This is a genomic window from Parabacteroides timonensis, from assembly GCF_900128505.1.
GTDB classification, from domain to species: Bacteria; Bacteroidota; Bacteroidia; order Bacteroidales; family Tannerellaceae; genus Parabacteroides; species Parabacteroides timonensis.
Window position 1 is genome coordinate 1,481,719 of record NZ_LT669941.1, and the last position, 57,671, is coordinate 1,539,389.

Sequence of the window (57,671 nt, forward strand, 5' to 3'; positions counted from 1 at the left end):
CATAAAAACGTCCGCTAAGTCCTGCTGGATTCATCTTTTCTCCATTAGACAACTGGTATGCCGTCTGATTGTTACTTGAACTTGTTACAATCAGATCCTTACATTCACTTGACTCATATTTCGGAAGAGTTCCTTCTGCTATCAATGGACTGATACCTCCGGATGTTTCACCGATATATATACCACGCCAGATATCAACCGATTCGCCTTTAAATTCATCACCCGGCAAAATTACAGTTGCACGTAAACGTGGCTCTGCATCAGCAAAAAAGTCTGTCAGATTATCATATAATTGATATTTATTACCTTCCATTGTCTTTATCTTGCCGTTCTCATCTTTCGGGAATCCTTCGAACATTTCAACAAACTCGAGAGTCGGGCAAATATAAGAGGAATAACCTCCCACCATAAACTGGCGAGGAATAGCATAACAATCGTATCCATGAACCGAATTAGGATAAGAATACTGACGGATCAAAATATTCTCCGAACTGTTATCCTTGAAAAACATATTTACAAAATTCTCATATTGCGCAGTCTTGTCATCCGCTTTCCAATCATCCTTATATAAGGAAAAATGACCTTCCAGCAATTTAGAGGCATCGTATGCTTCCTTAAAATACTCCGTTGCTTTTTCAGCCGGAATACCGCACAAACGATTTCCGCTGTTATCGATCAGGGAGATTTCATTGTATTTAGCAATAGAACCGGCAAATAACATGGCTCTCGACTTAAGAGCTGCTGCTGCATATTTCGTTGCACGGCTGAGCTGATTCGTTTCCGGTAACAGGTTGTAGGCTTCATCCAAATCTTCTTTTATCTGCTGGTAAACAGCCTCTTCGGAAGAGCGAGGAACTTTCAGTTCTTCTATCGATTGTTCTGGATACTTCAATACTTCATTAACCAGGGGAACGCCTCCATAACGTTTCACCAGTGCAAAATAGACAAAAGCACGATTGAATAACATCTCTCCTTTCCATGTATTCATATCAGTTTCCGAGAAATTACCTTCATATTCCGGCAAGGTTTCAAGGAAATAATTAATATCGCGGAGAGAAGTATATGCATCATTCCAGTATTTTGTATTCTCCGATTGTGCACCACTCTGGTCTCTATTGATAGCTTCGCCATCAACGACGCACATGGGAGTCAATGTCCAGAAATTAAATAAGCCACGCTCAGGGGAATAACGGAAATCTTCCATAGGCATACCGCTATATACCCTAGCCAAATAACTGGTAATACCATTTTCCGAACCAAATACATCTTTATCCTGTACAACATTCATTGGAGGGATATCCAAGTCCATACAAGACGGCATTCCACAAGCCAATATCAAACCTAATATATATTTTGAGATTTTCATAATTATCAAATCAATTAAAATTTAACATTTACACCAACAGAGAATGTTCTATTCAAAGGATATAAGTTTCCGTAACTGTCGTTACCGGAATGTTCCGGGTCGAATGGTACACCTTTTATTGTAAATAAGTTATAGCCATTGACATACAAACGCAAATTCTTGATGCCGCTTTTTCCAATCCATTTCTGAGGGAATGTGTAGCCAAGTTCTGCACTTTTCAAACGTACATAGCTTGAATTGTGAACATTATAAGCTGAATATTCGTCTGCCAACGTTCCTGTATAAGCATATTCGCCACTTACCCATTCTGTAGAAGGATTATAGGGATCGGCTGTCGGATCAACCGGATGCCATCTGTCCATAAAGTAATCCAATGCATTTGAATAGTCATTTCCCCACATCGGTTCACGTAATTGTTCGATATAGCGGTTGTATTGCATGGCTGCTCCCTGGAATAACAAGTTCAGGTCAAAACCTTTCCAATCAGCACCGATATTCAAACTGAAGTTAATCAACGGACGGTTTTCATATCCGATCGGATATTTATCCAAATCAGAAATAATACCATCACCATTCCAGTCCAGATACTTGTAATCACCCGGTAAAGTAGAGTAACCAGCATAGACATTACTATTGGCAATATCTGCATACGAGGTATAACGACCACCGTCTCCATATCCCCATACTATATTCTGATAACGCTGATTCGTATTGTTTCTCCAGTTTTCATAAGAGTTGCCTGAAGCACCGCGTTCTATATAAGTATCTTTGGTACGGACATAAGAAAAGATTCCTTTCAGGTTATATCCGAAATCACCGATCCTGTTATAATGCGATATTTCCAGATCGAAACCTTGTGTAAAATCTCCGTTCAAGTTTTCCTGAGGAAGAGACGCACCCACTACGGTTGGCAAACTTGTTGAACGGGTAGCCAATAGTCCGGTACGTGTACGGCTGAAATAATCGACAGAAAGTCCTAATAATCTGTTCCATGCATCCAGATCGAATCCGACATCGAATGTCTTGGCGATATACCAAGTTATATTCGTATTTGCAATACCTTTATTTGCCGTAGAATTTACGTAAGAACCATTAAATACATATCCTCCGGGACGTTTGTTGTAATCGCCACTGGCCGGATAAGTATATCCGGTAATAAACTGATAGCTGGAAGCCGAATCATCCCCTAATTTACCATAAGAGGCACGGATCTTGGCATTATTGATAAATGACAACTTTGAATCTTTCCAGAAATCTTCTTCCGAAATACGCCAGCCGATAGAACCGGAAGGGAAAAATCCCCATTGCGAACCGGTACCGAACATCGAAGAACCGTCATAACGGAAACTAAATTCAGCCAGATATTTTGATTTATAGTCATAACCGAATTTACCTACCAATCCCATGTTTGCTTCCTGATACAGATCGCTATCTCCGGTACTCATATTACCTTCCTGATTATCTGTATTACCTGCAAACAACTGGTCCAGGTCTAATGCTAATTCGCGTTTAGCGAAAAAGTTATCGCCATCGCGACGTTGTCCTTCCAGCAAAAGTAAACCTGTTACATTGTGATCTTCATTAAACGTATGATTATAATTCAAAGATACCTGATACAACCAGGATTGTTTGGTATAATGTTCCCGACGGAAGGTGCTCGTTCCTTCACGTTCACGTGCAATGTATTCGCTGGTCGCATCATCATATTCATACTCGTTGTAGGTTCTCGCATAAATTTTATTATCAGCGATCTGATAATCATAGCTGAACATACCTTTCATCTGCAGACCTTCAATCCAGGGAACATCGTAAGTTGCCTGTGCCGATGTCTGGAACCATTTATTATTATACTTCTTATAACCAACCTGATCTGCATCCATCATGGCAACAGGGTTATCGCCTTCGATCCATCCGTAAAGTAAATAGTCAGGGTTATTATTTGCATAAATCGGCTGTGTGGCCGGTGAGCGTTGCATGGCACGGATAATCCAGTCGGAATTCTGATACGGCTGATCTTTCTGATCCATGATTCCACTCATATTCAAATCGATAGTCAATCTATCCGTTATTTTACTGGTTACATTCGAACGAACATTAAAACGGTCATAGTTCAAACTGTTGCTACGTAAAAATGACTCCTGATACAAATAACCGGCACTCATATAATAATGAGTTTTTTCGTTACCTCCACGAGCACTTAACGTATGCTGAGTCTGTGGGGCTAGCGGACGCATCACAGCATCGTACCAGTCGGTTCCTTGTTTCGTCCCGTTACGATATGCTTCTATTTCATCCAGGCTATAAAGTAAAGTTCCCCCATTGACATTATGCATGCTCTTTTCGTTCTTCAAAGTCATCCAGTCGGCAGCACTTACACTTTTGACAGCACCGGAAGGATTCTGCCAACCTACATTACCTGAATATTCGAGTTCGACGCGTCCTTCTTTACCTTTCTTAGTCGTTATCAGAACAACACCATTAGCTGCACGCACACCATAAATAGCCGCAGAAGCATCTTTCAGGACAGACATCGATTCAATATCATTCGGATCCAGACGAGTCATATTATCGCGTGGAACTCCATCAATAATAATCAACGGATCACCCATACCACGAATATCGAAGTTATTATTGAATGAACCCGGTTCTGCAGATTTCTGCATGACGCGAACACCCGGGATCTTTCCTGTCAGCATATTCTGGGCATTTTCATTTTTGGTGGTAATGATCTCGTCGCTCTGGATAGCAGAAACAGCACCGGTCAAGGTTACTTTCTTTTGTGTACCATAACCGACAACGACAACTTCGTCCAACTTCTGCGTATCTTCCAGCAGCAGAATATCAAAAGACGATTTATTACCTACCGGAATCTCCTGTGCCAAATAACCGATATATGAAATCTGAATAACAGCATTAGCCGGAACATTCTGGAGTATAAAGTTTCCGTCGATATCTGTTATCACTCCGTTTGTGGTACCTTTTACCACAACATTAGCACCAATAATAGGATCACCAAGCTGATCCTTTACAAGACCTGTAATTCTCTTCCCTTCCTGAGCTACAGAAGGTGTTGCATTACGGGTTAGAACAATGTAGTCATTCTCAAATGCAAATCGGACATCCGAGTCTCCGAAGACATCTTTCAAATATTGCGAGACTGCTTTTTTTCCCGTTTTTACAGAAATGACTTCGTCTACATTAACTTCGTTTTTACTATAAACAAACAGATAATCTGTTTGCTTTTCAACCTGATCGATGAAACTACCGATCGTTAAATTCTTTCCGTTGATATTCACCTTTGCATTTTGCGAACTGGTATTTGCCGCAAAAGAAGAGAATGCGCAACAGAGAAGAAGGAAAGCTGAAATTCTCATAATGCTTAGAAATTTCGGTTCTTTTTTCATAACTTTGCTTCGTTTACTTGTTAATACTTAATTTATTTAGTGTTAGCAACAGCCGTTGGATGCGGTAACATCCAACGGCTGTTTTTATATAAAAACTCAATCCGTCATAGGCTATTACTGATTTAAAAGGTTATACATATATTTATTTTTTCTCCTTGTTGTCTAGTCATGTTTCAACGTATTGTAATCTTATTCAGCTCTTCATCCTTCAGATATGAAAAATAATATATCTTCTGTAAAGTCTTCAAAACGCTTTCTATGCCATCCCTTTGGCGGAACTTACCGCTGAACTTGTAATTATTCAGCTTTCTGTTCTTTGTCTCTATGGTGATATCATAATAAAGCTCCAGTCTTTTGATAATATCACTGAAAGCAACATCATCGAAAGCATAAATACCTTCTTTCCATAATAAAAAGTCGGTATTATCCATCTTGCTTTTCACCAACCGTCCGTCTTTCAACTCCGCATAGTCATTCGGACTCATAAACATGGCAACCGATTCATTCCCCGACTTATAGAGTTTGACCGACCCTTCGATCAATGCGGTATTAAATTCATTTTTCCCTTTATAAGCAAAGACATTGAACTTAGTTCCCAGTACTTTTATATCCAGTTTTTCCGTGGAAACAATAAATGGGGCTTCTTCATTGCGGGAGACTTCAAAAAAAGCTTCTCCATCCAATTCCACCTTTCGTTCCTCATCGGCAAACCGGTTGGGATAACGTAAATGGGAACGGGCATTCAGCCAGACAACTGTTCCATCATGCAATTTTACCCGGGCACGCTGGCCCGGCGGAGTCGAGAATTCTTCGAAGGCTAACTGTTCATCGATTGCACTATCATGCCGATAATCCATTATAAGCCAGGTCGACAGGATAGCCATACAGATAGCTGCCGCATATCCTACCAGATGCCTGGTCAGGCCTACGAACTTCTTTTCCTCTTTTTTATGAGCTTTTTTGAATTGGATAAGTTTACCGACAGCTTTCATCTCATCGTCTTTTACGGGTAGTGAAGCCGACAAAGCACACAGATTCTGCGTAGACACGAACTCCTTGTGCAAATTCTTATCTGTTTGCATCAAAGAGAATAACTCTGCTTTTTCCTCTGCCGTTATATCCTTATTGAAATATTTAGTAATTAAACTATGCATTTTCCGACTTTTATAAGGGAGAGCGTTTAAAAATTTATTTTCCCCCAAAGCCGCCTAAAAAATAAATGTTATTTAACAAATATAAGAAAGAGTAATAAAGGTAGGTAGTCTTTCAGTTCTGTTTTTAGTTTCTTCAAGGCAATGGTCATTTGGTTCTCAACCGTACTGACAGAGATATTCAATTCTTCCGCAATTTCACGGTTTTTCTTTCCTTCAATACGGCTTTTCAAAAAGATTTCCCGGCAACGTTCAGGCAGTTTATTGATTGCCTCCGTCAATATCCGTTCGATATCCTCCTCTGATGTTAAAGTATAATTCAATGATTCGAGAGAAGACAATTTAGCTTTAAATTCCTGCTGAAACTCTTCTATGACCAAACGATGCCTTAAGTAGTCTAAACATTTATTTTTCACCAAACTAAAGAGATAAGACATCAGACTTATATGGATATCCAATACATCCCTTTTTTCCCACAACAGGAGAAAGACATCTTGTACAATATTTTCTGCATCTTCATCAAACAAAACATATTCTTTAGCAAAGCGATACATACGGAAATAATACGTCACATAAATCTTGTCGAAATTACTTCGTATATCTTTGACTAAAATATTTGTATTGTTTAACGGCATCTTTTTATATTGTTACATCTGTTACTTGTATAATGTAGATACAGCAAAGATATAAAAGATACTTGCACAATAAGAAGGTTCTTTAAAAAATTTCATTTATTAAAATTGATATTAATATCTTACAGATCTATATCCTCTCCTTTATGCCGTTCATTACTAACACTATTTTACATTATTATGGGAGATAAAACGCCTTTGAAAAAAAGATATATCTTTTGAAAACAAAAGACAGGACTTTTGAAGATAAAAGTCCTGTCTTTACATTTCAAAACACCGGTCTTTTTTAGACAGATGTCCGAAGGGGTATCCGGTTCTATTCCTGAACTTACCAGGAAAGCTTTATAAACTTATTTTCCCAGGGAGCGAACGTCGTTTCGGGAGTACTTTTCACTGGATCTCCTACTACATCGCAGACGGTAACTGCGGTAAACTTCACCTTATCGGAAGTGACGGCAAACGTTGCAGGCTTACCTGCTATTTCACGAAGCTGAAGCATAACGGCACGCTCGCCTTCCACTGGTTTCATATTTACCAGCAGAATATTATCGGGAACGATATTGAATACAGAGGCCGGAGAAATCGCTTTGTTACCTTTCGCACCTGCCGGTAATACGCGGGTCAAGAACGGGATACGGTTCTCCCAGGCAAAACGGGTGGCATAGCCTACCGAGTTGTCTTTACTTGAATTGATAAAGTAGCTCCATTGTAATTCACCCATCTGGTCGGCGTTAAAATTGGTCACCCAGTAATTGTTCATCGGCCAGGAATACATGTTGGTGGACTGGGGAACAGCGCCTGCTTTATACCGTCCGGTATTGATGGCTCCGAACTGCATCAGAGGTATCTCCGGACTTCCCATAACGACCTGCGACTCGTTGTTACATGCCGTTGCAAAGTTCTGAACGGTATACCAGTCGTTCGATGATCCGGGGATCTGATCGACACCCGCTTCGATGGTACCACCGGGTACGTCGAGCATGATCTTACCCTGGTTCACTTCAAACGGGAAAGAGATGTAGACCGCTTCCGGATCGGTCACCGCTTTCTTACGCAAACGGTAAACTATCTCGATCTTCTTATCTACATTAAACACACGGAACTCCACCATCAGGTTATTCGGTTCGCGTCCGGCAACCGTCTCACCACGGAAACGATAGGTATCCCAGATAGCCCCCTTCTCGTAACGTTCGAAACGAATACGCTCGGGACGACGACGTAGGAACTGAGGTTCACGGTATTGTTCCATCGGATGACGGCTGTCGATGATCTCATAGATAAACTCACCTAACTCCCACTCGGCATTCGGAGTGGTCAGCTCTTTATTCAGCTCTTTGTCGAACAATTTACTGATCGTTCCTTTACGAGGATTGAAGTCGATGGCATACCAGTTGTTTTCCACATGTGCCTTTTCCAATGCGGCAGAAGATACAATCTCCGGACGGGGCTCGTTCTTTACCTTAATATAGTATTGTGCATATCCCAAAGCTGGAACATCTTTTACGAACAAAGACCAATACGTTCCGTCGGAACGGCTTTCTGCCGGCTGGGCAGGGATAATATTACCAGCGGTATCTGTAATTTCGAATGCTTTCTCGCGGGGTAATATCTGATGGTCGATGTATACTTTGGCAATGCCGCTATACGTCCAGTTCAAGGTATTGAAAACAGCAACGGACGGATACTCGGCCTTTGGCACGAAAGACTGCAGCAATCCCATTGTTACTTCTCCCAGCAGGCCGGAATGGCGGTAAGCCTCCCAGGCATACGATTGTTTCAGGGAACGTTGTTCCCAGGTTTCCTTGCAATAGGCATCCCGCACGCTTTCGCTGTAACCAAAGGTGTGTTCGTCATAAAAGAGCAAGGCTTTGTTGATATCGTAAATCTGGTTATCTATCTGAGTAGGAAGTTTCGCTCCCATCATGCCGGCAAACGATAGACCGGCCTGGTTGGCTATGATGTCCGAATGAGTGATACGGGAAATAGCCGCTTCACGTGCTCCGGATCCAAAGCCGTCGGTCCACCAATCGGGCCATGCGCCACGGATGGTTTGTATTTTATCGGCATAGTTCGATTCCACCTCTTTGATAAACTCGCTGGCTACGGCCGTACGAAGTTTAGGCCATTCGTATTTCTCGTTCCATTTCATCAGCATTTCGCAACTCTTTGTCGAAGGGGGCGAGTTGTCAGTGAAATAACCGGAGTGTTGGGCGGCAACGATATCATACGGATAGTTTTTCGCTTCCATCTCTCCCAGATAATTCAGTACACGTTCCTCAAACTGTTCGAAGTTATCGGTATGGATACCGAAGAAGTTACCCTGGTTATAATGTTCGGCACAGTAGGTCAAGACCTTCTTTCCCGAAGGAGACTGCCACCAGAAGACGGTCGGGATATCGAAACAGATCAGGGCACGGTGACCATGTGTTCCCATATTGACATACTTCACACCGGCATCGGCAAAGAACTCGCTGAAACACCAGCCGATACCGTTCACATCGTTCTGCATGGCGACTTCCGCCTTCAAACCGGCATCACGGAATTGTTTCAGTGGATACAAGGAAGCAGCCAATGTCTGCTCGTCCGGCAGTTCGTCGAAGTTCAGATACATAGCAGCGAGTTCGATACGTCCTTCCGCTACCCGTTTCTTTAACCGGGCAATCTGTTCGGCCGGACGGCATTTCAGGTATTCGCTGACAGCCCAGGCGATCTCACAAGTCCAGCGGAACTTGGCGAAGTCGGGATAATTGTCGGTTGCATCGCAATAGTCGAGCGCATAGTCGATATAACGAAGGTGTTCCGCCAGAATCTCGGTCTGCGAACGGGTATAACCGATATCGGTATGGGTATGCTGTACCATATTCATCTGCCAGTGGCGGACTGGTTTCACATCTATCAGAGCGGACTCTTTTTCTTTTCCAACCGTTACCGTCAGAGGCAATTGCACTGCAGACTGCACAGCCGGTATCTCAAAAAAGAAGAGATTGGCACCATCATTCAGCTTCTCCTTTCGCGACTGGTCTCCCAACGTAAGTGTTGCAGTAACAGGTGCACCGCTATGCTTCACAGTTACCTGTACTTTCTGTACCGGACCTTTCGCCGTTTTATATAAAGCAGGGAAAAGATGAGTTTCGATTCCCGGAGGTGCAGTCGATGCACTCCACACAGCGGAGGACATTGTAAACAATGCCAGCCCAGCCAGGAACAAGTTTTTTAGTGTTTTCATAAGCATCTATTTTTTATCGATTCGAAAAGATATAAGACAAATATAAAGAAGACAAAGCAGGAGGATGGATAATCCCGCAACCTGCCCGAAGCCATCGGCCACGACTCCCATCAGCGGAGTAATCAGCGCACCGCCGGATACTCCCATGATCATCAGCGCCGATATTTCGTTTGCCCGTTCCGGTTTATGCTGAAGGGCGAACGAGAAGATGATCGAGAAGACATTCGCACAGGCCAGTCCTATAATAACGATCATCACGAACATGCTCCATGTAGCAGGGACAGCCAGCAACAGGACAAATGCCACGATTGCCACAAACATGCTATATTTCAGGAAGCGGCTTGCCGAAAATTTTGCCAGCAGGAGAGCGCCGACAAACGATCCGATCGTACGAGCTGCGAAGTACAGGCTGGTTCCCAATCCGGCTTCCGAAAGAGGCATACCCGTACGGTCCATCAATAATTTAGGGATAGTCGTATTCAGACCGACATCTATGCCGACAATAAAAAGGATTCCGAGGAACAAGGATACGATATATTTATCATTGAAAAGGGATACTGTCGTACCAAAGGTCACATGGGCTTCCTCCAGCTTTTCCTTTCCCGGAATAATGGAGATAAGCCAGATTGTAGAGATCAGTGTCGTTACAGAATATACGGCAAAGATCAGTTTCCAGTCCCCCCAGAAAGAAGCGGCGACACCGGCAATGATCGGACCCAGGAAAGAGGAGATCGCCTTGATAAACTGCCCCAGGGTCAGTACACTGGTTATGCGGTCCGGGTTGACGACATTGGCAACCATCGGGTTCAGGGAAACCTGAAGGATCGTATTGCCGATACCCAACAGCGCAAAAGTCAATAAAATACAGGGGAAGTCATAAAAGAACAAAGGCAGCAGCATAGCGAGGGCGGTTATGGCCAACGCTATCACTACGGTATTACGCCGTCCGACTTTCCCCATCAGGATACCTGTCGGAATGGAAAACAGGACAAACCAAAGGAAGACCATCATCGGCAACAGGTTGGCAAGCGTATCGGAAAGGGAAAAGTCCACCTTTACGTAATTAGTCGCAATGCCTACAACATCTGCAAAGCCCATCACAAAGAATCCGAAGAGGATGGGGTAAATGGCTTTTGAATTTTGTTTATTCATGGTATATATTCTTTATTTGTAATCATCCACTGCACGATTACCCATATCCATCTCCAGACGACCTCCGGCAGTAATTGTTTCAAAAGGAATACGAGTGGCAGGATATACCTCACCATTCAGGCGGTATTGCTGCACATAGACGTTTTCCTTACTGTTGTTCTTTGCTTCGATAACGAACTCTTTTCCTTTATAATATTGGTTGTTGAGTTGGATCGTTATCTTGTCAAATACCGGACTGCCCAAAGCAAAAGAAGGTGTTGAATCCGTCAGGCCTTTCACGTCGAACATTCCCAGCGAAGCGATCACATACCAGGCACCCAACTGGCCCTGATCTTCATCCTGTCCGTAGCCGTAGCCATGTATTCCGTCCGTACCGTAGAACTCATCGAGGATGGCACGTACCCATTTCTGAGTCAACGAAGGACGACCGGCTTCATTGAACAACCAGGAGATATGCAGGCAAGGCTGGTTACCGTGGTTATACAGGGTTTGCAGGCCGGCAAAGGCACCTACTTCCGTTCCACCGCTGAATATCAGTTTTTGAGAAACCGTAAAGATGCTATCCAGGCGCTGATTGAATACATCCGCTCCTACCTTGCCGGCTAATGCTTCCGCATCATGAGGCACATAGAATGTGTACTGCCAGGCATTTCCTTCCTGGAAACCGCGCCAGACCTGCATCGGCTTGAAATCACCGATAAACTGTCCGTCAGCCTTTTTCGGGCGTACGAAATTGGTCGAAGGGTCGTAGATACGTTCCCAGCCTTTGGACAGCCACATCAGTTGATCGTAATCTTCCGTCTTACCGAGTTTCTTTGCCCATTGAGCTACGGCCCAGGCACTATAAGAGTACTCCAGGGTATGGGAAGCAGAGAACATAAACGCTTCGTCCGGTCCGTCGCCTTTATCCATGTGGGGGACATAACCGTATTTGAGGAACATGTCCGTATCAACCTTACCGGCACCCAGCGGACGGTTGGTTCCGTCGAGTTCATTCTTGAGGGAGGCTTCGTAGGCCAGGTCTACGTCAAAGTCGCGGATACCGCATTGGTAAGCTCCTGCCAGGATCGTACTCAACAGGTTCGTGCCGACACCCGATACGTAACGGCTGTTGGCAATGCCGTCCGCCAGCCATCCGGCATCTTTATAGACCAACAAATGGCTGCTGATGTAATCGGAAGCATATTCAGGATAAGCCAATACCCACACCTGCGAAAGGTTCCACTGGGCACCCCAGGCGGCATCAGTATTATACAGGTTATGAACCGGCTTGCCGTCTTTCACAGGGATCTGTCCGACACTGCCGTCGTTGCGGGGATAAGCTCCGTTCACGTCGCTCGCCAGCCCGCGTCCGAGCAGGGCATGATAGAGGCCGGTGTAGAATTTCACCTTATCTTCTTTTACAGGAGTTTCTACCCGGATGCGTCCCAGGTAGTCTTCCCATTGCTGATGGGCGGCTTCTTTCGCCTGGTCGAAGGTTAGCGTCTTGGCTTCCGTCGCCAGATTCAAGCGGGCATTCGCTACGGAAGTGTATGAGAGGCCGACTTTAGCCGTAATGCTTTCGCCTTCGTTCGTTTTATAAGTGAGGTACAAACCGGAGCCGATACCTGAAATATGCCGGGTATCCGGCTGCACCTTTTCTCCGATAAATGTACCGTACCCCTCTGGTTGTTTATCCAGCTGGGCGAAGAAATAGAGAGGCACTTCTGCTCCGGGCTGATATTTCTTTACGTATTCCGGCAGAGTGATTACCCAGCCTTCCACCGTCCCATCTTCGTTCAGGGTGACGGAGGCATCTTTCACAGCACCGCTCTCCCCCTGCCTGTTACCGATATCGAACAGGATACGGCTCTCGTCGGATGCCGGGAAGGTGTAACGCTGGAAAGCCACGCGGGGCGTGGCGGTCAGTTCTGCACGGATATTATAATCCTGCAAGTTAACGGAATAATAGCCGGCCGTTGCAATCTCTTCCGAATGGTCGAAACGGGAACGATAGCCGGTTCCGGTTGAATCGTTCACGGCACCGGGAACAGTCGTCAACTCGCCCACTGTCGGCATCAGGACGATACCGCCCACCTGGAATTCATGCAGACAGGGGAAACCTTCGATCGAAGTATCCCGATAATCATAGCCGGTAGCTTCCCAACCGGAGTTATTCCCCAGATGCCCGTTAGTCGACGGGGCAGGCTTTGCCATTCCGAAAGGATAAGCTCCCGGAGTGAAATGGAACCAGCGGCAATGGGCTGTCCCGATACGCGGCTCTACATATTGGGATAGTTCTTCGGCAGCTTTCTCCTCCTTTACCGGCGAACAGGCAATAGCCAGTCCACCTGCCAGCAAACAAAGGGCTGTGTTTAACAAATAGTTTTTATTCATGGCGTAACTTTATTGTTTCTTTATAAATGATTCAACGCATAAACATAAGCTCCCAAAGCTACCGAACGGCTGGCTCCCTGCTTACTGATCATGACTCCGATACGTTTACAAGGGTCATAGTCCACTTCACGACCTGAACCGGGGACACGTATCTTCACTGCTTCTCCTTTTGCAAACAGATTGAACTCAGCCTCGTCATCCAAATTATAGGCTTTACTTTGCAAGCGACAGAAACGGCTACCGTCCATCATACCGGTCTGGCTGTTCATCTCCTGTAAAAGTGCAGGAAGGATATATTTGGCTGCACCGGTCAAACCACCGCCGATCACGACCAGACCGTCGATTAACGTGATAGCTTGTGCAATGGCATCTCCTGCCATCTCTCCCAACTCGGCAAAAGCACGAAGGGCTGCTTCCTGATTACCCGGGCGGATACCTTCTGCCATATCGAATATATCTTTCGGAGTATAAACATGGGTGTCTCCGGAAAGCTCCCGGTACACGCGTTGTACGGCACGGATACTCACGCTTTCTTCCACGATATAGGGGTGATATTTCTTATTGCGGAAACACCAGATGTCACCTCCGGCAGCATTATCGCCCATCAGCAGATTTCCGTCGATAACGACTCCGGCTCCGAAGCCTGTGCCCAGTGTGAGACCCAGCAGGTTTTTATAACGTTTGATACTGCCTGCTTTTTCCAGACGGTTGTTTATTTCCGGTAAAGCACCGGTCAGTGCTTCCCCGTAGGCAAAAAGGTCACCGTCATTATTTATGAAGACAGGGATATTGAATATATCTTCCAGATACGGGCCTAACGCCACACCTCCCCGGAAAGAGGGGAAATTCGGCAGGTCACCGATGATACCTGCCGGATAGTCTGCCGGACCGGGAAAAGCGAAGCTGATAGCGACCGGTGGTTCCGGTAGTTGCTCGCGGATACGGCTGAAACCTGTTGCCAGTTGTCCCAGGCATTGTTCCTGACTACAGGCACAGGAGGGTAAAGTGATCGGGGTCACGATCTCGTCGCCCCCGCGGATAGCCGAGAAGACCAGGTTGGTTCCTCCGGCGTCGAGGGTCATTACTATGCGGTTATCGTTACTATACATTATATATATGTGTTTTAATTGGTATTCGATTTTATCCTTTCACCCGAACGTATGCCTTTATCGTCCCACAGGTTTTCCCTTCGGAAATACCATACGGGCGAATGGTGTAATCGCCGACGATGGCAGGAACGATAAACGTTTCGGCATAATGGACAATGAACGGTTCGAACGCATTCGTCGGACTTTCCACGATCAGTTCATCCCCTTCGATCACATTAAAAACGTTGACTCCCCCACCCGTATTGTGCGGTACCTTTCCGGTAAACCAGTGACGACGGGTTTCGATAAACTCATTCTCATGCAGGCCGGTACGTTCTTCCACCCAACCTTCGCCTTCGGCACGCGGCTCAAAATGGTTGACCAGCTGGTCGCGTACGAAATCGGTTTGCCGTTCCCACTGGATAACATGGGAGCCGTGTTTGATATTGATCGGGCGCGGCTTACCGTCCAGTCCCAGACGCCCCCAATCCCACAGTTTGAAGGTGAAAAGGCTGGGTGTCGCACTGATCTCAAGCACCATCGCATTCGAACCCGAACAATGGATAGTCCCGTTCGGGATCAGGTAATGGTCATGTTTCTTTGCCGGCCATTTATTTACATACTTTTCCGTATCGAACGGTTCGCCCGACACCTGCGCTTCATTCAAAGCGGCGATCATCTCTTCCGGATCGACACCGGTTTTCAGTCCGAGATAAACGGTTGCATCCTCACCGGCATCCAACAGGTAGTAACTCTCGTCCTGCGTATAATAAATACCGAACGTATCACGTATATATTGAGTTGTCGGGTGAACCTGTAAGCTCAGATTACCCCCTCCCATCGTATCGAGGAAGTCGAAACGTATCGGGAAGTCCTGTCCGAAACGCGATTCTACCGGACCACCCAATAAGTTACGGGTCTGATAAAACACCAGGTTATTGGAAGCCATCTCGAACAGTTCGCCTGCGACTTTCAGATACAGACTATTCTCTTCCGGCACACAATCGAAGCACCAGCCAAAATTCTCCTGTTCCTTATCTAGGTCACATACTTCTTTCATCCACTGACCGCCCCAGGGTGCAGGGTCGAAGAAGGGAACCACACGGAACGGCTGATGGGCAGTCTTTTCCAGACCGGCGCGCATCGTCTCACCGGTGATCATCTTCGGCATATCAGGAATATGCGTATCCAGCCAGTAATCGACCTTAGGTAGTAATTCTTTCTTCAGGGCATCGCAGACATTCCAGTCGATGAAATATCCCCGTTTATAATGGTATGAAGGAGCCTCTTCACGGTTCTTCACTCCTAGTCCGTCGATCTCACCCCGACGGAAACGCTGCTGGATCTCCCAGCGTGCCATATCGACATAGACCAAGACATCGGCTTCGCGGACAACCTCCGCCGCAGCATGTCCGTAAACGATAACCAGACCGGTAGCTGCTACAATCTTTTCGCGGCATTCTTTTACTTTGTCTGCATCCAGGAAGTCCGCATAGTAAAACGGTGCGCGACGTCCAAAAAGGCGATCGTCTGTCAGATAAGGATAAGTCATCTTCTCAATGTCTTTTACGCCTTTAAAACACTGATCCGAATGAATCATCAATGAAGGCTCCAACGCTACCAGATGTTCAGCCAGTTTATCTGTATACACACCATGATAACACTCGATAACAACGACCTTTCGTGCCAACTTTTCCGGGACGTTGCATACTTCCTTCAACTTATCCAGAACAGACTCCCAACCTTTCCAAAGAGCCCCGTCGACTGTTGTTGAGGGACTTTTATCGTAATTACTCTTTCTCATTATTTTATTTATTTTCTTCTGACCATTCATTAAACATCTCGATAGCTTTCGCCAGTACTCCTGCCGATCCTTTGAAATGACCGGAACCGCTGGGTACACCACCCATACCGTACCATTCATAGAAACCCTTATTCTGGATCACCCGGTCGATCATCGGTCGTACCTCTTCGTAGGCTTCCTTTACCATACCGTTAGCAATAAGCTGCTGGATCATACGGCCACCGAACCAGGTCCAGTCGCCACCATTCTGATAGATATAGGCTTTCGACATTCCTCCACGGAAAAAGTTTTCCGGATAAGTAGGATACAGGGTCAAGCCGATACTCGGCATTCCCGACAGACGGACGTTCTCAAGCATCTGTGCATTGACGGTTGCTATCTCTTCCGGTGACAAAAGTCCGGCTTCGATAGCAATGGCTGTTCCTCCGTGATAATGCACGTCCAGTTCATTGAAGCCTTTGGGTATCGGGGAATTTTCGGGATAGATATGCGGGATAAACTTCTGACGCTGTGCATCCCAGAGGTGCTTACGTACATTCGCGGAGATATGCTGGCGAAGCTCTTTCCAACGGAGCTTATCGGCTTCATCGGTAGTCATCTCATCCATATAGTTGAGGGCAATGATGAACATGGCATTATCGTATACGTCGATAGCCGGGTCGGACAGTTCGTTCATATCACAACCAAAGTCATCGTTGGGCTGCACGTCTCCCCAGTCCGCCGTCATAGCACCGTAGAGAAGGCCGTATTGTTCATTATACCGTTCTTTCATCAGATAGTCGATCATTCCGATCATACGCTGGTAGACGGTACGACCGGCAACCGTTTCATTCAGGATAGAGGTATCACCGGTCTTACGGATATACTTTCCTACGATATGGATCAAAGAGGATTCCTGGTCGGTCTCTACCGTATTCTTAAAAGCGACATGATCGGGGGCTGCCTCCGAATAATACGGATGGTCATCACCCCAGTTGAAGTCTGCTTTCAGGACATAACCGTCTATCATTTCGTCGTTCGGCTGCTGCAATGCAAAGAACAGCAGGATGGCATTACGCAGGTCGGACGGGTTGCTTTCCTCGCAGGCAACCTCGATAAAAGTATTCATATCGCGTGCCCAGATCTGGGAGTAACCGCTTCCAGCGTTGAAACCGCTACGGATAACTGAACGGGCCATACTGTCGACTATATGTAGTGTCTTGTCATTACGGATATCTTTTGCTAATTGTTGTGTGGGGGTAGGCCCTGTACAGGCGATAAAGCCGCTACACAAGGTCAATAGTAATAGGTGTTTCTTCTTCATATTATTTGCACTCTTATTTGATGCAAAGATATTCTATTACTAAAGATTGAATGCTTTCATTTATTGCGAAAGTCTTATACTATCTTACTATTACTTTTGGCTTGATCCAAAAGTAAACAAAAAATCAAGGCTGCACCGGCTTCGCTGCTACGGCAAAAGACTACGCTGTCGTCTGCGAACTCGCTTCGCTCAAACAGCGCAGTCTCCTAACGCTTCGTCTTTCACCTTCGCGGACGCTCACCCGCTGAGGCCTTTCCTAGAACGCTTTGCGTTCTCTTAAGATGGCCGATACCGTTCGTTCTTTAGAAGATGATCTCTATCTTCCCATAACAAGGGTTAGCCTCCAATGTCTTACAATAATTTCCCCAGGCAATTTCCGGATAATCACAACGGTTGTTGACGTACAGGATCAATTGGCCATCTGCGCGCTTACTTGAACGGCAGGCAACAGTGGCATCCGGTGAAAGAACCGATAAGCCTTTTCCTGTATTACCGGCATTCAACGTATAGAAATAGATATTTTCTTTCATTCCTTTTGCCATTTGAGTAAGCGGGCGATCGCAATTCGCTCCGGCATCTGCCCAATAATAATAATTGTGCGTATCACTCTGCCAGGGTTGTTCCGGACGGGCTCCATAAGGCACTTTGTTCGGATTATAGAGAGAGGTTTCTCCTTCATTGCCTGCAAAAGCACCGGAAGGATAATAGCTCCAATGTCCCCGACGTTTCCATTTCAGCCGGTCCATCGTTTCAGGAAGATGGAAGGATAGACCTGTTTCACGCAAGAAACCATTCGGTTGTCCGTTCGTCAGATAATTGATCTCCATACGTCCTTCGGGAGAGATCAATAGACGGATATCCGTATCCACATCATTATAACGACCGTTCAGGATAACCAGGACATTATCGCCTTGTTTTGTATAAGTGATGCTCTGCTTCTGCCAGTCGGCATCCGATGTAAGGAACTTGGTTGCACTCTTACGCACTTCGGCTCCCGTCAGATGGTTCAGGTTGATATCCAGATTCAGGAAAGGACCTTTTTCTATAAAGACCTGTCCGTCCGCCGTTGCATGACAGATCAGACCGGTTTCTTTACTGAACGGGATTTCAAAACGATCGCCTTTTACCACGATACGGTCAGCACTTTCTTCGACCAGTAGCGAACCTTTACGATCCGGTTGCGGCAGTGTGATTTTAGGTTGCCCTAATGTGACAAGCGAGGCATCGATCAAATCTCCCTCCGCTGTAAAGAAACTGACAAGCAGTTCGCCGCCTTCTTTCCAGTCTTCAGCGGGAAGGATCAGGACACCTTTCTGATGCGGTTCGATGGAAGCCATCCGGATATCTTTTTCCATACTGTTATATTGATAACGTACTTTTATCTCATTCAGGTTCGTATGATCGAAACGGTTATATACCGGAAGAACCAGACGTTCACCCGTTGTATAATCACTGACCTGCTCCGCTAACAAGCGTACTGGTGAATAGGCTTTCTTGGTAGACCAGAACTCCGGTTTCTCACGACGCCATACATCTACTATTCCCCATTCGCCATATCCTACGCAGTTTCCCTGAAAGTCTTCCGGCTTGGCAGTACGGGCAAACTCCTTCCAGAAAGAAGTACCCATCTTAGGCTCGGGTAACATAAATGTCTCGTCGATATATCCCCAGATGGCACCGCCCAAACCGCCGGGAGCATCGAACAAACCGCTCCACATCTTATCGAGGGAGATTCCCCAGAACTCACGGATATTCGGATCGTCCTGCAATGTTTTATAGGTATAGCAAGCAGGATGTGCCCATTCGTCGAAAAGAGCCGGAATACCATGTCCCTGGAAGTTACGGGTGGCGCGTCCCCATTGGTTCAGGTTTCCATCCACATCTTGATAATGCATGCTCAGAATATCATATATCGGCATCTTCTCGCCTATCGAACCGGGATAACTGAAGATAACAGGGCGAGTCGTATCCGTCGCTTTCACCCAATCCCAACAAGCCTGAAAGTTCTTTCCGTACACACTCTCATTACCGATCGACCAGAAAAGGATCGATGGATGCGAGCGGAACGACTTTACCATTTCACGGCATTGTGACAAATAACGAGGTGTAAACTCGGTACTATCCTGTGTCTTACCCGGGGCATAATTCTTCTGGCGATAGGTATCGACGAAACAAACAGCCGTTTCACACTCTACATAGATACCGAAGCGGTCGCAATACTCAAGGAACTTTTCAGAAGGCGGATAATGCGAAGTACGCACAAAATTCATATTCGACTGTTTGAAACGAATCGCATCCAGGCTATCGAGTTCAACCGTCGTGGTGCGTCCCAATGTGGGATGGATATCGTGGCGGCAGGCTCCGCGTAACTTGACGGGAAGACCGTTTACAAGCATACGGTCTTTTACGACCTTCACATCACGGAAACCGATGCGTTTACTGAAACGAGTCAGTTCCTTGCCTCCTTCCCGGATGGATACGGCCAGGGTATAGAGGTTCGGGTGTTCAGCGTCCCATTTCAAAGGATTGCGTACAGATAGTTCGTTGCTGTTCCCGTTCTCCTTTAGAGGAAAAGTGGTTTGCGACAAGGAGATGTTGTTGCCGAAAGGGTCGGTTAATGTATAAGCGACTTCTGCATTACCCGATGTTTTTCCCTGGTAAGAAACTTTCAGGACAGCATCTTTATAAAGAGTGTCGAGAAGAGTTTCGGCAGAGAAGTCATAAAGGCAGGTTTCCGGTAAAGCGAAGACAGTTACGTCGCGCAAAATACCTCCTATCGGATGATGCCCGTAGCCGGAAGCATAAGAGATATCGTCGATACGGTCGGTGATCTCCACCTGTATCTCATTTTTCTTTCCGGGATGTACAAACTCGGTTATATCGGTTTCCCAACGGGTGAAACCACCATAATGTTCACGGACTTCCTTCCCATTTACCGACAAGCGGGCATGACTGTAAACACCGTCGAAACGCAGTATCGTACGCTTCCCTTTATAATCGGCCGGAAGGGTAAACGATTTACGGTACAGATAAGGAGTATCGTGCTGAATAGCGTAGCCTTGCATAGCCAGTTCACCGGGAACCTGGACGGTATTCCACTTTCCTTTGTTATCATAACGGAACTGCCATGTACCGCTCAACAATATCGAAGAGTTATTCACCCCGCTTATCTCGCAAGGGATCAGGAAAGAAGACTCCGGAGAGAGTGTCTCCGATGAATCTGCCGCACCTATCCCCTGATTGAGCAGGAAACAACTACTCAAGAGTAATAATGTTTTTTTCATATATATTTCATGTTTTATAGTTGTTATTTCTAATGTCACCACCAGAACCAATAGAATGCAACCAATATAGCTATCACGACCAACGACAGGATATTGAACAGGCGGCTCGTATGGAATAATCCGGGCCGGTGTGTCGTATAGGCATTTTCCATCGGCTTACGGCTACCCAGTAGGATGATCAATCCGCAACAGAAGAAGAAAACGATCATCATACGATCCATCCACGGTAAACCGGGACAAAGGAACTTCATCAACGTAGAGAATACAAACGATCCGAAAGCAGCCGCTAATGCTCCGTTTGCCGTCGCCCGTTTATAGAAGAACCCAGCCAGGAAGATCGACAAAGCACCCGGACTGATAAATCCGGTGAACTCCTGAATATACTGGAACGCCTGATCCAGTCCCGACAACATCGGTGCGATCGATACGGCAACCAGCAACGATCCAAAACTCGCCCATCTTCCAGTCTTTACCAATTCATGCTGTCCGGCTTCCTTCCGGAAAAAGGACTTATAAATATCCATTGTAAAGATAGTGGATATACTGTTCATCATCGAAGCCAGCGAACTGACAATCGCCGCCGTCAACGCCGCAAAAGCAATCCCTTTCACTCCTACCGGTAGCAGGTTGCTGAGTAGCCAGGGATAAGCCTCGTCCGACTTTTCCAACGGAGCATTCAAAGCAAACGCAGCAATCCCCGGTATCACGACCAGCAACGGAACCAACAGTTTGATAAACCCGGCAAACAACATACCGTTCTGCGCCTCTCCCACCGACTTGGCAGCCAAAGCCCGTTGAATAATATATTGGTTGCATCCCCAGTAATACAGGTTTGCCACCCACAGTCCACCGAGAATAACAGAGATACCGGGCAAGTCCTTATAGCTCGGATGCGATTTATCGAGGATCAGATGAAACTTATCTTCTGCCTGTGCATACAGGTTCGTGACACCCTGCCATACTCCTTCACCGGCTCCCAGCAAGTCCAAGGCAATATAAGTCGTTATCAGTCCGCCTCCAATAAGGAAGATCACCTGAATGACATCAGTCAAAGCAACCGCTTTCAATCCTCCGTAGATAGAGTATATACCGGCAAAGGCAGCCAGTCCGACTACTCCCCAAAACAGAGGAATACCCATGACCTTCTCGATCGTCAGTGCTCCGAGATACAGTATCGAAGTCAGGTTGATAAAGATAAAAACCGCCAGCCAGAAGACAGCCATGACCGTCTTCACCCGCTTATCGAACCGCTCTTCCAGGAACTGCGGCATCGTGAATATCTTCTTTTCCAGAAATATCGGAATAAAGTATTTGGCTACGATAATCAATCCCAGTGCGGCGATCCATTCATAAGTAGCCATTGCCAGCCCGATCGCATACCCGGAGCCGGACATACCGACAAACTGTTCGGCAGAGATGTTCGACGCAATGATCGAAGCACCGATCGCCCACCAGGCCAGTCCGCGTCCGGCAAGGAAATAATCGCCGGCATCCCGTTCTTCGCCTTTCTTCTTTCGTGAGACAAACAATCCTACGAAGAGGATCAGGGCACAGTAAGCAATAAAAACAATCAGATCTATTGTGTTCATGGTATTCATATTCGTTATCTAATTCTTTTGCCATGCCTTTGGCAGAATACTGCCACTACGATGGCAGAGCTCTGCCAAAGGTATGGCAGGGTTCTGCCATCGTAGTGGCAAAACCCTATTCATCTTGCATCAGAGCCGACCGGCCACCGTCCATCAGGATCGTTGTCCCACTAATGAAACGCGCCATAGGCGAAGCAAGATAGACACAGAGGTCACCCACCTCCTCTACCGTCCCGATCCGTTTGACCGGATGCAGGTTGATCGTACGTAAACGCTCTTCCCGGGCATCCGGAAAAGAGTCGAACCAGGTATCGTTGCCCGCCGTATCGATGAAGCCCGGAGCGACACCGACCGTACGGATAGCAGGCCCCCACTCGATCGCCAGGTTACGGACCAGGCCGGTGATCGCCGTTTTCGTCACGCTATACGGAAAGCATCCGGGAATCGTTCCGAACGCATGGTTGGAAGTCATCAACAGGATAACGCCTTCCCCACTCTGTTCCAGATAGGGTTTGCATAGCTTCGACAACCGCCAGTGGGATGCCAGGTTCAGATCCAGGTTATACTGCCAGCGTTCTTCCGTACACCCGGCTGCACCCTCGAATACATTCATACCCGCACTGGAGACCAGGACATCCAACCGCCCGAAAGTACGGATCGTTTCCTCCACCAGCTGCTCCAGTTGTTCGGGACAAGTGACGTCGGTCTGCACATACAACGACCGGACTCCCTGCGACTCGACAGCCTCCCGGAATGCGGCTGCCGACGGATCATCCGCCGCTTTTCGTGCACATCCGGCGACATGAGCACCCGCCCGGGCAAACTCCCGGGCAGTACCCAGACCGATACCGGAAGATACGCCGGTAACAAGTACCACTTTATCTTTATAATCTATCGTAAAGCTCATACATTATTATATATAGAAGTTAGCGGGCGCGTTCGTCGTAATACCCGGATGCTTTTCCATCTCTTCCTCCACCAGGTCTACGCCCAGTCCCGGACGGTCGGACAGATGCAGATGGCCGTCGTACACCATTTCCGCTATCGGATGGTCGATCACCGTATCCCTCCAGGGAACATCATTGAACATAAATTCCTGACGGAAGAAATTCGGGATCGCAGCACACACATGCGAAGAAGCAAGCGTCGATAAAGGCCCGTTCGGATTATGGGGAGCGATCAGGACGTTGTAGGCTTCCGCCATCGTCGCCATCCGCTTCATTTCAGACGGTCCGCCGCAACGGGTGATATCCGGCATGATGACATCACAGACATGTTTCTCCAACAAAGAACGGATACCGAAGCGGGTATAATGGCGTTCGCCTACGCAGATAGCGACATCGGAAGGGATACGTTCACGCATGGCACGCAAGGTCTGCGAACTTTCCGGTCCGGCAGGTTCCTCATACCAGGTAATATCCAACTTTGCCAGACGTTCGGCCATCTTCACCGCCACCCGGTAATTCAGCATGGCATGTGTCTCGATCATAATATCGAACTCCGGTCCTACCGCATCACGTACCGCCTTCGATACATCGAAAGCCAAGTCTTGTTGTTCTGCCGTCAGGGTCAGATTGGAAGCCAGGTCTTCCCCATAGAAATAGTTCGTATGTGCAAATGGGTCGAACTTCAGTCCGGTGAAACCGGCCTCCTTTACTTTCAACGCCTGTTCCGTATAGTCTTTGGCATTATGTCCGCCACCGGTAAACCAGTAGTTGGCATATAATAAAACGTTTTTGCGATAAGCGCCGCCCAGCAACTCATAGCAGGGAACGCCCAGCACTTTTGCCTTCAGGTCCAGCAAAGCCATATCGATACCGCTGATGGCGCAAAGGCTGGCACCGTACGGGCCGATCCAGTTCAGATCGCGATAGAGCTTCGTCCAGATAAAATCCGTCTTCATCGGATCGAGACCGATGATACGCTGCCCTACATGCTTGGCAGCTTCAAAGACGATCGGACTTCCCGGCCAGTTGGTCGCTTCGCCCACACCGGTATATCCTTCGTCCGTATATATTTTAAGTAGCGTCCAGTTGTATTTGATACCTTGTACCAACCATACCTTTACATCTGTGATCTTCATTGTCTATTTCGATTTAATTACATGATTCCAAACTGGTCGAAAGCATCGCGAGCTTTCATTCCTTCCTGTATCTTCTTCAATACCATCCGTTCGCCACGGGCTTTTTCAAGGGCACGGGTAAAGACTTCCTCCTCGATAGCGCGGGGAACGACACATACACCGTCGATATCTCCTATCAGGATATCCCCGTCGTCGATACGCACCCCATCCATTTCAATCGGAACGCGATAGTCGATCACTTTTCCTCTCGGAGCCTGGTCCTGTGCATAAGGGCCGTAAGAGAAACAAGGGAAGTCGAGTGCCAGAATCCCTTTCGTATCGCGTGAATAACCATTCACCACAGCACCGGCTGCCTTGCACTGCATAGCCCGGGCACTCATCAATTCACCCCATAAGGCATAACAGGGAGACGAACCGGAACAGACATAGACTTCATCTTCTTTCAGATCGTCCAGCGCTTCGAGCATCAATCCGAAAGAACGTTTCAACAACGGATTCTCCCCACATTCCTTTCCATGCTCCAACACATCTGCTTCCAGCACTGTCATTGCCCGTCCGACAACCAGCATATCGTCACGAAGCGGACGTATTTGCGGGGGAAGAAACTGACGGGTATAACCCATCTTATCCATAATGTCACCGATCACTGCGGTATAAAGCTCCTCTTTTATCAAAGAGAACAACGCTTTATCATCATTCCATTCTTTCATTTTACTATAGTTTATCAGTATTTATATACTCCTGTTACTGATCACAAAGTTAGCCGGAGTGTACAAAAAGTAAGGCTTAAAACAAAGCTGCAACGTATGCAGGTAGGACCTTTTAAGAGGAAAATGTGTACAAAACGGAAAACTATTTGGTAACCTCCCTCGGAGTGATCCCCATCTGCTGTTTGAATACCCTAGAAAAGTATTGCGGCGACTTGAACCCGCAGATGAAACAGATCTCTTTTATAGACATTTCCGTATTCCTCAACAGTTCGATCGCCTTATTGATCCGTATCTGGTTCAGATAATCCAGCGGAGAGAGATTGAGATGCTGGGCGAAGAGTTTGCGCAGGTAACGTTCCCCTATTCCGGTCTGCCCGGCCACGTCGGTGATGGAGATATCTGTCTGATAGTTCATGCGGATATAAGAAATTGCCTTTTTCAGCGATTCATTTGTACAAATCGGCAGGTAGGATTCGTCCATATAGCGGTAGATCAGAATCAGTAGTTCCGCATAGTACATCACGACCAGGTATTGATAGTATTTGTTTTTCAGGTTCATCTCGTTCACGATACGCTGAACGGCCCGCATGATCCGGACATTATTCACGATCTTGATCAGCCGGTTCTCTTCCGAGAAGATAGTGACGGGAGTCAATTCGCCTGTCTCATCCTGGGCATGCGGATTGAAGCGGGAGAAGATCTCCGGCAGAAATTCCAGCTGCATCAGCGTCGTCCCTTCCGAACCGGCCTCGAAGGTGTGTTCCACATTCGAGCAGATGATCATCATCTCGTTCTCATTAAAACTGATACTTTCGTTCTCCAGGTGCAGAATGCAATTTCCTTTCTTTACATAGTTGATCTCGATACGTAGATGCTGGTGTGGTCCGAATGTTTCAAATGGCTGGAAAGAGACAAAGCGGAAGACATCCGCCAGTCGTTTGTACTTCAGATTATCCGTTATCCCTTCCAAAAGTCCCCAGAGAGACTGTTCTGTTGTCTTGTTATCCATGGTATTTCCTTTCCCTTATTCAGAAGCAAAGATAGGGAAAAGACAGTACCGGATTTTACACTTCCGGAAAAAAAGAAGGGCCGAAATGGTATCATTCGGCCCTTTAACTTATACAAAACGGAACTATCCGGTTCGTTCTTTTATTTTTCCAGTAAAATGATCATACCGCCACGTCCCATGATCTCGCATTGGTTCAGGGAAGACAGTTTTCCTTCCCATTGTGTGTTCCGGATCTCCGGCAACAGATAGGAAGACGGCTTGAAGCCAAGCAGTTGTTCATCCAATGTGATCTTTGCCGTTTGAGGAAGATCGGTCCAGTTTGCCAGTACGACAAGCGCTTTATCTCCGTTGATATAAACGGTAGCCGGGATATTAGCATTATCTGTTTTTACCGGACAACGTTCATCCCAATAGCCTCTCATCACGGCATTCTTCATACCGAAATCGTCCCAAATATGCCAGAACGGAACAGGGTTTCCACTCCACGGCAGGCGGGGAAGCATACCGTAGACCATTCCACGGAACACATTCCGGGCATCCAACGTTTCACTCATCAATCCGAAAGGAATACCGGACATTTCCACCAGCCAGAAATCCAGCGTATTGTTTGCAGGGAAACCTTCACCGATCCAGGTACGGTCTACATAAGGCAGTAACTCCAGATAAAGATGCAGCGAGTTTGCATAGCCGGCCCACTGATTCATATGGTTCCAGGAGTGGATATCGATCAGGCGGCGTTTACCGTCGGCATCCATCACACGGCGGGCACGTTGCAAGGTCTGATGATCCAAAGCACTGTCGTCGATATAGACACCATCCAGGCCCAGGTTTTTAATCATCCAGTCCAGCCCTTCCAGGTAGTAATTGTTCCAACGGGAATCGGGGGTGGTGATGACCGAGATATCCATATCCCCGGCATATTTACCTTCTTTGAAAGCGTTATACCAGGCGGGGATGAAATGAGTTGTCAGGTTCTTGTTCAACCATTCGTGAGGACCGTTGCGATGGATCAGTGTACGGGCATCCTTTCCGGGACCGTCATGAATCACTTCACTGCCCAGGCTGCGTAATGCCCACAACTCCGGTATCTTCACCGTCAACTCACGGGTCGTATAATAAAGCCGGACATCCAAATCCTTGCTGTGTGCATCCGAGATAAAGCGTTTCAGATCCGGAACGGCTTCATCATAATACGGATAGTTAATGAACGGGTAAATATCTTTCTTATGATGCACATTGATCATATTGGCTCCCGCTTTCAGGGCGGCAGGGATATAATCGGCACTTACATCGCTGTTGGAATGGTAGAAACGTTTTTCCGCCAGTTCCGGCAGGTTAAGCGGTTTCACCGGAGTAACCAGCATATTGAAATTATAATGAAGGACATCGCCTTTCTGCATCGAACGTTCACCACTGTAGGCTGTCATCAGGACTGTGCCGTCTTTATCGGGCTGAATGTCGATACCGCCCTTATTGGCATTTCCCCACGAAGCAGGCAGGTTCAACTTACCTAAACCATAATAGATATTCACCAACGGACGCACATAGTTTTCATCTTTGAAGCAGAAGTTCAGACCGGCGTTTATATTTCCCATCCAGATCTTATCCTGATGTTTCTCTACGTTCCACTGCCAGTTGATCAGGGAATCAGGGCGCAAACCTCCTTTATGGCCTAATCCCATCATATACTTGGCAGCATACGCAGTATAAGGTACTTCCAGACGGATATCCTTCACCTTCACGTCTCCCAGTGACTTCACCTGTATCCGGTAATCGACCAGACCGTCGAAACCGAAAGTTCCGGAACACTGCACTTCAAAATGACGGCTCTTCCGGGTAGCCGTCCAGTTTACCGACGCTTTATTTCGTCCGGTAATCCGTAGCGAACCGCCCTTCAATACTTCTTCGCCATTCTCCGTTTCGATCACGAACCGCATTTCACCTGCCAGGACAGGGTTATTGCTCTGATCGTTCAACTGGTTGCTCCGATCATAGCGGGTAGAAAGGGACTGAGGCAATCCCTCTTTCGACAGTTCCATCGTCCCTCCCAGCCAGGAGATCGTTTGCTTCTGTAATTGAACGGGAATATACGGAGCCGTCGGTTCATCCGCATTACCGATGGAAGAATCCAGCCAGCGCAGACGGGTTTTACGCCACCCTTCGTTATCTCCGTGGTTCGCGATGGGAGAACCTTGTACGGTCAATTCGCAGGTAATCTCCACCGGTTTTGCATCAGCTGCTTTGATCGTCACTTTTCCTTTATAAACACCGTCAGCCGTTACAGGCACATCAGAGCCGATCCATAATGCCTGTACATTTCCTTTGGGAACATTCACTGTCTTCTTAAAAGATTTACCGTTCGTATCGGTTCCTCCCAGGTTAAAGCAACGGAAAGCAGAAGCCGGGATCTTGTTCCCTTTTTCATTCTTCCAGTCAGAGAAGGTTACAGACAGGTCCGATACAGTTTCATACGGAGCAAAGACTCCTACCTGCCAGGTATAGAACTCACCCGGAAGGCAATCGCCCTGGAACTTTGTACGTGAATCGGCCGACCGTTCCACCCAACGCACAGGTATCGCATCCGTCATACGGATATCGTGTTCCCGGTCTTCCGCAAAACAGAAATAACCGGCTTCCGGGTTTTCCTGTATCAACTTCTTCACCGCATCCGACGAAGCCACACGGCGCATTTCCGAGTCCTGCTCGTTCACCGTTCCCTGTCGTTTCAAGTCATCGAAGGCATTCGTTACATCATCCTGCGCCTGCATCACACAAGGCAGGGTCAGAAGCGAATACATCATCAGGTACTTAATTTGTTTTCTCAACATTGTAGTATTCTTTTGATAATTGTTTGTATTTGTCCAGCATTCGGCGGGCAACGGTCACTTCATCTCCTTCCGTTACCGGAGTACGGGCCTTACCCGGACGATCGACGAAAGCCAACTCCCAGTCAGCCAATGAATCATAAAATTCATTCGCACGGAAAGCCTGGCGGCCTAAATCCATCTTTGCATCTTCCTCCCTGTAAGCCGTTCCGTTATCGAGATGTCCCTGCAACATATCATAGAATTGTTTCCAGCGTTGCAGATAATACCCCTCGATCAAACCGGTCCATTCGCGCCATGAATAATCGAACTGACGAACATCGACCTGTCCACCCCAGATAGTCACCAGTGAAGAGGCATTCTTTTCAAACAAATTACGTTCTTCGTCAGTCGTTCCCCAGGCACGGGCATCCGTCAACCACTGGTCAAAGTTAAACTCTGTACGGGTACGAAGCAAGATATCTACATCTTTTAATAACTCAAGGAAACGTCCGGAGTGCAGGGCAAACGCCTCTTTATCCTTTTTCTTAAATGCTTCCGCCGCCTTTTTATGTATTTCCTGTCCCAGGTTAGACATGATCTGACGCTGCACATCGACAATATCGAAACGATAAGGCTTGGAACCTTTCAATTGTTCCGCATCCTGCAACAAACAGGCTTCGGCTTCTATCAACGATTGAGGGTCGTAAGGGATATTGAAACCGGCATTCGGTCCCGACTTCTTTACATCCACAGCAGGACGGGCACAGATGATCGAACTGGACTCCACCCCGTTCGTCCCCGCACGATAAGGACCGGCAAGCAATAACTCCCAGGCCTTACCGGCAGCTTCGGAAGGTGCGCTGTAACGACGCTGCGCATATTTATCCAACCACTCTTTCAGCTTCACCGAGTCCTGGTGAACAGGCATCTCAAAGGCTAACTCATAGAATACGGGATTCTGTCCGATCGACTCCATAAACAAACCGGAGCCTACCACATTCGGTGTTTCCTGTTTCGCTTTCATAAACTGATTGGACGATACCAGCGGCAAATCTCCGTGAAGATTGACACGTCCGCCAAAATTATGCAGATTACCTACCACAAAATCATGGTTACAGAAATGATCTTCTCCCCCTAACGCACCGTTCAGACTCAATACAAGCAGGTCATGTTTCGGTACGACGGATGCAATATCTTTCCGGAAGCTCCAGGCTTGCATCACCCACAACGCATCCGGGTCGAACGTCTTCATCAATTGATGAATAGAAGTGCCCACAGCATTCAGATATTCAGGTGTATTCACCGGAGGCTCGCTCTCATGGAAAGGGTCGGCTGCATAAAGTCCGTAAGTCCCGTATAACTTTTGCTCCTCTTCCAGAAAGGCTTTTCCCAGATCCGTAAACAGCGGGTCGAGCGGGTCTAACTGACAGATACCTTCAAATCCGTACCAATCCGGTTGCTTCTGTATCTTTGCCTCCGGGAACTTTTCCATCATCTTACGAGGTACAGCACCGGAAAAACCTTGTTGTATCGGTGTCATTCCCAACTCTAACTGACGGTTTACCACTTGTTTACCCAAAGCAATATGCGAATCGATCCATGATTTCGGCAGCGGCCCGCCGAAGCTCTCGATATTAGGCATCCACTGCCAGGCAAAATGGGCAGGATCGACCAGATAAGAGCGTGCTTCCTCATCCGTAAAACCGAAACGAAGCAGTGTATTATACCAAACGCCTTCCAATCCGACAACCGACAAAGGCGTATTGATCGAGTTCATAGCCATATAATCGATCTCACGCTGCCAGCGTTCCCAATCCCACCAGGCACCGGTATAGCTCAACGTACAATAATTAAAATAGACACGATACTTACCGTTAATGATCCGGTGTGTCGTCTCAGCCGGAACAGGCAGTGTCTCCGGCAAGTTCAACTGATCGCCGAACCAGGAGACATGGGCGTTGCAATGATATTTCAGGTACTGGTTATAAGCTGTTGCTAAGGATACCGTATTATTCCCGCGCAACACGACTTTGCCGTTCTCCCCGGCCACTTCATAGACATCGCTCCCGTTCTCCGGCTCGATCAGTTCCAGACAAAACTGTTTGCCATATCCCGGAGTAATACGTTCGATCAGGTCATAAGCCGCCTGTATCTGCGGGTCTTTCTGACAGGACATCAAAAATAAAAAACAAAAAAGTAAGAATACTTTACTTAGAATTTTCATGGTATAAAACTTTAAATTATTTCTTACTAGACGTAATAAAAGCGGTTTACCCTATGAAATTATACAAATAAACGAAATATGCCCCTCCGATCATTTCTTTATTAATCCTTCACGGTATGATTTTCTCCTACAAAATAAGGGACTTTTGAATTCAAAAGTCCCTTATTTTATAATCAAAAGTCCTGTCTTAACATTTCAAAAGACCGGACCTTTCAAACAGGTTGTATTCCTCTTGATTATTGTAGTTCACAAATTGCTATCAAAGCTTGTTCTGCTTTTTCTTCAGGTACAAAAATATGGTCATGATAATAGGCTGCAACAACATTCGCACTAATATTCTTTTCTGCCAGTTTTGCAGAAAAAGCAGCTGTCAGTCCAACAGCATCCAAACTGGAATGAACATTCAAAGAAATAAGCTTGTAAACAGATTCATAGTCGATATGACTGTCAATAGCCTGTTGCTTTGTTATGATTAATGTCACTCCCTCTTTTTCTTGAAACATTCCTATCGGATTCAGACGGCAGATATCATCGCTATTAAAATCCGGGAAAGTACAAAAAACAAAACTCCGCTCATCCAATACCGGATCTACATTAGACAATAACGTTTCCAATTCTTTAATGCCTGTCATAACATATTCGTTTTTTTAATTACACAAAGATAACCGATATGCAGTTATGTAGCAAGCAGAAGAACGCTCCATTTCGAACTGATCAATCCAAAATGGAGCATATTAGGGAATAAGATAAGCTAATATCCAGGATTCTGTTTAATAGCGTCAGTCGCATCGATCACATCCTGAGGAATCGGCCATAAATAATGCTTTGCCGGATCGAACAAACGCACTTCTGTTTTTATCCGTTCATCTGTCAGGTTTAATGTACCGTTTTCAGAATCCACTGTTCCCAACAGAGCACCATATACCTGCCCCGGCATAACCTCTTCTCCTATCTTCCAACGACAAATATCAAACCAGCGAAGACCCTCCATTGCCAACTCGACACGACGCTCGCGACGAACCAGTTCACGCATTTTACTTTGATTATTAGATATCGCCCGGTCGACTTCCGGCATACCTGCACGAGTACGGATCGCATTCAAAGCTTCATAAACAGAAGCATCAATTTGATTCAGCTCAACCTTCGATTCTGCATACATTAATAATACTTCTGCATAACGCATAACGATCGCATTCATTCCAGTATTCCACATATCTGCATAATCAGCCAGGTTATCAATATACTTACGTGGATGATAGCCTGTTTTAGAGCGGCCATAAGGCGCATAATAATCACCATTCGGGTCTTTTACATCAATCGAATTGAAATATTTGCCTTCATACAAACACCCCGGATATATAATTGTTGCATCCAGACGCGGATCACGATTCTTATAAGGTTCTTTCGGATCGTATACTTTTGATTCGCTGATTGTCTTTCCGTCCGTACATTCGTATGCATCGACCAATGCCTGTGTCGGGTCAATTGAAGACCAACCACCGACAGACGCAGGCGGCATTACACCCAAGATTGTATTTTTAGCCAGATTTTCTACATACTGGACATCCATAATCACCTCTGCATTATTAACATTGGCTATTTTGAATAAACCTCTATAATCAGGGAACAAAGAATAATTCAGTTTCATGATTTGTTCACAAGTTGCAGCACAAGCAGTATAATCGCCTTCGAATATTTCCATGCGGGCTTTCAGAGTCAGTGCAGCTCCCTTTGTCACTCTGCCGACATTTTCTCCGGTATAACTTTCCGGTAGTTCCGGAGCAATGGCCGTCAATTCGTCCAAAATAAACTTAACAACTTCCGCTTTAGGTGTACGAGGCAAATTAGAGTTGTCAACTCCCAACACTTCTGTTACTAAAGGTACATCTCCGTAAAGCGTTACTTTCAGGAAATAATGCCAGGCTCTGAGGAAACGAACTTCGGAAGTCAAACGTGAACGAACTTCTTCACTCATTGTCGGACGATCAATATTCGCCAGGAAATTATTACAACGGACAATTTTGTCGTATTTCATGTAGTTCTGTCCGTAGTTGTTCGGTGTGGCATATCCGGTAGCCTGCACCTGCCAGTTTTCCCAAGCATATGGGTTGTAAGCATTGTCAGATGCACAATCGAAGTAAACCACCTCGTCCATAGAGAACCATCCTTCATAGCAGCCGGTAGCCGCTGCCAATGCATCTTTTTCGGTATTCCAAAATGCTTCATTTGAAGGTTGATCCAAAGGGTTTCTATCTAAAAAGTCACTACTACAAGAAGTTATAAAAAGTAATAGGACGATATATAAACTATATTTCTTCATGACATCATATTATTAAAAGGTTACATTTAATCCGAATGTATTCACTTTAACCTGCGGATAATAACCGCGTGCGCCAGTCGGTGCTTCCGGGTCGAATCCGTCGCTGAATCCAGTAAAAGTCAACAAATTCTGTCCACTGTAATAAACGCGTATCCTGGGAACACGTATAAAGTCACAGATACTCTTAGGTAATGTATAACCAACCTGGAAATTCTTCATACGCAAATAAGAAGAGTTGATGATCCAGAAATCCGACGGATTAGCTTCTGAGTCGTTTTGAGTCCATGAACTCAAAGGGCGAGGGAATTTACCGTTCGGGTTGGTTTCTGCATTCCATGAATCACGAAATAAGGCAGTCGGCTTAGATGTACTTCCCTGCAAACGTCCTACCGTTTCATTTTGAAGGAATCCTTTCACATCGGCTGCTCCCTGGAAGAATATAGAGACATCGAATCCCTTCCATGTAGCCCCAAGGTTCAAACCAAATGTCCAGGAAGGATCCCAACTACCCAAATAGACACGATCCTCACCATCAATTTTACCATCTTTGTTCTGATCTTTATATTTCAAATCACCTAATCCGGCCTGCTCCCGATTAATTACAGCACTGTTAGCCAGATCGGTCGGATCCGTAAAGATACCGAGCACTTCATAACCACCGAAAGAATTGATAGGCCGTCCTTCTTGTTTGAATTTATATCCGTCCCAAATCTTGGCACCGTTATTTCGCAAATTGGTAACTTCATTCTTATTATAAGCGATATTAGCCGTGGCATTGAAAGTAAAATCCTTTGCTGCCAGCTTATATCCCAACTGCATTTCAATCCCCTTATTGGTTACCTCTCCTGCATTCTGATAAGGAGCCTCTAAACCATAAAGAGTACTGACCGGCAACTTCATTAAAATATCGTACGTTTTCTTCCAATACGCATCAACAGTCAATGTAAACATATTCTGGAGGAATCCCATATCCAGACCGATGTTGGTTGTTTTGGATGTCTCCCATTTCAGATCACTATTAGCACCATCTACAGGAGCCACCCCTGAATTTACCTTACCGCCAAAAGCATAATTTTTCTGCGACAGCACAGATTGATATGGATAAAACTCTATAGATTTCCGGTTATCAGTACCTAATTGCTGATTACCTAATTTACCCCAACCTCCTCTGATCTTCAAATCAGACAATATATCGCGCGTACTTTCCATAAATGGTTCGTTTATAATACGCCATGCGACAGAGAATGAAGGGAATGTCCCCCAGCGAGCATCCTGATTAATACGGGAGGTTCCATCTCTACGTATATTTGCTTCAAACAAATATTTGTTGTCATAATCATATGTCACACGTCCGAAGAAAGAACGAAGAGCATATTCATTAGCCGAACCTTCAGCTGTTTGTCCGTCCGGAGAACCTGCATTCAACTCCCATAAGTCATTATTCAAAAAATTAATACGCTTACCGATCGTCCAATCCCGGCGGCTGTATTCCTGAGAAAAACCTGCCAAAGCTCCAATCGTATGTTTACCGAACGTATTGTTATAAGTCAGCAAGGTCTGCAAATTCAACATCATATAATCTTCCCGGTCATCGGTCTGACTGTTCGGACCTTGGTATTGGGTCGGTTCTCCTGTTTTCCAGTTATAATACTGAATATCTTTTATAAACTTCTCATCCGATTTTCCGGTATATTCGTAACCGATCATTTCCTGTATCTTCAGACCTTTTATAATCTCGTATCCTACATTTCCCACAACGCGGGTCGTATGATATTTCTCATTACGGATCGAACCGGAATCCATCCAGGCAAGCGGATTACCATCATTGATGTATCCATAATACCCATTCGAATATTTATAAGGGACAAATGGAGCAATACGATTTATCTGACGAAATATCTGGTACATATCCCCTGTCCACGGATTAATCGGTTCATTAGTATCACCATATGTATATGAAAAGTTCATGCCTGCGGACAACTTATTAATCTTCGTATTGATATTTCCCCTTACGTTGTAACGTTTGAAATCAGCATTTTCGATAATACCATCCTGTCCCAGATAACCTAAAGAAAACATGTAAGTTGTCGTTTCGCTACCTCCACTCACTTCAGCCCTGTGGCTATGTTGAAAGCCTTTATCTTTATAGAAAAGTCCCAGCCAATCTGTGTTCGGATAATTGTCCGGATCGGAACCATTCCTGAACGACTCGATTTCATTGGGTTTATAAAGCGGTTGTTTCCCTTCATTTTCTAATGCATTATTATACAATGCAGCATATTCGTGAGAAGGTAAATACTCAGGCAAAGAGGTAGGAGTCTGCCAGCCTACATAACCGTCATACCTTAAAGTTGCAGCCTTTTTACTTCCTTTCTTCGTCGTAATCAAAACGACACCATTTGCTGCACGTGAACCGTAAATCGCAGCAGAAGCAGCATCTTTCAATACAGAAAGGTTCTCTATATCATTCGGATCAATATCATTGATTGTCGACACGATCAATCCGTCAACCACATACATCGGATTCGAGTTATTCAACGTACCGACCCCACGAATACGAATTGAAGAATTATCCTTACCAGGCTGTCCGCTGTTTTGCACAACTGTAACTCCCGGCAACATTCCTTGCAAAGCAGTAGACGCATTAGTCACCGGACGATTTGCCAACGATTCAGAATTAATGGCTGCTACAGCTCCTGTCATATTAACCTTTTTCTGAACGCCATACCCCACGACAACGACCTCATCCAGATTTTGTGTATCTTCTACCAAAATGATTTGGAATGTAGATTTACTGCCAACTTTTACCTCCTGTGCGATATAACCGATATAAGAAATTTCCAGGATAGCATTTTGTGGAACATCCAAAGAGAAACGGCCATCTATATCCGTTATGTTCCCATTCGTAGTTCCTTTTTGTACTACATTAGCTCCAATAACCGGAAGCCCTGTTTCATCGACAACTGTACCGGAGATTTTTTTTGTTTGTTGCTGACTTGCATCATTGTTCAACTCGGTAACAACCGAGTTGAACTGATTATAATCAGTTCCGGCTTTTGCATAACTGGAGAAAGAGCTCGCGCCCAATAAAGTGGCGACAAATAAATACCCTCTTCTCTTCCAAACACACTTTTTCTTGTTTCCCATAATAATAATGCTTTAATGAAAACTACTTTACACAATGCTTAATTCGATAAAGATTTACAATTGCAAAGTAAGCTATGAACTCATTATCAGCAGATATCATACTGTTGGCAAGAACTTTTAAATACGGAACAGATTCTTAAATAATGTATCAAATTAGGAACAAAGCAATATATCCGTAGTCTTGATACAAATAGATGTATCCTAAAACAAAAAGTCGGGTATGACTTACTCACACCCGACTTTTATATTTACAGAGTAATAACTCTTCTTTATTCTTCTCCTACCAATTCAGGCAATGCCTGTTTCAGTATCTCTTTTGCCTTCTCGTAATCCTTTTCCATTACATATATCTCTCTTTGAAAACCAGGGATATTCAGTACGGAAGAGATGATCTCGTTTTTTAGAAAAGACTCAATACCGTCATTTCTCAACAAATCCTGCAACAAGGTTGCCTGGAATTCGTTATCTAATGTTGCCAAATAAATTGTTTCCATACCTTTATGAATTTAGAGGTCCTTATTTCTCAAAGATATGTTTTTTTATTTGGAAAAACAAACTTTACAATGTAAACTCTCCCTGCAACCGAATATCATCCGAAGCAGCTCCAATCATTACCTTGAAATCACCCGATTCGACCACCTGTTTCATTTCCATATTATAAAGAGACAATTCCTCTTCACCCAACGTGAAAGTAACTTTTTTGCTTTCACCTTTCTTCAAAGCAATCCGCTCGAAATCCTTTAACAGGATCGGGGCCTGGGATACAGAAGCTACTTTGTCGCAAATATAAAGCTGGACAACCTCTTCCCCGTCACGGTCGCCGGTATTGGTTACCGTGCAACTAACCGTTTGTAAGGCATCTTTGCCGTTACCCTTTTGCATTTCCAGCTGGCTGTATTCAAATTTAGTATAACTCAAACCATAACCGAAAGCATATAGAGGAGTACCTTCACTCTCTACATAAGCACGCTGCTTGCCCTGTGAATAAAACAAAGGCAACTGACCTTCGCTACGGGGAACGGATACCGGCAAACGTCCGGCCGGGTTGTAATCGCCAAACAAAACATCGGCAACGGCTGTTCCTCCCTGCTCGCCCGGATACCAGGCAGTAAGTAATGCCTGAGCTTTCTCCGAAGCCAGATTCATATTCAGTGTACGTCCTTGTATATAAACAACAACCAACGGTTTACCTGTGGCAGCAAGGGCTTCCAGTAATGGTTCCTGATCCCCCAATAAACGCAAAGTGCTACGGTCGTATCCTTCGCCACAATCCATATCCGGCAAAACCTGGATTCCATCCGTAGAAACATCGGCAGCACCGGTTCCTATATATTTCGTTTTGAAATCACGTGCACTGGAACCACCGACTACCAATACCACCGCATCGGCTGCACGGGCGGCTTCCACCGCTGCAGGGATATTGCTTGCCGTTACATCACGGATCGCACAGCCTTTCACATAGTTCACTTTCGTAGAAGGAGAAACCGCTTTCCGTATACCATCCAATACCGTAACGATCTCTTCACGTTCCTGAGGAGCCGTATAGTCACCCAACTGATTATACATCATATCGGCATTCGGACCGATCACGGCGATACTTCCGATATTTTTTTTCAAAGGCAATACCCCATCGTTCTTTAATAGGACAATCCCTTCACGGGCTACCTCACGAGCCAGTTCCTTATGTGCTTTCGAACGTACCAGCTGCTTCGCCTGTTCCGGAGAAACATACGGATTCTCGAACAATCCCATACGGAACTTTAAACGAAGCACGTTAGCGACCGCCCTGTCGAGATCCTCCATAGTGATGGAACCTTCTTCAAAGGCTTTCTTCAAGTTCTTGCCATACGCATTTCCTCCCAGGTCCATATCAAGACCGGCTTTCAGTGCCAGGACGGCGGCTTCCTTATTGTCTTTTGCCACCCTCGCTCCGACAATTCCTTCGATACTAGTCAAATCGGAATAGACAAATCCGTTAAATCCCCACTGCTCACGAAGCACATCCGTCAGCAGATATTTATTAGAGGTACAAGGAACGCCGTCGATAGAGTTATAGGAAGTCATGATCGTTCCTACGCCTGCTTCCACCGCCTTTTTAAAAGGGGGAAGATAATCGGAGAAAAGCTGGCGCATACCGACATTGGCACGTGCACCGTTATGTCCGGCTTCAGGAATACCGTAAGCGGCAAAATGTTTCAAAGTAGAGAACAGATGTTTGCCGTCACTCTGCTCATTGCCCTGCATACCTTTCATAAAAGCAACGCCTAAATTAGAGGTCAGCACGGGATCTTCCCCGAAAGTCTCCTCCATACGCGACCAACGAGGTTCACGGGCAATATCCAATACCGGACCATAACCGATGTTAGCGCCTTGTGAGCGGGCTTCCAAAGCGATCGCCTCTCCCATTTTATACATCAGATCCTCATTCCAGGTACTTGCCTGCGCCAGTGAAGTCGGAAAAACTGTGGTTCCGATAGCCATGTGTCCGTGCGGACATTCTTCGGCAAACAATACCGGTATTCCCAGACGGGTTTCCTCCACTGCATATTTCTGTAAAGCATTCAGTGCTTTAGCCGATAATTCGGGATTCAAGCCTGTCTCCAATGTCTTTTGTGTCCAGGGATCAGCACGGAGAACCGCCCAGAATGAACCGATAGGCATTGCTTTCATCCGTTCTTTATAAAGGTCGGAGGCTACTACGTCCTTTTTTATTTTGGTATACATTTCCCAACCCAGCGGACAACATAGCTGACCGACTTTTTCTTCGACGGTCATACGTCCTACCAGGTCTTTCACTCTATCTTCGACAGGTGCCGTAGCCTGTTTATATAACGGTTGCTGAGCCATAGCCTGTCCCGCAAAAGCAATAAGGCCGATCAGTAAAGATGTTGTTTTACTCATATAACTATATTGTTGTTTTATTTAAGAGATTGTAAACTGTAAAGCGATCGGTTCATTCTTTAATCCTTTCGGAAGAGTAACCTTTACTTTACCGTCTTTGCTGGAGTATTTCACGGTCTTGTTTCCTTTCAGCATTTTCATCTTGCCTGTCGGAATATTTCCGCTCCATTCAATCGTTTCAGGCAGATTTTCTCCTTCCGGCAAAGCATAAACGGCATATAAGGTCTTACCGTCTTTATCCGCAGTAAACCAAACATTGCCATCATTATAAACCGGAGTGATACGGGTATTATAAATCGCTTTTCCATTTGCTCTCAGCCAGTCACCGATAACATGCAGACGTTCAGCCACCGCATCTTCGATAGTTCCCTGCGGAGTCGGGCCTACACCTAATAACAGACAACCACCTTTGGCTGTAATCTCAGCCAAAAGACCGATCACTTTAGCTGGTGACTTATAAGGGGCATTGGGAACCCATCCCCAGTCATTACTCAACGTAATACAGCTTTCCCACGGATTATTCAACTGCGTTTCAGGGATACTGCGTTCCGGAGTCTGATAGTTTTCATTTCTTCCGCGGATCGTGCGGTCGACAGAGATCAACCCCGGTTGTGTGGAGGTACGCACCTTTGTCAATAACTTATCGAGATTGACATCGTCACCGGTCACCCAGCCGCCATCCAGCCAAAGGATATCGAAGTTACCATAATCTGTCATCAATTCATTCATCTGGTTATAAGTGAAATCCTGGTAGTTTTTCCACCAGTCCGGATGATTTTCTTTCTTATAATTCTGACGACGGTTAGCTGTTGCGAAGTAAGGATTCCAGAACCATTCGCAATGCCAGTCCGGTTTAGAGAAATAACATCCGATCATAAAATCTTTCTTTCGGAAAGCATCGAACACGTGACGTGCCACATCTTTTTTCGGATCAGTACCGAAAGGACCGTTTGCGATGGAGAAGTCCGTAAACTTCGAGTCGAACATACAGAAACCATCGTGATGCTTTGTTGTAAAGATCATATATTTCATTCCTGCATCCTGCATGATATCCGCCCATTTAGCAGGATCGAACTGTGTTGGATTCAAAGAATCCTTCAAACCGTAATACCACTTCTTGTATTCATCGTAGCTCATATCTTTCTTGCGGGAGATCCAGTCTACGTCCTCGGAACAAATGGACCATGACTCTACAATGCCCGGAACGGAATAAAGTCCCCAATGGAACAAAACACCGAATTTCTGATCTTGCCATTTATCCAGTTTATCCAAAACCTTTTGATCTGTAGGCCATTCATAGTCAGTTGAACGTTCGTGAACAAAACCTTGTACCTGTTGGGCATTTACATTCATCGTCAAAACGGCTCCTGTCAGGCATCCGAATAGTGTTTTCAGGATTTTCATAAAATAATCGTTTTAATTATTGTACATTATTAATTTTTCGTTTAAGTTAAACCTCAGGCGGCATTAGAAAATCAGGACAATATTACAGATAATATCCCAAATGTCAAAATGTAACAATGACAATATGCAACAAAAAAGATGCATGAGCCTCTCCGGCCCATGCATAACTTCCTGGACTTTGAAATTAACTATTCGTCTTTATATCGATCCACTCACCTTGCCGTGTTTCAATTGTATAAACATCGTCTTCGTTTGTCACATTGCCGATATTTCCAGTTACAGACACTTTGCTGCCATCCGCAGGGAAAGCAATGCGCAACGTACCGCCCTGTTCGGGATAGATACGGAGCTTTACGATCTTGCCGTCTCTCTTTTCAGCCGATACAAGGAAGGCTCCCATGGCACGTAGGTTTTCGAATGAAACATCCGACCAGGCGGCAGGGATAGCCGGGAATACACGAACGATCCCGGTATGGCTTTGAAGCAACATTTCCTGAATACCGGAAGCAAAAGCAAAGTTACCTTCCAGGGTAAACGGACGGTAAGTAAATTTCGATTTGCCGCTCTTTGTCTGGTCACCGTTAACATGGAATGTATTGCGGAGACAGAAACATTCGGCAAACGTACGCAGTTCGTCGGCCGCTCCTTCACCATCGAAGGCACGGGCTTTCATATTACCGAACCAACTGTAAGAATATCCTGTCCAGTAATCAGGGCCACAGTCCTGCAATTTTCTCAAGGTTGCCTTTATGATCTGTCTGGATTTCTCACCCTGGCTCCAGTCGAGCATACCCAATGGATGGATAGCCATTGCATGGGAGAAGTGGCGGTGAGACTGATCGTACGGGAAACCTTTGGCAAAGGTCAAAGCACCTTCTTTATCCAGATCGTAATCAGGAAGCTGGTCGTTCATCTCTTTCCAGTGTGCCGATTCTTCTGGCAGGTTCAACTCGGATGCCAGTTCGGATACAGCACTGAAAGCAAAATGCATCAAAGCCAGATCATAGTTCGTCATATCCTTAAACCAGGCATTGATCGAATTATCGAATATCTCGGGGCTCGAACTCATCACCAGCTTACGAACACCGTTAGCATCGACCACAGATATTTGCTCCAGGAAAACCGCCACATCCTTCAGGAATGGATAAGCACGGTCTTTCAGGAATTCACGGTCGGCAGAATATTTCCAGTGGAGATAGAAATGCTGGGCCAGCCAGGCACTGACTGTCTGCGACATGGAATATTGTATCCAGCCTCCCATCGGCACACCCAACAGGGTACATACCCCAGGGATATTCATTCCATCCGTTTCAAAATATTCTTTTGTATATTTTTTATATATATCCCGCTGGTTCCATAACGTATTCAGATAGCCCATACCTTCCGTCAGGTGGTTGCCTGTATAGGCAGGCCAATAGCTAAGTTGTGTGTTCAGGTCGTGATGATAATCGCCTTTCCAGGGGGGAAGTTTACCGTTATCGGCTGTCCATACGGCCTGCAAAGAGATTGGATAAGAGTTCTCACGGCTAGCAGAACCAAACTTATACATTTCGTTATCGTATTGTTTCTGTAAAACCGGATCGGGAAGGGTGATGGATGACTGTGCCCAGTAACTTTTCCAGAAGTCCAGATGAGTTTGGTAATCCTGGTTGATACCACGTATCATCGCCTCCCGGGTCTTTTCAGTAGCCTGATCCGCTTCCAGGGAAGATGTCACGCTCCATACACCGCAAAGAGTATTTCCCTTTTGTTCCCAGCGTACATTTACATCATAGGAGAAACCATTCCAACCTTCCTGATGATAGGTTATCTGGTTAGGCTCCACATCGATGGTTCCCTGTTTATAACCCAGGCGACGCAAATCCTGTCCGGCTACGGAATCACCGATCTTGGCATCACCGGTACTGTATTGAGGAGCGATCAGTGCCGGTGTTACTGCTGCCGGCAGATTCTCGAAGACGAACCAACCGACAGGTTCGGTTGCATGAACAAATGTCTTCAGCGTTGCCCCGTTATCCCAGCTTGCCTCACAAAGGGCATTGTTTAGATAAAGTCGCACATCGGAAGGAGATCCCAGTTGTTCCAGAGAGAATTCCAGGGCAGCTCCCGGTATCTTGGAAGGGGCAGGCTGCTGCTCATACGGCCAGTCGTATTTCTGTTGGACTGGAAGATAGTCTTTTTTCTTTACCTGCTCACATACCCAGGCGAAACGGTTGTTCGACCCGGAGATACTGTCCATGGGACGAAGATCCCAGAGATCGGTCCGGTCGAGCGACAGACGTAAAGCCGAGTCGCGTTGCCATACTAGGGCTCCCACAGTTGCATTTCCCAAAGGCATTCCTTCGTCCCAGGTGGTCGCCAAACCGGAGAAATGTAAATCACTTTCGGAAGGAGTAACAGGTAAATTACTTCTTCCACTGCTACAAGCTACCAATAGCCATAGACTTGATGCTAACAATAAGTTTTTTATCATAATATATTAAATGCTAATCGTACAAATGTAGAAAATAAAACAAAATCCGACATTCCCATTCCTGCCTTATTTACAGGGATATCGGATTATGCAAAACATTCTCCTGATTTTGTATACTTGCTTCCTACTCTTCCATCAAAGCAATTTTGGATATTATCAAATCGGGACCTCCTTTTACTTTCGCTTTCAGGATAAGTTGTCCGTCATTCGAGTCTTCCCGCATCACATGTAGTTTGATCCAGGTTTCATCCTCTTTCTGTTTTCCTAATTCATAGTCACGCCCTTCAAAGACAATATGACCGGTACGTCCTTTCTTATCTTTGTCGGAGAAACAAACATATAAGAAGCCAATGATACCCGGAGGGCAATCGATTGTCAATGACAATTCCTCGCCTTGCCAGGCCGGTTCGACTGTATAAGTTGTCTTTTTGCGGGCCTCTTCCTTCTCCGGAGCAGCACAGTCGACGTACAATAACGCATTACTGAACTCTCCGGTAACGGCGCTCTTCAGCGGCTCCACATAAGTAAACATCTTCTGTAAAGAAACAATGTCCCTTTCGTAGGTCGGGTTGAAATCGGTTGAATTCATATAATGCAGAATACTGCTTTTCAGTTGGCGGGCTGCCGGATTCGATTCGTCTTTCAGGTCGAAACCGCAAACTAGCAGTTTACCTTTGCCGACCTTCAGTTCGAAGATAGATGCCAGTTTGTTGTTGCGATGGAAATCGTCGACAGGCTGTGCGATTGGCTTATAGTCCTCCGGATAGTCGTTTATATAGAAAGCACGGGCATCTTTATAAATAAATTGCCATTGCCAGTCGCTATGCGATTCGGTCGGGAATCGGGCAAAGAGCGGATGTTTGTCGCAAACGATCATACCGATCGTATTCTTTCCCTGACCGGGGAAGAAGGTGAGCGACCAATACAAAGGATAGAAACTGATCTTATCGCAAGTATCTTCAGTACCTAAAGCAGCCGCCTGCAATAATACTTTTTCTCCTTTTTCCAAGCGCTTCAAGCATTCGGTATCCATCCGGTCGGTGACGTAAACTGTACCTGTTTCTACTTTTTCATTTGCCGGAAACACCCATATATTCCAGGTATTCGCTATGGCCTCGTTTTGCAAACCGACTTCGACAACCAACTGCTGTGCTGTTGTCACGGCAGACAGATCGCAAATAATCTGGCCGGTTATTTCCGAGCTACCGACTGGAAACAGATGGGTTGCCGTACGGCCGGAAGCGATCAGGTTACTTTGTCCGTCTTTAATTTTCCAGTACAAACCGTCGTTCAGGTCAACCGATCCGTAATGAGCTAACTGAAGGTCAGCAGTAAAAGGTTCGTCGTTGGTCCATACATATTTCGGGATACGCAATAACGGAACCGTACTGTCGTGATGACAGCGGAACTGTTCGGGCGTGGTAATTCCTTTACTGTCGTAGAAAACATCCAGCCAGCCGATCAATGCTTCCCCTTGTCCCTGATAATCCTGCATGCTGAGTAATTGGATGCCGGCACAGGAGGGCGTACGTAAAAACGATTCTATCTCATACTTATACATGATCTGGTTGAGTGCACCGGATGCAGCGACAAACGCTTCGTTCTGCTCCTCGATCTTGTTCTTTCGTGCCTGCTCGCGGAACTCTTCGAAGTTACGTGCTTTCAGTACCCCTTTATATTTCTTTATTTCACTCCACCGTGGATAGACAGGCCATTGTCCGATCTCATGAGAAAGCACAGGAATATTCGATTTTGAATAAACGTTTTCAAAGTCCCAGGCAGTAGACGCACCGCCTTTCAATCCGCGGGTACTTCCCAGTCCGTCGATATAATGCGTAGCCATATACTGGTCGAGCGGAGTAATCTTACGGGCAGTAGATACGGAGTAAAGTCGGCGGGAGTCTTTTTCTTTCAAGGGCTTCATCCACGACTCCATTACTTCAAAGTCAGAATTACCCAATTCATTTCCAATACACTGCATCACGAAAGAGGGATGGTTACCATAGGCTTCGATCATACGTGCCAACTCCTGTTGCACATATCGGTCGGCAGATGGATTCTTTCCTAACCCCTGCGGATGGCCTTTCGTATCCATCTCCTTTCGTTCTTTTTGTTCGACAGACATCCACCAGTCGATCCAGATGGTTTCGGCCTGGATATAAATACCGAGACGGTCGGCAGCAATGAAAGCAGCTTCGGGTGGGCACCAGGAATGGAAACGTACATGGTTCAACCCATAATCCTTATAGATACGGAAAATCTTTTCCCAATCTTCCACCTTGCAAGACGGATAGCCTGTCAGGGGGAAATGCACACAGTCGAGATTACCGCGTAGAAATACAGGCTTCCCGTTCACCAGTATCTTTGAATTTGAATGGGATACCTCCCGGAAACCAAATTCTATCTCACGGCTATCGAACTGTTTTTTCTTATCTTCCAGCGTCACCTTTAGAACATACAGATTTGGAGTGATATCATTCCAAAGATGGATATTCTCCGGCATAGTTGCCTCGAAGTTGAGAACATTCCGGCCTTTTTGTAAAAACTGTTCAGTGGTTCGGGTATAGACCACAGAACCATCTTCCCTGTCGGTCAGTTGCCAGGTAATACGGGCCGGGACTTTCCGGGGGGATTCGTTGATAAGCGTATCCTTCACCTGTAACGTACAAGGGCCATTGGTCGTACGGGTAAACACCTGCGGATTCGAGAAGCGTACCGGCTCGGATGCTACCAAACGAATGCGGCCGACCGCTCCGTTCCATATACTTTGCGTATATTCGGTATAGACGTGGCCTTTATCACCGATATTATAGATCATATCGTTATCGATACGGATAGTCAGCCAATGTTTGCCAGGCGTCAGATAGCCCAGGTCATGCCAGTGGGGAGTAGACAGGGCATCCTGCACAGATACTTCTTTCCCATCCAGAAAGAGACGCGATTCCCATAAGACGCGTTCAAGTTCCATCCGGATGTATTTTCCGTTCCATTCGGAAGGAATTTCAATTTCTTTCGAATACCATGCCGGACCGTAATATTTCCAGGCACGTGTCAGGATACCGAAATCGGAACCGGAAGTCTTCTCTCCATAGCCGGCTTCATCGGTCGTGCCGGGCAAGGTAATATGATCGGTAAAAGAGATTCCCTGCCAGTTTTCTTTCAATCCTTTGTCTTCCGGATCGAGCCTGAACTGCCAGGTTCCGCTTAGAGATTGAGAGTTTTGTATCTGTGCAAAGGCTGATACACACAAATTTACTAATAAAAAAAAGATTACTTTAGAGAGTTTTTTATTCATATTCGTTTTCGTTATTATCGGAGTGAATATTCACTATTTGTCAGATGTGAGCTATCTCTCTTTACAAGGCAACGCCTTGTGCCGCAGGCTCTATTTTGCCGTCGGTTTTTAACCGACGGATATAAAAGACAGGAGGCAAAGCCTCTTCCTTTGTGGGCTTAAGCCCCTTTAAAGCAGGGGCTACCATTATATGCCTAAAGGGGTTAAAACCCACAAAGGAATCCGGCAAAGCCGGAGCATTTAATCTATCCGTCGGTTAAAAACCGACGGCAAAAGAGAGCCTGCGGCATGAGGCGGAGCCTCATAAAAAAACTCACCTTTATTCAGTCATAAACCGGAAGTTATATTCGCTAAACGACCAGATTTGTTTGCCTTTCGGAACAATTGCTTTTCCTTTCTTACGGCCTTTCTTGTCGACTGTAACGTTCAGGTCGATACGGGTAAACGCTCCTTTCTCGTAATCATAGCTACTGCCATCATCATCGTAAAGGAAATAAGTACCCGGTTTCGTCCCGTAATGCCGTACTTCAAGCGGATATTTCTGGTCGGTGAATTTTGCCATAGCCGGCCACAACGGGATGATACCGCCATCCTTTACATACACCGGTATGTTTGAGTCAGTAGGTTTCACCGTGATCACTTCACCCTCTCCTGCCAGTTTTCCGGTATAAAAATCATACCATTTACCTTTCGGAAGAATTACTTTCCGTTCCTTCTGTCCGGTAAACAACGGAGCAACTAAAATATTTTCACCCACCATAAATTGATCTTTTACTTCACGACGTATAGCCATTGCATAAGGATTCTCCGTTGCATCCAGCTTTCCCTGTTCCGTTACTGTTTCCACTGCATAACCGTCTTCCAGGTTCATGGCACGTACGGGAGGTGTCCCGTAGAAAGCGTAATCGGCAAAAGTCGAATATAAATAAGGAATCAGACGGATACGAAGCAGGGATATTTCTTTAATCTCTTTCTCTACATCCGGGAATGTCCAGGGTTTGGTTCCGTCTGCCCACGCATTCAACTGTGCGATAGGAGAAAAACAAACGGTCTGCATACGGCGTAGCCATTCTTCGGATGTTTTTGACGAACGTACCTCAGGCGTCCACAATACGCCGATAAAAGAGCTGTTTATCAATGCCGTGATAAAACCCTTATGATCGTAATAGTCGTTATATAATACATAGGGATATGAGTTGGTTCCGGCATTGGCAGCACGAACCTGTCCGTATGTACGTTTGTTCTGTTCGCGGTACATCTTTGTCGTTGCATATTGCATCAGGGAACCATAAAGGTTACGTAACTGTTCGGCCGGGATTCCGGAAGGGAAAGTTGCCACGTCGGGCCAGAGCCAGAAGTCATAACCGTCGTTCTCGTCCATTTTATATCCGCTGACACCCATATCGAGCTGATGTTTCTTGAAATGACCGGTCATGATGCGTTGTACCTCCGGCATAGAATAATCGGGCACCTCGCCCAGCCATACGGTATGCGATCCGGTATAAGGTTTGATCTTGTCGTACACTTCACTGTGTTTGGATACATACGGGTTCATCCACAGGTTCAGTTCGATTCCTTTATCCAGCATTTCTTTTACAAATCCGGAAGCATCCGGGAAACGGCTTTTATCCCATTCGTAGGTACAGGGATAAGCCTTTGAATGCCATCCCGGTTCAAGGCCGATCACGGAAAGGGGAAATCCTCTTTTTTCAAACTCGGCGACTTCGTTCTTCACATCCTTATCGGAGAAAAGTGTAGGGGTACGATGCCAGAAGCCCAGCCCCCAGCGCGGAGGTAACGTACCGCCTCCATTATACAAATTATATCGGCGCACGACATCCAACATGGTCGGACCGGCAAAAAGCAACATTTCGACACCGGTAGCGGGAACCAATATCTCTATATTATCCGAATAGGGTTGTGAAGGCCAGTCCGCATCCATATTACGGTCTTTTTCTTCGGGTACGTTCGGGCTGTCTTTACGAACGGCTGTCCCCACCCATACATCGATATAACGGGCTGAATTGATCAACACACCGTATCCGCGGGAAGAAACAAAGAAAGGAACCGGGGCATGGGTACGGCCGTCATCCTTGTCACCATAATGGTCCATATGCAGGCGCATGATACGACCGCGTTGCTCAACGGTTTTAAAATGGAGTCCCAGGCCGAATATCTTCTCCCCTTTTTCCAGCGGGAAGCTGATATAGGTTTTTCCATCTCTCAGTTCGACCTTCACATCTGAGGGAGAAATAGGTAAAACGCCTTCCGGCATTTGTTGGAGAGCCTCCCTCTTCGGAGTATTATTAAGCTCACTCAACAAGTTGATCTTTTCAGGTTTGCCAACAGATAGTTTCCAAACTCCAGCACATTCATTAGTACCCCAATCTTTTGAAGTAACATTCGATTGACTAAAAGCTACTGCCACGTAACCTATAGCCGCTAACAATAAGGTAAGTTTTCTCATGGTATTGTTTTATACGTATTTAACGTGCAAAATAAGAGTTTTTATTCTGAATAACAAATAGACGAATAATGGCCAAAGATGGATAATCTTTCGAAGAAGTCCTCCAACCGAATGACTATCTTGTTTTTCAGGCCATTAAAAACATCCTGTTATTTCTTATGTCGATATCGGTTTACATTTTGTCTATATTGTATCAGTATAAAAAGTATAAATAAGGCCAATACTCCTCCGGCTATCCATTTACCGAAAGATATATTTATTTCCTGCTTTTCCTGAAGAACATCTGAACCGAACGAACAGACATTACTAGTCGAACCTGCAACGGCTGATGATTCAACCTCCTTTTCTTCCTGTTCACGAACAGCGATATGGGTAACAGAGCGCACCAAAGGCACAGCAGAAACCAAGTGACAGGTATCAAAAACGGTATGTTCTATATCAATTGCCGTATTACGTGAGATCTGAAACAAGTTTTGCAAAAATGTACTATCCCTATGGACAAGGTTCGTCTCAACAATTGTTCTCCGCTGTAATCCTCTATACCGCCCGGTACTGCAACCGGGCGACAAAACCATTAGTAGAATAACCGGAACAATCAACCACCTGTTTATTGCCACCATACTCCTTTCTCCTACTATTTATTAATAATGATCTGATAACGATTCCGCCCACTGGCTTTAAGCGATAAATGCAGGAACTTCTTCCGTTTATAAAGAATCGCCTGGTCGAAAGGCAGCTTACAGAAACGCAGCACATTCAGTAATACCTCGGGATCAGGAACATAACAATCGGCTGCCTCCCCTTTAACATGTTGGCTCGAAGGTACGCCACCCACCAACTTATTCACTTCCGGACTACGATAACCGCTCGTTATTGCAATTGGCTGTGCATAAGCTATCCGCAACGGTTGCAGTAAACGCTTTGCCAGATGCTTCATCGCAATCTCGGCCTCTATCGGAGGAATATTATGCAAACCATTTTCCACAGCCACACGGCTATATACCATTTCTTCCCAGGTAAAATCCCTGCTAATTTTTCTTTTCATCTTGAATCGATTTTATTTTATACGAATAATCTACTCCGAACAAAGCTCCGGCAAACGTGCAAGTTTCTCCAAAAGCCACCAATACACTATTATGGATCTCTCCTTTCGGAGCTATCCAGAAACCGGAGAAAAGAAGGACAATCCCGCTCAATACGAGCAGGATTGCCATTACCAATTGAATTGTCAGTCTCTTTTTCATACGTTCCCCCTATCCAACTAATTAATTTTCAACTTTCAATTCTCCACTTTTAATTACTCGATAACAGGACGATCGTTTTCTTCCTCTTTTTTCTCTACGACCTTCACATCGTCTTCTTCAAACTTCGCAAGTTCGCTCGTCCAGCGCAGGCTTGCACCCGGCGTAAACACGATACGAGCTTTTTTAATCATAGAAGCATTAAATGCATCTTCCGTATCTGCACCTTTTGAACGAAGCGAAAAACGAAAATTACCGAATTCGCCCACCTGCACGATACTTCCTGAACGAAGTTCCAAGCCCATCGCCCAGTTTAGTGAGTCGAGAATTGCCTTCACATCAGCACTCGACATCGCCGAACGGCTGGATATCAATTCACACAATTTTTCCATATCGCAATAGCTCGATGATTTGGCTACCGCATAGGTTTTCACTTTGTCCTTGTCGTCGCCACTCAGGACCTTACGTTGTACCTTTCTGAATTTTAATGCCATACCTTTAATTTTAAATGATTATGCAGTTGTTTCCGGGGAACGATACAAAGGTATGGGCAACCAGATATGTTAAAAACGCAATAATCTCTTCTGATAAAACACTATACTGCAATGCATTACAATCTTAAAATACTTTAAACACCTCTTTTTAGCGACTCTTCACTACGGTCTGTTTTACGCTTTATTTAACTTTTATAAACTATTTAGTATCAGCCGTTGTAGTCATCCTTAATTTTTGTTTTGCCTGATAATATCAATACATCTTCAGGAGTAGTCTTTTCTTTACTGATTTTTTCACTCAAGGTTTTAATTTTTTCGGAAAAGTCGAAGCAGATTACCACAGACATAGCCAGGCGACTCAATGATGTTTTTGCGGTACGCTCTACCGCTTCTATCAGATGAAGCATTCGAATAAACAAGGTAGGATAGCGAAGTGTATACCGGATATGGCCCATCACGGTTTTTTGTTGCATAAAGTCGGCATATGCCTGTCGGTCATGGATAATCACTTCTTCTATAAAATTCCGCTGATAATCAGGCAACACCGACCAGGTTATAAAAGAAATCTTATAGATTTTCTCACGTAATCGTTTTCTCCCGTCTTCCGACATGGCATCTAAACTACGATTAAATTCATCCACATCAGGAAGTTTTCCATTGGGAAACAATGCCTCAAACTTGTTTCTTTTTTTCATAAGCAGAATAAGATTAGTTTCATTTTAAATAAAAAAGAGGGTCACTACAAAATCTCATTTTGTAGCCCCTCTTTAATCGAATAGTAACATAAATAGCCCTATATCCGGACTGTAATTATCTTTGTATATCAAGGATTTAAATTCTCCAACAATAATTTTCCAGGTCTAAACTTCACACTCGTACGCGGTTTTATCATACAAGTTTCACCGGTACGAGGATTACGCCCTTGTCGTTCGGTCTGTTTCCATGGTTCAAAGGTTCCAAAGCCCTGAAGCATTATTGCATCATCCTGTTTCAATGCGTCTGAAATAATTTCTTCAAAGGCATTTACATATTTCCGTGAAATATATTGAGGAATCCCCAACTTTCCGGTCAATTTGTTTACTAAATCGTTCTTATTCATATATTCTGTTTTAATAATTATGTTTTTTATAAAATTATTCAGCGAAATATTCTTCCTGTTCAAGGAACATTTCTATCCATATCTCCCATATATTAATAAGTACCCCGAACACACAAGACATTATTACTGTTATCATTCCAACTATTATTACCTGTCGCTCCATTATTCATATTTACATAGGGAGCCCAAGGAGGGGTATCACCATTATCAGCCCAATATTTGCCGGATAAAGAGACATTTCCTATTTCACTTTTTCCATTGTAGATAGCCATTAACTCATTTTTTGATGGTAATCTCCAATCACTATATCCTAAATCCGATAAGTTATTACAATAAGGCCGTGCCTCATTACCATTCCCACGATACCACCCATTTCCTCTCTGTGCTTTACTCACCATCAAAGAGGTTGTTCCCGGTACATAATTATTACCGTTTTTAGGTTGAGAGATCGTAATATCGAACGTACGAGCCGGTTCAGCACCTGTTACGGAAAGTGTAAAAACTGCTGACCGGGCAACTGTGGCACTTTGCTTAGCTGTTACAACAAACTTTCCATTCGCTACATCGATTCCAGAAAAAGAAAAATCTGTAAAACCGGACTTTTTAGTAACAGTCCACTGTAGCCCTTCAGTTGCAGTTATCCCAGAAACAGTAATGTTCCCTCCCACAGCCGGTATTGTTCCACCATTAGCCGGCACAGTTATATTAGAGGGCTGTTGCGTTATGGCAGCAATCTGCTTTTCAAGAGCAGCGTCCGTTCCACTTATAGCATTCCCGGCTTTTACAAATAGATATCCCGTTCGGGTCGAGGCATTGGGATTTACAGTTACCGTATAAGAAACTGTCGGCGTAGTAGTAGCATTTGAAACTACACCGGTAGTAGTACCTGTCAAAGTCAACCAGTCGATAGCCTCAGACAATGCCCATGAAAGACCTTCTGTGGCAGAAAAAGAATATTCGGTGTCCGAATGAGGAATACCCTCAGGACCTATCGTCTTATTTTTAGAGGTAGCCGACAAAACCGAACCTTTTTGCTTTACCGTAACGCTTTTTCCTGCTATTGTAAAACTTTGACTACGTTCTGTTGAACTCGGATTTGCAGTCACTGCCGTAAACTTCACCGGAGCAGGGCCGGTAAAATTCAATGCTCCACCCGCAGCACCATTTGTTTTCCCATCTACTAATGCCGATAACCAGTCCGGTAATGTAATCGTCCACGCAGCTCCCGGACGGGCGGTAGCCTGAATGGTTGTTGTCGAGTTAACCGCGGCATCTATATCAGTCGGAGCCACAATATCAGGAACCGTGACCGACACGCGAGGATCGGACAAATCAATTCCGCTCAAGGTCAGATTCACGACATAAGGAGTATTCCGTTTCAGATTATAATCATTGAAATCATTACCCGGATATATACGAAAAGAAACATCCGCATAAGTAGTTCCATTTACAGTGGCATCCCCGACAAGCTCGATATAAGTAGCATGCGGCACAGAAGCAGAACTTCCTCTTTTCTCACGTGCAGAAGTAGCATAACCGTCTTTTCCATTAGTAATAACACCTGCCATATTTTCAGGCATATACCAGCTAAATGAAGCAGAAGTACCGGCCGGAATTGTTTTAGTAAATACCTGATAGGCCGTTCCTATTACTTGTCCGGCTGGTTCCATACACTGTATTTGTGTTGGAACGTCATATAAGGATAAGCGTTTAGGAGTAAAACTAAAACCGGATTTGATAGTATAATTCAACTGAACTTTTGTAAGCATACGCGATAATACTACTGACTGTTTATAATTTATTGATATAGATTGATTATCTAGCTGTGCGATGTTCGCACAGCTAAGGTTTACCGGTAAACCTTCTGAGGTGGTAAGACCTCCGGTTCCCGTTGTATAATCGATCTTTGTTTCATTAAATGCTGTTAATGTTGCAACCTTACCCAAATTACCGGCATTGCCGACAAAGCGAAGGAAACAATCAGGAGACTCTTTCAGCTGGACCTGGATTTCATTTCCTGTTACATCTGTCAGATAATGAGATATCAACAAATTCCCAGAAGCATCATACTGACCCAACCAAAGAGTTTTTACTAAACTTTCATCTACACCGGACGCTTTGGTTGCTACTTCTGCTATTTCAGAGATTATCTCAGAAGACATTGTTCCCATTTCATCTTCTTCTGATGTGAATGCCACACTACGTGTTACAGGAGTCACTTCACCCGATAATGTGAAATTAAAACAAACATCCACATCCTTCATTCCTGAACCTAAAAGCTGATCCTTTACCATATCATCGGAACAACCGCATAATAAAGAAAAGACACAAGCTAATAAAATATACAATTTATTCATTTTCTTCATACACTTCTTACTAATTAATTGACAGTACGGACACACCGAACGTTTTGATACTGTGATCCTCCCGATACATGATTATACCAATCCTGAACTCCATTGGAAAAATTTACCCCCATACGATAAATATCAGTATTATTATCAATAGAACTACTCCAAAATTTTCCTCCTGGACTCGCAATACCTAATGCTTCTCTGTATTTATACATTGTCCAAAGTTCAATCATTGTTGGTAACCTCCAACCATTACCTAAACCATTACAATAAGATTCTGAAGCAGGAAATCTTTGACCTGTCAAATAGGATGTATTCACTTCTATTTTATCCGCATAATCCTTTGGATAATTAAGGGATGACGCCCCACTTCTATCAGCTTCCTTTACATATAAGATCTTGCCTTGAGCAACTCCCTGTCTTAAATCCACGGTAGCAGTGCGAGACGGATCAGCTCCTGTCACGGAAATTGTATAAGATGCGGTGCGGGCTGCTTTACCGGAATTATTCGATGCAGTATAGATTATAGTTGCGGTTCCGGAGCCTGAAGTTTGACTGGGAGTAAACCCGGTACCTCCACCTGTTATTGTCCACGGCAGACCTGCTGTTGCCGTTATGATTGAACTAAAAGTCCCCCCGGTATTTGAAAGATCCGCAACGCTTAAAGGTTCCACAGAAAAGGAAGAGCCATCCTGGTTCAGATTAAATTTATCATCCCCTATTGTAAACGGGAGGGTGCGAACTACAGGGTTAGGATTGGCTGTAACAGCTTTGAATGTAACAAGGGCAGGGCCACTAGAATCGACTGTATTTCCGGCTTCTGTTGTTTTTCCGTCAATTAAAACTGACAACCAATCAGGTAATACAATCGACCAATTTGTTCCGGGACGCAAAGTTATTTGAAGATCACTGGTTGAATTGATAGCCGCATCCATATCAGCCGGTGCCACCATATCAGGCACCACCACAGATACACGGGGATCAGACAGGTCGATCCCGCTCAGTGTCAGGTTCACAATATAAGGAGTGTTACGCTTCAAGTTATAATCATTCATTCCGTTACCCGGATACAACCGGAAAGAGACATCCTTATAGCTCGTTCCATTCACTGTCGCGTCTCCTATCAATTCGATATAAGTCGCATTCGGTACAGAGACTGTACTTCCTTTCTTATCACGCATAGAAGCTGCATAACCGTCTTTTCCGCTGGCTATAATACCCGCTTTGTTTTCAGGCATATACCATTCGACTGTTCCACTAGCATCCGATGAAGGAGTTACCATAAAACTCTGATACGCCACACCTGATACCTGGCCGGTAGGTTCATTACATTGCATCTGTGTAGGAACACTACGCAGATACAACTGCTTTAGCGTAAATGTGAAACCGGACTTTATCGTATAATTCAACTGTATTTTTGTTACCATACGCGTTAATGCTACTGACTGTTTATAATTTATTGATATATACTGATCATCAAGCTGTGCGAATATCGCACAGCTTTGGTTTACCGGTAAACCTGCCGAAGTAGTAAGACCTCCTGTTCCATAATTTATCTTTGTATCATTGAATGCTGTTAATGTTGGAATCTTTCCCAAATCACCTGCATTCCCCACAAAACGAAGGGAACTATTGGGAGATTCTTTCAACTGAATCTCAACCTCGTTTCCTGTTATATCGGTCAGATAATGAGCGATCAACAAATTGCCCGAAGCATCATACTGACCAAGCCAAAGAGTTTTTACTGTACTTTCGTCTACACCGGAGGTTTTAGTTTTAACAGGTAAAACCTCAGGGATAGAATCTGAAGAAGACGAACCCAATTCATCTTCCCCCGAGGTGAATGCAATACTACGCGTCACAGGAGAAACTTCTCCAACCAAAGAAAAAGTAAAACGTACATTTACGTCTCGCAACCCAATCCCATTATCGACATTTCTTTCCATATCGCCCGTACAACCAATGTACAAAAAGCAGGTTAATGTTAATGCCAATGACAGATACAGTTTAGTCAAATATATTACTTTCATCTCAAACTAATTAATTTACAATTACATATAATACATATTTGATAACCTTTCAGTAATCTTTAAGCTTTAATCGTTTTTGTCTCGGACACAGCGAACATACCGAAGTGTATTTATAATGTTCCAATAGTCGTAGGATCCATTAGCAAAATTTTTTGTGCATCTTTCATTTCCAAATCTATGATTCGAACTACTCCAGTAATGGTCATTCATGAACGCCGCGACTCCATTTTTCATTAATGTAGTCTGATTTTCATACATAGCATGCAGTTCGATTAAAGTAGGTACACGCCATCCTCCACTTTTATTTTTACAGTAACTAACCGCAGCGGCATAATTAGCGCATCTTGATCCTCGTTCGGTCTTCTCGACTTCAATTATGTATTCCTTAGTCAGCGTACGAGTCTGAGAATTTCCGTTCAAATCAGAGCCTGTTATTTCGGTAGATGATCCGCCGTCATAATTAAATATACGGTAATTGCTATTGGGAGGCCCGTTCTTTTTAAAACTTTCAACAATTGCATTATTTATAGTGACCACATTAGTTCCCGCCTCTTGAATGGCTTTTACCGTAACTTTACGAACCGGATCCGCACCTACTACCGATACAGTAAATGAATCTAAACGTTCTGCACCGGTATTAGCAGACGCCGTAAACGTAAGTACAGCATCACCACTGCCACTAGTGGGGCTCACAGTGATACCATTATTTGTTTCAGAGGATACAGTCCATTTTAAACCGGCAGTAGCAGTTACCGAACCGACAGCACTACTATTTACCTCTTTAGTTATTTTTGTAATCGTACCGGCAGCAGTAAACACTGATGCTTCTTGAATCACCTCAATATTTTTGTCAATTCCATTAACATCTATATCAAAAGATATCTTTCTGTCTTTCGCGTCCGGATTGGCTGAAACAGCTTTAAACAAGACTTCTGCCGGACCTTTATAATTGAGGATTCCACTTGAAGGCACATTTTCTTTTCCATCCACTACTGCCGACAACCAGTCTGGCAATGCGATTACCCAAGCTACCCCCGGACGAGTCGTCACCTGTAGGGTTGTCGTTGAGTCAATCGCAGCATCTATAGCTGCCGGAGCTACAATATCGGGAACCGTGACCGACACACGGGGATCAGAGAAGTCAATACCACTCAAGGTCAGATTCACGACATAAGGAGTATTCCGTTTCAGATTATAATCATTGATACCGTTACCGGGATAAATACGGAAAGAGACAT

General features: G+C 45.1%; 36 protein-coding genes (2 of these 36 only partly in view). All 36 read right to left on the reverse strand.

Annotated elements, in window-relative coordinates:
• Nucleotides 1-1,366: the 5' portion of a RagB/SusD family nutrient uptake outer membrane protein gene (locus BQ7394_RS13705; RefSeq protein ID WP_075557949.1), read on the reverse strand. Its footprint begins 542 nt before the window's first position; only the first 1,366 of its 1,908 coding nucleotides appear in the window; the start codon lies at nt 1,364-1,366; the stop codon falls past the left edge of the window.
• Between the two features lie 14 nt (nt 1,367-1,380).
• Nucleotides 1,381-4,740, reverse strand: coding sequence for a SusC/RagA family TonB-linked outer membrane protein (locus tag BQ7394_RS13710; protein ID WP_235848746.1), 3,360 nt, complete (start codon nt 4,738-4,740; stop codon nt 1,381-1,383).
• Nucleotides 4,741-4,943: 203 nt separating this feature from the next.
• A complete protein-coding gene (locus tag BQ7394_RS13715; RefSeq protein ID WP_075557950.1) occupies nt 4,944-5,924 on the reverse strand; it encodes a FecR family protein in 981 nt (326 codons plus the stop codon).
• Nucleotides 5,925-5,992: 68 nt separating this feature from the next.
• The gene (locus BQ7394_RS13720) at nt 5,993-6,556 is read right to left on the reverse strand and encodes an RNA polymerase sigma-70 factor (RefSeq protein WP_082211920.1); all 564 of its coding nucleotides are present in this window, start codon (nt 6,554-6,556) and stop codon (nt 5,993-5,995) included.
• A 325-nt stretch (nt 6,557-6,881) separates the two neighbouring features.
• Nucleotides 6,882-9,779: a glycoside hydrolase family 38 N-terminal domain-containing protein gene (locus tag BQ7394_RS13725; RefSeq protein WP_075560032.1), complete on the reverse strand. Its 2,898-nt coding sequence runs from the start codon at nt 9,777-9,779 to the stop codon at nt 6,882-6,884.
• A gap of 6 nt (nt 9,780-9,785) precedes the next feature.
• Nucleotides 9,786-10,931: an MFS transporter gene (locus BQ7394_RS13730; RefSeq protein ID WP_075557951.1), complete on the reverse strand. Its 1,146-nt coding sequence runs from the start codon at nt 10,929-10,931 to the stop codon at nt 9,786-9,788.
• A gap of 12 nt (nt 10,932-10,943) precedes the next feature.
• The gene (locus tag BQ7394_RS13735) at nt 10,944-13,307 is read right to left on the reverse strand and encodes a GH92 family glycosyl hydrolase (RefSeq protein ID WP_075557952.1); all 2,364 of its coding nucleotides are present in this window, start codon (nt 13,305-13,307) and stop codon (nt 10,944-10,946) included.
• 20 nt (nt 13,308-13,327) lie between these two features.
• On the reverse strand, nt 13,328-14,419 hold the full coding sequence (locus BQ7394_RS13740; protein WP_075557953.1) for an ROK family protein: 1,092 nt from the start codon (nt 14,417-14,419) through the stop codon (nt 13,328-13,330).
• Between the two features lie 28 nt (nt 14,420-14,447).
• Nucleotides 14,448-16,199: a class I mannose-6-phosphate isomerase gene (locus BQ7394_RS25895; protein ID WP_075557954.1), complete on the reverse strand. Its 1,752-nt coding sequence runs from the start codon at nt 16,197-16,199 to the stop codon at nt 14,448-14,450.
• 4 nt (nt 16,200-16,203) lie between these two features.
• Nucleotides 16,204-17,502, reverse strand: coding sequence for an alpha-L-rhamnosidase-related protein (locus BQ7394_RS13750; RefSeq protein WP_075557955.1), 1,299 nt, complete (start codon nt 17,500-17,502; stop codon nt 16,204-16,206).
• 302 nt (nt 17,503-17,804) lie between these two features.
• Nucleotides 17,805-20,786, reverse strand: a complete 2,982-nt coding sequence (locus tag BQ7394_RS13760; RefSeq protein WP_075557956.1) for a glycoside hydrolase family 2 protein — start codon at nt 20,784-20,786, stop codon at nt 17,805-17,807.
• A gap of 35 nt (nt 20,787-20,821) precedes the next feature.
• The gene (locus BQ7394_RS13765; protein WP_075560034.1) at nt 20,822-22,375 is read right to left on the reverse strand and encodes a sodium/sugar symporter; all 1,554 of its coding nucleotides are present in this window, start codon (nt 22,373-22,375) and stop codon (nt 20,822-20,824) included.
• 115 nt (nt 22,376-22,490) lie between these two features.
• A complete protein-coding gene (locus tag BQ7394_RS13770) occupies nt 22,491-23,282 on the reverse strand; it encodes an SDR family NAD(P)-dependent oxidoreductase (protein ID WP_075557957.1) in 792 nt (263 codons plus the stop codon).
• A 6-nt stretch (nt 23,283-23,288) separates the two neighbouring features.
• On the reverse strand, nt 23,289-24,458 hold the full coding sequence (locus BQ7394_RS13775; RefSeq protein WP_075557958.1) for a mandelate racemase/muconate lactonizing enzyme family protein: 1,170 nt from the start codon (nt 24,456-24,458) through the stop codon (nt 23,289-23,291).
• 17 nt (nt 24,459-24,475) lie between these two features.
• Nucleotides 24,476-25,168, reverse strand: coding sequence for an RraA family protein (locus tag BQ7394_RS13780; protein WP_075557959.1), 693 nt, complete (start codon nt 25,166-25,168; stop codon nt 24,476-24,478).
• A gap of 142 nt (nt 25,169-25,310) precedes the next feature.
• The gene (locus BQ7394_RS13790; RefSeq protein WP_075557960.1) at nt 25,311-26,177 is read right to left on the reverse strand and encodes an AraC family transcriptional regulator; all 867 of its coding nucleotides are present in this window, start codon (nt 26,175-26,177) and stop codon (nt 25,311-25,313) included.
• Nucleotides 26,178-26,317: 140 nt separating this feature from the next.
• Entirely contained in the window at nt 26,318-29,005 is a 2,688-nt protein-coding gene (locus tag BQ7394_RS13795; protein WP_075557961.1) for a glycoside hydrolase domain-containing protein, read from the reverse strand.
• Entirely contained in the window at nt 28,986-31,208 is a 2,223-nt protein-coding gene (locus BQ7394_RS13800; RefSeq protein WP_075557962.1) for an alpha-N-acetylglucosaminidase, read from the reverse strand. The genes BQ7394_RS13795 and BQ7394_RS13800 overlap by 20 nt, the downstream gene beginning before the upstream one ends.
• A gap of 236 nt (nt 31,209-31,444) precedes the next feature.
• The gene (locus tag BQ7394_RS13805; RefSeq protein ID WP_075557963.1) at nt 31,445-31,840 is read right to left on the reverse strand and encodes an ACT domain-containing protein; all 396 of its coding nucleotides are present in this window, start codon (nt 31,838-31,840) and stop codon (nt 31,445-31,447) included.
• A 119-nt stretch (nt 31,841-31,959) separates the two neighbouring features.
• Nucleotides 31,960-33,528, reverse strand: coding sequence for a RagB/SusD family nutrient uptake outer membrane protein (locus BQ7394_RS13810; RefSeq protein WP_075557964.1), 1,569 nt, complete (start codon nt 33,526-33,528; stop codon nt 31,960-31,962).
• Between the two features lie 12 nt (nt 33,529-33,540).
• Complete coding sequence (locus tag BQ7394_RS13815; protein WP_075557965.1) at nt 33,541-36,675, reverse strand: SusC/RagA family TonB-linked outer membrane protein; 3,135 nt, start codon at nt 36,673-36,675, stop codon at nt 33,541-33,543.
• Nucleotides 36,676-36,944: 269 nt separating this feature from the next.
• Nucleotides 36,945-37,169 (reverse strand): putative signal transducing protein, encoded by a 225-nt coding sequence (locus BQ7394_RS13820; protein ID WP_075557966.1) that lies wholly within the window; start codon nt 37,167-37,169, stop codon nt 36,945-36,947.
• Between the two features lie 64 nt (nt 37,170-37,233).
• Nucleotides 37,234-39,576: a glycoside hydrolase family 3 N-terminal domain-containing protein gene (locus BQ7394_RS13825; RefSeq protein WP_075557967.1), complete on the reverse strand. Its 2,343-nt coding sequence runs from the start codon at nt 39,574-39,576 to the stop codon at nt 37,234-37,236.
• Nucleotides 39,577-39,597: 21 nt separating this feature from the next.
• Complete coding sequence (locus BQ7394_RS13830; RefSeq protein ID WP_075557968.1) at nt 39,598-40,980, reverse strand: alpha-L-fucosidase; 1,383 nt, start codon at nt 40,978-40,980, stop codon at nt 39,598-39,600.
• A 184-nt stretch (nt 40,981-41,164) separates the two neighbouring features.
• Complete coding sequence (locus BQ7394_RS13835; RefSeq protein ID WP_075557969.1) at nt 41,165-43,453, reverse strand: glycosyl hydrolase family 95 catalytic domain-containing protein; 2,289 nt, start codon at nt 43,451-43,453, stop codon at nt 41,165-41,167.
• Between the two features lie 124 nt (nt 43,454-43,577).
• Complete coding sequence (locus BQ7394_RS13840) at nt 43,578-46,748, reverse strand: glycoside hydrolase family 2 protein (RefSeq protein ID WP_075557970.1); 3,171 nt, start codon at nt 46,746-46,748, stop codon at nt 43,578-43,580.
• A gap of 319 nt (nt 46,749-47,067) precedes the next feature.
• Entirely contained in the window at nt 47,068-49,215 is a 2,148-nt protein-coding gene (locus tag BQ7394_RS13845) for a TIM-barrel domain-containing protein (RefSeq protein ID WP_075557971.1), read from the reverse strand.
• 149 nt (nt 49,216-49,364) lie between these two features.
• Complete coding sequence (locus BQ7394_RS13850) at nt 49,365-49,835, reverse strand: hypothetical protein (RefSeq protein ID WP_075557972.1); 471 nt, start codon at nt 49,833-49,835, stop codon at nt 49,365-49,367.
• Nucleotides 49,836-49,849: 14 nt separating this feature from the next.
• On the reverse strand, nt 49,850-50,260 hold the full coding sequence (locus tag BQ7394_RS13855) for a D-Ala-D-Ala carboxypeptidase family metallohydrolase (RefSeq protein WP_075557973.1): 411 nt from the start codon (nt 50,258-50,260) through the stop codon (nt 49,850-49,852).
• Nucleotides 50,244-50,459 carry a hypothetical protein gene (locus tag BQ7394_RS13860; protein WP_075557974.1) on the reverse strand — a complete coding sequence of 72 codons (216 nt, stop codon included), beginning with the start codon at nt 50,457-50,459 and terminating at the stop codon, nt 50,244-50,246. The genes BQ7394_RS13855 and BQ7394_RS13860 overlap by 17 nt, the downstream gene beginning before the upstream one ends.
• Before the next feature lie 53 nt (nt 50,460-50,512).
• The gene (locus BQ7394_RS13865) at nt 50,513-50,950 is read right to left on the reverse strand and encodes an HU family DNA-binding protein (protein ID WP_075557975.1); all 438 of its coding nucleotides are present in this window, start codon (nt 50,948-50,950) and stop codon (nt 50,513-50,515) included.
• Nucleotides 50,951-51,159: 209 nt separating this feature from the next.
• Complete coding sequence (locus BQ7394_RS13870; RefSeq protein ID WP_075557976.1) at nt 51,160-51,645, reverse strand: hypothetical protein; 486 nt, start codon at nt 51,643-51,645, stop codon at nt 51,160-51,162.
• Between the two features lie 128 nt (nt 51,646-51,773).
• Nucleotides 51,774-52,049, reverse strand: coding sequence for an HU family DNA-binding protein (locus BQ7394_RS13875; RefSeq protein ID WP_075557977.1), 276 nt, complete (start codon nt 52,047-52,049; stop codon nt 51,774-51,776).
• A 92-nt stretch (nt 52,050-52,141) separates the two neighbouring features.
• Entirely contained in the window at nt 52,142-54,415 is a 2,274-nt protein-coding gene (locus tag BQ7394_RS13880) for a BACON domain-containing protein (RefSeq protein WP_075557978.1), read from the reverse strand.
• A gap of 14 nt (nt 54,416-54,429) precedes the next feature.
• The gene (locus tag BQ7394_RS13885; RefSeq protein WP_075557979.1) at nt 54,430-56,433 is read right to left on the reverse strand and encodes a DUF4906 domain-containing protein; all 2,004 of its coding nucleotides are present in this window, start codon (nt 56,431-56,433) and stop codon (nt 54,430-54,432) included.
• 66 nt (nt 56,434-56,499) lie between these two features.
• Nucleotides 56,500-57,671, reverse strand: the 3' portion of a protein-coding gene (locus BQ7394_RS13890) for a DUF4906 domain-containing protein (protein WP_075557980.1). Its footprint extends 940 nt past the window's final position; the window shows 1,172 of its 2,112 coding nt (coding positions 941-2,112); its start codon lies off the right edge, out of view — the gene reads right to left on this strand; its stop codon occupies nt 56,500-56,502.

Excerpts from the sequence above, each read along its gene's own strand:
- BQ7394_RS13775 (WP_075557958.1), bottom strand. The coding sequence starts at position 24,458 with ATGAAGATCACAGATGTAAAGGTATGGTTGGTACAAGGTATCAAATAC.
- BQ7394_RS13835 (WP_075557969.1), bottom strand. The coding sequence starts at position 43,453 with ATGATAAAAAACTTATTGTTAGCATCAAGTCTATGGCTATTGGTAGCT.
- BQ7394_RS13820 (WP_075557966.1), bottom strand. The coding sequence starts at position 37,169 with ATGGAAACAATTTATTTGGCAACATTAGATAACGAATTCCAGGCAACC.
- BQ7394_RS13825 (WP_075557967.1), bottom strand. The coding sequence starts at position 39,576 with ATGAGTAAAACAACATCTTTACTGATCGGCCTTATTGCTTTTGCGGGA.
- BQ7394_RS13735 (WP_075557952.1), bottom strand. The coding sequence starts at position 13,307 with ATGAATAAAAACTATTTGTTAAACACAGCCCTTTGTTTGCTGGCAGGT.
- BQ7394_RS13885 (WP_075557979.1), bottom strand. The coding sequence starts at position 56,433 with ATGAAAGTAATATATTTGACTAAACTGTATCTGTCATTGGCATTAACA.
- BQ7394_RS13765 (WP_075560034.1), bottom strand. The coding sequence starts at position 22,375 with ATGAACACAATAGATCTGATTGTTTTTATTGCTTACTGTGCCCTGATC.
- BQ7394_RS13720 (WP_082211920.1), bottom strand. The coding sequence starts at position 6,556 with ATGCCGTTAAACAATACAAATATTTTAGTCAAAGATATACGAAGTAAT.
- BQ7394_RS13770 (WP_075557957.1), bottom strand. The coding sequence starts at position 23,282 with ATGAGCTTTACGATAGATTATAAAGATAAAGTGGTACTTGTTACCGGC.
- BQ7394_RS13810 (WP_075557964.1), bottom strand. The coding sequence starts at position 33,528 with ATGAAGAAATATAGTTTATATATCGTCCTATTACTTTTTATAACTTCT.
- BQ7394_RS13760 (WP_075557956.1), bottom strand. The coding sequence starts at position 20,786 with ATGAAAAAAACATTATTACTCTTGAGTAGTTGTTTCCTGCTCAATCAG.
- BQ7394_RS13840 (WP_075557970.1), bottom strand. The coding sequence starts at position 46,748 with ATGAATAAAAAACTCTCTAAAGTAATCTTTTTTTTATTAGTAAATTTG.
- BQ7394_RS13870 (WP_075557976.1), bottom strand. The coding sequence starts at position 51,645 with ATGAAAAAAAGAAACAAGTTTGAGGCATTGTTTCCCAATGGAAAACTT.
- BQ7394_RS13730 (WP_075557951.1), bottom strand. The coding sequence starts at position 10,931 with ATGAATAAACAAAATTCAAAAGCCATTTACCCCATCCTCTTCGGATTC.
- BQ7394_RS25895 (WP_075557954.1), bottom strand. The coding sequence starts at position 16,199 with ATGAGAAAGAGTAATTACGATAAAAGTCCCTCAACAACAGTCGACGGG.
- BQ7394_RS13855 (WP_075557973.1), bottom strand. The coding sequence starts at position 50,260 with ATGAAAAGAAAAATTAGCAGGGATTTTACCTGGGAAGAAATGGTATAT.
- BQ7394_RS13815 (WP_075557965.1), bottom strand. The coding sequence starts at position 36,675 with ATGGGAAACAAGAAAAAGTGTGTTTGGAAGAGAAGAGGGTATTTATTT.
- BQ7394_RS13725 (WP_075560032.1), bottom strand. The coding sequence starts at position 9,779 with ATGAAAACACTAAAAAACTTGTTCCTGGCTGGGCTGGCATTGTTTACA.
- BQ7394_RS13875 (WP_075557977.1), bottom strand. The coding sequence starts at position 52,049 with ATGAATAAGAACGATTTAGTAAACAAATTGACCGGAAAGTTGGGGATT.
- BQ7394_RS13790 (WP_075557960.1), bottom strand. The coding sequence starts at position 26,177 with ATGGATAACAAGACAACAGAACAGTCTCTCTGGGGACTTTTGGAAGGG.
- BQ7394_RS13715 (WP_075557950.1), bottom strand. The coding sequence starts at position 5,924 with ATGCATAGTTTAATTACTAAATATTTCAATAAGGATATAACGGCAGAG.
- BQ7394_RS13795 (WP_075557961.1), bottom strand. The coding sequence starts at position 29,005 with ATGTTGAGAAAACAAATTAAGTACCTGATGATGTATTCGCTTCTGACC.
- BQ7394_RS13850 (WP_075557972.1), bottom strand. The coding sequence starts at position 49,835 with ATGGTGGCAATAAACAGGTGGTTGATTGTTCCGGTTATTCTACTAATG.
- BQ7394_RS13710 (WP_235848746.1), bottom strand. The coding sequence starts at position 4,740 with ATGAGAATTTCAGCTTTCCTTCTTCTCTGTTGCGCATTCTCTTCTTTT.
- BQ7394_RS13880 (WP_075557978.1), bottom strand. The coding sequence starts at position 54,415 with ATGAAGAAAATGAATAAATTGTATATTTTATTAGCTTGTGTCTTTTCT.
- BQ7394_RS13845 (WP_075557971.1), bottom strand. The coding sequence starts at position 49,215 with ATGAGAAAACTTACCTTATTGTTAGCGGCTATAGGTTACGTGGCAGTA.
- BQ7394_RS13830 (WP_075557968.1), bottom strand. The coding sequence starts at position 40,980 with ATGAAAATCCTGAAAACACTATTCGGATGCCTGACAGGAGCCGTTTTG.
- BQ7394_RS13865 (WP_075557975.1), bottom strand. The coding sequence starts at position 50,950 with ATGGCATTAAAATTCAGAAAGGTACAACGTAAGGTCCTGAGTGGCGAC.
- BQ7394_RS13800 (WP_075557962.1), bottom strand. The coding sequence starts at position 31,208 with ATGAAAATTCTAAGTAAAGTATTCTTACTTTTTTGTTTTTTATTTTTG.
- BQ7394_RS13805 (WP_075557963.1), bottom strand. The coding sequence starts at position 31,840 with ATGACAGGCATTAAAGAATTGGAAACGTTATTGTCTAATGTAGATCCG.
- BQ7394_RS13860 (WP_075557974.1), bottom strand. The coding sequence starts at position 50,459 with ATGAAAAAGAGACTGACAATTCAATTGGTAATGGCAATCCTGCTCGTA.
- BQ7394_RS13780 (WP_075557959.1), bottom strand. The coding sequence starts at position 25,168 with ATGAAAGAATGGAATGATGATAAAGCGTTGTTCTCTTTGATAAAAGAG.
- BQ7394_RS13750 (WP_075557955.1), bottom strand. The coding sequence starts at position 17,502 with ATGAAGAAGAAACACCTATTACTATTGACCTTGTGTAGCGGCTTTATC.